The organism is Rhodocyclus purpureus, assembly GCF_016653115.1.
GTDB classification, from domain to species: domain Bacteria; phylum Pseudomonadota; class Gammaproteobacteria; order Burkholderiales; family Rhodocyclaceae; genus Rhodocyclus; species Rhodocyclus purpureus.
The window spans coordinates 1-55550 of the sequence record NZ_NHRX01000015.1 but is presented as its reverse complement, the minus strand read 5'-3'; the positions used below and the strand labels follow the sequence as shown (position 1 = coordinate 55550).

The 55550-nt window shown below is 67.4% G+C and carries 53 protein-coding genes, 1 other RNA gene and 1 riboswitch (1 of these 55 running past the window's edge); of the genes, 29 read left to right on the top strand and 25 right to left on the bottom strand.

Features of this window, described 5'->3' with window-relative positions; genetic code table 11:
- Both lgt and CCR84_RS02765 read left to right on the top strand, forming a co-directional pair.
- Positions 1-738, top strand: partial view of a prolipoprotein diacylglyceryl transferase gene (gene lgt / locus CCR84_RS02770; protein ID WP_201209415.1) — the 3' portion only. It extends 63 nt beyond the left edge of the window; the window shows 738 of its 801 coding nt (coding positions 64-801); the start codon falls outside the window, past its left edge; its stop codon occupies positions 736-738.
- On the top strand, positions 735-1217 hold the full coding sequence (locus tag CCR84_RS02765) for a VOC family protein (RefSeq protein ID WP_201209414.1): 483 nt from the start codon (positions 735-737) through the stop codon (positions 1215-1217). Before lgt ends, CCR84_RS02765 begins: the two co-directional genes overlap by 4 nt.
- A gap of 49 nt (positions 1218-1266) precedes the next feature.
- Here the strand turns inward: CCR84_RS02765 and CCR84_RS02760 are convergent, their stop codons facing one another.
- Positions 1267-2709 carry a diguanylate cyclase domain-containing protein gene (locus CCR84_RS02760; RefSeq protein WP_201209413.1) on the bottom strand — a complete coding sequence of 481 codons (1443 nt, stop codon included), beginning with the start codon at positions 2707-2709 and terminating at the stop codon, positions 1267-1269.
- A 94-nt stretch (positions 2710-2803) separates the two neighbouring features.
- On the opposite strand from CCR84_RS02760, the gene CCR84_RS02755 reads away from it, so the two are divergent.
- A complete protein-coding gene (locus CCR84_RS02755; RefSeq protein ID WP_201209412.1) occupies positions 2804-3085 on the top strand; it encodes a type II toxin-antitoxin system HicA family toxin in 282 nt (93 codons plus the stop codon).
- Between the two features lie 132 nt (positions 3086-3217).
- On the opposite strand, the gene CCR84_RS02750 is transcribed toward CCR84_RS02755, so the two are convergent.
- Entirely contained in the window at positions 3218-6361 is a 3144-nt protein-coding gene (locus tag CCR84_RS02750) for an ankyrin repeat domain-containing protein (RefSeq protein WP_201209411.1), read from the bottom strand.
- Positions 6362-6499: 138 nt separating this feature from the next.
- Here CCR84_RS02750 and CCR84_RS02745 point away from each other — a divergent pair, with 138 nt between their 5' ends.
- Both CCR84_RS02745 and CCR84_RS02740 read left to right on the top strand, forming a co-directional pair.
- Positions 6500-6832: a thioredoxin family protein gene (locus tag CCR84_RS02745; protein ID WP_201209410.1), complete on the top strand. Its 333-nt coding sequence runs from the start codon at positions 6500-6502 to the stop codon at positions 6830-6832.
- A 126-nt stretch (positions 6833-6958) separates the two neighbouring features.
- The gene (locus tag CCR84_RS02740) at positions 6959-7219 is read left to right on the top strand and encodes a DUF504 domain-containing protein (RefSeq protein WP_201209409.1); all 261 of its coding nucleotides are present in this window, start codon (positions 6959-6961) and stop codon (positions 7217-7219) included.
- 778 nt (positions 7220-7997) lie between these two features.
- Here CCR84_RS02740 and CCR84_RS02735 read toward each other — a convergent pair.
- From CCR84_RS02735 to scpA, 5 genes are all read right to left on the bottom strand, one after another.
- Positions 7998-8468 (bottom strand): acyl-CoA thioesterase, encoded by a 471-nt coding sequence (locus tag CCR84_RS02735; RefSeq protein WP_201209408.1) that lies wholly within the window; start codon positions 8466-8468, stop codon positions 7998-8000.
- A 332-nt stretch (positions 8469-8800) separates the two neighbouring features.
- Positions 8801-10789 carry an acetyl-CoA carboxylase biotin carboxylase subunit gene (gene accC, locus CCR84_RS02730; RefSeq protein WP_201209407.1) on the bottom strand — a complete coding sequence of 663 codons (1989 nt, stop codon included), beginning with the start codon at positions 10787-10789 and terminating at the stop codon, positions 8801-8803.
- 20 nt (positions 10790-10809) lie between these two features.
- The gene (locus CCR84_RS02725) at positions 10810-12342 is read right to left on the bottom strand and encodes an acyl-CoA carboxylase subunit beta (protein WP_201209406.1); all 1533 of its coding nucleotides are present in this window, start codon (positions 12340-12342) and stop codon (positions 10810-10812) included.
- Positions 12343-12370: 28 nt separating this feature from the next.
- Positions 12371-13369, bottom strand: a complete 999-nt coding sequence (gene meaB, locus CCR84_RS02720) for a methylmalonyl Co-A mutase-associated GTPase MeaB (protein ID WP_201209405.1) — start codon at positions 13367-13369, stop codon at positions 12371-12373.
- A 20-nt stretch (positions 13370-13389) separates the two neighbouring features.
- Positions 13390-15558, bottom strand: coding sequence for a methylmalonyl-CoA mutase (gene scpA, locus CCR84_RS02715; RefSeq protein WP_201209404.1), 2169 nt, complete (start codon positions 15556-15558; stop codon positions 13390-13392).
- A 168-nt stretch (positions 15559-15726) separates the two neighbouring features.
- On the opposite strand from scpA, the gene CCR84_RS02710 reads away from it, so the two are divergent.
- Positions 15727-16446, top strand: a complete 720-nt coding sequence (locus tag CCR84_RS02710) for a GntR family transcriptional regulator (RefSeq protein ID WP_201209403.1) — start codon at positions 15727-15729, stop codon at positions 16444-16446.
- Positions 16447-16625: 179 nt separating this feature from the next.
- Positions 16626-17405 (top strand): enoyl-CoA hydratase/isomerase family protein, encoded by a 780-nt coding sequence (locus tag CCR84_RS02705; protein ID WP_201209402.1) that lies wholly within the window; start codon positions 16626-16628, stop codon positions 17403-17405.
- Positions 17406-17462: 57 nt separating this feature from the next.
- On the opposite strand, the gene CCR84_RS02700 is transcribed toward CCR84_RS02705, so the two are convergent.
- From CCR84_RS02700 to CCR84_RS02685, 4 genes are all read right to left on the bottom strand, one after another.
- Entirely contained in the window at positions 17463-18269 is an 807-nt protein-coding gene (locus CCR84_RS02700) for a sulfite exporter TauE/SafE family protein (RefSeq protein ID WP_201209401.1), read from the bottom strand.
- Positions 18270-18552: 283 nt separating this feature from the next.
- Positions 18553-18734, bottom strand: a non-coding RNA gene (gene ssrS / locus CCR84_RS02695) — 6S RNA.
- 47 nt (positions 18735-18781) lie between these two features.
- Complete coding sequence (locus CCR84_RS02690; RefSeq protein ID WP_201209400.1) at positions 18782-19144, bottom strand: cell division protein ZapA; 363 nt, start codon at positions 19142-19144, stop codon at positions 18782-18784.
- Between the two features lie 10 nt (positions 19145-19154).
- Positions 19155-19382 carry a hypothetical protein gene (locus CCR84_RS02685; RefSeq protein WP_201209399.1) on the bottom strand — a complete coding sequence of 76 codons (228 nt, stop codon included), beginning with the start codon at positions 19380-19382 and terminating at the stop codon, positions 19155-19157.
- A gap of 211 nt (positions 19383-19593) precedes the next feature.
- Positions 19594-19804, top strand: a riboswitch (cobalamin riboswitch).
- Positions 19805-19930: 126 nt separating this feature from the next.
- Here CCR84_RS02685 and CCR84_RS02680 point away from each other — a divergent pair.
- From CCR84_RS02680 to CCR84_RS02595, 18 genes are all read left to right on the top strand, one after another.
- Positions 19931-21850 carry a TonB-dependent receptor domain-containing protein gene (locus CCR84_RS02680; protein ID WP_201209398.1) on the top strand — a complete coding sequence of 640 codons (1920 nt, stop codon included), beginning with the start codon at positions 19931-19933 and terminating at the stop codon, positions 21848-21850.
- A 95-nt stretch (positions 21851-21945) separates the two neighbouring features.
- The gene (locus tag CCR84_RS02675; RefSeq protein ID WP_201209397.1) at positions 21946-23811 is read left to right on the top strand and encodes a TonB-dependent receptor domain-containing protein; all 1866 of its coding nucleotides are present in this window, start codon (positions 21946-21948) and stop codon (positions 23809-23811) included.
- Positions 23812-23820: 9 nt separating this feature from the next.
- Positions 23821-24810 (top strand): FecCD family ABC transporter permease, encoded by a 990-nt coding sequence (locus tag CCR84_RS02670; protein ID WP_201209396.1) that lies wholly within the window; start codon positions 23821-23823, stop codon positions 24808-24810.
- Positions 24810-25604: an ABC transporter ATP-binding protein gene (locus tag CCR84_RS02665; protein WP_201209395.1), complete on the top strand. Its 795-nt coding sequence runs from the start codon at positions 24810-24812 to the stop codon at positions 25602-25604. Before CCR84_RS02670 ends, CCR84_RS02665 begins: the two co-directional genes overlap by 1 nt.
- Positions 25605-25621: 17 nt before the next feature.
- Complete coding sequence (locus tag CCR84_RS02660; RefSeq protein ID WP_201209394.1) at positions 25622-26959, top strand: cobyrinic acid a,c-diamide synthase CobB; 1338 nt, start codon at positions 25622-25624, stop codon at positions 26957-26959.
- Positions 26956-27651, top strand: coding sequence for a 5,6-dimethylbenzimidazole synthase (gene bluB, locus CCR84_RS02655; RefSeq protein WP_201209393.1), 696 nt, complete (start codon positions 26956-26958; stop codon positions 27649-27651). Before CCR84_RS02660 ends, bluB begins: the two co-directional genes overlap by 4 nt.
- Positions 27652-27757: 106 nt before the next feature.
- A complete protein-coding gene (gene ccmA, locus CCR84_RS02650) occupies positions 27758-28375 on the top strand; it encodes a cytochrome c biogenesis heme-transporting ATPase CcmA (protein WP_201209392.1) in 618 nt (205 codons plus the stop codon).
- Between the two features lies 1 nt (position 28376).
- Entirely contained in the window at positions 28377-29045 is a 669-nt protein-coding gene (gene ccmB / locus CCR84_RS02645; protein ID WP_201209391.1) for a heme exporter protein CcmB, read from the top strand.
- Positions 29046-29100: 55 nt separating this feature from the next.
- Positions 29101-29844: a heme ABC transporter permease gene (locus tag CCR84_RS02640; RefSeq protein ID WP_201209390.1), complete on the top strand. Its 744-nt coding sequence runs from the start codon at positions 29101-29103 to the stop codon at positions 29842-29844.
- Between the two features lie 49 nt (positions 29845-29893).
- Positions 29894-30106, top strand: a complete 213-nt coding sequence (gene ccmD, locus CCR84_RS02635; RefSeq protein WP_201209389.1) for a heme exporter protein CcmD — start codon at positions 29894-29896, stop codon at positions 30104-30106.
- Positions 30103-30567 carry a cytochrome c maturation protein CcmE gene (ccmE, locus tag CCR84_RS02630; RefSeq protein ID WP_201209388.1) on the top strand — a complete coding sequence of 155 codons (465 nt, stop codon included), beginning with the start codon at positions 30103-30105 and terminating at the stop codon, positions 30565-30567. The genes ccmD and ccmE overlap by 4 nt, the downstream gene beginning before the upstream one ends.
- 43 nt (positions 30568-30610) lie before the next feature.
- Positions 30611-32602 (top strand): heme lyase CcmF/NrfE family subunit, encoded by a 1992-nt coding sequence (locus tag CCR84_RS02625; protein ID WP_201209387.1) that lies wholly within the window; start codon positions 30611-30613, stop codon positions 32600-32602.
- 17 nt (positions 32603-32619) lie between these two features.
- Complete coding sequence (locus CCR84_RS02620) at positions 32620-33204, top strand: DsbE family thiol:disulfide interchange protein (RefSeq protein ID WP_201209386.1); 585 nt, start codon at positions 32620-32622, stop codon at positions 33202-33204.
- On the top strand, positions 33201-33728 hold the full coding sequence (locus tag CCR84_RS02615) for a cytochrome c-type biogenesis protein (RefSeq protein WP_242508502.1): 528 nt from the start codon (positions 33201-33203) through the stop codon (positions 33726-33728). Before CCR84_RS02620 ends, CCR84_RS02615 begins: the two co-directional genes overlap by 4 nt.
- Entirely contained in the window at positions 33725-34981 is a 1257-nt protein-coding gene (gene ccmI, locus CCR84_RS02610; protein ID WP_201209385.1) for a c-type cytochrome biogenesis protein CcmI, read from the top strand. Before CCR84_RS02615 ends, ccmI begins: the two co-directional genes overlap by 4 nt.
- An 18-nt stretch (positions 34982-34999) precedes the next feature.
- The gene (locus CCR84_RS02605; RefSeq protein ID WP_201209384.1) at positions 35000-35806 is read left to right on the top strand and encodes an alpha/beta fold hydrolase; all 807 of its coding nucleotides are present in this window, start codon (positions 35000-35002) and stop codon (positions 35804-35806) included.
- Positions 35807-36012: 206 nt separating this feature from the next.
- Positions 36013-36204 carry a hypothetical protein gene (locus CCR84_RS02600; RefSeq protein ID WP_201209383.1) on the top strand — a complete coding sequence of 64 codons (192 nt, stop codon included), beginning with the start codon at positions 36013-36015 and terminating at the stop codon, positions 36202-36204.
- Positions 36205-36288: 84 nt separating this feature from the next.
- Positions 36289-38055: a PHA/PHB synthase family protein gene (locus CCR84_RS02595; RefSeq protein ID WP_201209441.1), complete on the top strand. Its 1767-nt coding sequence runs from the start codon at positions 36289-36291 to the stop codon at positions 38053-38055.
- Positions 38056-38242: 187 nt separating this feature from the next.
- Here CCR84_RS02595 and CCR84_RS02590 read toward each other — a convergent pair whose 3' ends face one another.
- From CCR84_RS02590 to CCR84_RS02545, 10 genes are all read right to left on the bottom strand, one after another.
- Positions 38243-39946, bottom strand: coding sequence for an ABC transporter ATP-binding protein/permease (locus CCR84_RS02590; protein WP_201209382.1), 1704 nt, complete (start codon positions 39944-39946; stop codon positions 38243-38245).
- Positions 39947-40022: 76 nt separating this feature from the next.
- Positions 40023-40571 (bottom strand): hypothetical protein, encoded by a 549-nt coding sequence (locus CCR84_RS02585; protein ID WP_201209381.1) that lies wholly within the window; start codon positions 40569-40571, stop codon positions 40023-40025.
- Positions 40568-40918: a hypothetical protein gene (locus tag CCR84_RS02580; RefSeq protein WP_201209380.1), complete on the bottom strand. Its 351-nt coding sequence runs from the start codon at positions 40916-40918 to the stop codon at positions 40568-40570. The genes CCR84_RS02585 and CCR84_RS02580 overlap by 4 nt, the downstream gene beginning before the upstream one ends.
- A gap of 138 nt (positions 40919-41056) precedes the next feature.
- Positions 41057-41902: a TatD family hydrolase gene (locus CCR84_RS02575; protein ID WP_201209379.1), complete on the bottom strand. Its 846-nt coding sequence runs from the start codon at positions 41900-41902 to the stop codon at positions 41057-41059.
- 21 nt (positions 41903-41923) lie between these two features.
- The gene (locus tag CCR84_RS02570) at positions 41924-42721 is read right to left on the bottom strand and encodes an enoyl-CoA hydratase/isomerase family protein (protein ID WP_201209378.1); all 798 of its coding nucleotides are present in this window, start codon (positions 42719-42721) and stop codon (positions 41924-41926) included.
- 277 nt (positions 42722-42998) lie between these two features.
- Positions 42999-44246 (bottom strand): D-amino acid dehydrogenase, encoded by a 1248-nt coding sequence (locus CCR84_RS02565; RefSeq protein ID WP_201209377.1) that lies wholly within the window; start codon positions 44244-44246, stop codon positions 42999-43001.
- A 6-nt stretch (positions 44247-44252) separates the two neighbouring features.
- Positions 44253-46511 carry a RelA/SpoT family protein gene (locus CCR84_RS02560; protein WP_420825376.1) on the bottom strand — a complete coding sequence of 753 codons (2259 nt, stop codon included), beginning with the start codon at positions 46509-46511 and terminating at the stop codon, positions 44253-44255.
- A 31-nt stretch (positions 46512-46542) separates the two neighbouring features.
- On the bottom strand, positions 46543-46749 hold the full coding sequence (gene rpoZ, locus CCR84_RS02555; RefSeq protein WP_201209376.1) for a DNA-directed RNA polymerase subunit omega: 207 nt from the start codon (positions 46747-46749) through the stop codon (positions 46543-46545).
- Between the two features lie 20 nt (positions 46750-46769).
- Positions 46770-47378 carry a guanylate kinase gene (gene gmk, locus CCR84_RS02550; protein WP_201209375.1) on the bottom strand — a complete coding sequence of 203 codons (609 nt, stop codon included), beginning with the start codon at positions 47376-47378 and terminating at the stop codon, positions 46770-46772.
- 493 nt (positions 47379-47871) lie between these two features.
- Positions 47872-48744: a YicC/YloC family endoribonuclease gene (locus CCR84_RS02545; protein ID WP_201209374.1), complete on the bottom strand. Its 873-nt coding sequence runs from the start codon at positions 48742-48744 to the stop codon at positions 47872-47874.
- 193 nt (positions 48745-48937) lie between these two features.
- Between CCR84_RS02545 and rph the strand changes: the two genes are divergently transcribed.
- The 3 genes from rph to hemW all read left to right on the top strand — a co-directional run bounded on the left by rph (position 48938) and on the right by hemW (position 51484).
- Complete coding sequence (gene rph, locus CCR84_RS02540) at positions 48938-49663, top strand: ribonuclease PH (protein ID WP_201209373.1); 726 nt, start codon at positions 48938-48940, stop codon at positions 49661-49663.
- Positions 49660-50256: an RdgB/HAM1 family non-canonical purine NTP pyrophosphatase gene (gene rdgB, locus CCR84_RS02535; protein WP_201209372.1), complete on the top strand. Its 597-nt coding sequence runs from the start codon at positions 49660-49662 to the stop codon at positions 50254-50256. The genes rph and rdgB overlap by 4 nt, the downstream gene beginning before the upstream one ends.
- 61 nt (positions 50257-50317) lie before the next feature.
- Entirely contained in the window at positions 50318-51484 is a 1167-nt protein-coding gene (hemW, locus tag CCR84_RS02530; RefSeq protein WP_201209371.1) for a radical SAM family heme chaperone HemW, read from the top strand.
- Between the two features lie 292 nt (positions 51485-51776).
- On the opposite strand, the gene CCR84_RS02525 is transcribed toward hemW, so the two are convergent.
- Positions 51777-52910 carry an ankyrin repeat domain-containing protein gene (locus tag CCR84_RS02525; protein ID WP_201209370.1) on the bottom strand — a complete coding sequence of 378 codons (1134 nt, stop codon included), beginning with the start codon at positions 52908-52910 and terminating at the stop codon, positions 51777-51779.
- Positions 52911-52991: 81 nt separating this feature from the next.
- Here CCR84_RS02525 and CCR84_RS02520 point away from each other — a divergent pair, with 81 nt between their 5' ends.
- Positions 52992-53537 carry an energy transducer TonB gene (locus CCR84_RS02520; protein WP_201209369.1) on the top strand — a complete coding sequence of 182 codons (546 nt, stop codon included), beginning with the start codon at positions 52992-52994 and terminating at the stop codon, positions 53535-53537.
- Between the two features lie 46 nt (positions 53538-53583).
- Here CCR84_RS02520 and trmB read toward each other — a convergent pair whose 3' ends face one another.
- Genes trmB through thiS form a run of 3 tightly spaced genes read right to left on the bottom strand, consistent with a single transcriptional unit; the run spans position 53584 to position 55319 of the window.
- Positions 53584-54285, bottom strand: coding sequence for a tRNA (guanosine(46)-N7)-methyltransferase TrmB (gene trmB, locus CCR84_RS02515; RefSeq protein WP_201209368.1), 702 nt, complete (start codon positions 54283-54285; stop codon positions 53584-53586).
- Positions 54286-54287: 2 nt separating this feature from the next.
- Positions 54288-55082: a thiazole synthase gene (locus CCR84_RS02510; protein ID WP_201209367.1), complete on the bottom strand. Its 795-nt coding sequence runs from the start codon at positions 55080-55082 to the stop codon at positions 54288-54290.
- Between the two features lie 36 nt (positions 55083-55118).
- A complete protein-coding gene (gene thiS / locus CCR84_RS02505; protein WP_201209366.1) occupies positions 55119-55319 on the bottom strand; it encodes a sulfur carrier protein ThiS in 201 nt (66 codons plus the stop codon).
- Positions 55320-55550 lie beyond the last annotated feature (231 nt).

Sequence of the window (55550 nt, the reverse complement as noted above, 5' to 3'; positions counted from 1 at the left end):
TACGGCCTGATGTACCTCGTCGCCTTCGTCCAGTTCTGGTGGCTCGGGCGGGTGCGCATCAACGGCCAGCCATGGATCGCGCGCGCGGGCTGGACGGTCGAGCAACTCGACGACCTGATCTTCTACGGCGTGATCGGCGTCATCGTCGGCGGCCGTCTCGGGCAGATCGTCTTCTACGACCCCGGCTACTACCTCGCCAATCCGCTCGAGATGCTCGCCGTCTGGAAGGGCGGCATGTCCTTCCACGGAGGCTTCCTCGGCGTCCTCGTCGCGATGGCCCTGCACGCGCGCAAGAGCGGGCGCAGCTGGTGGGAGACCACCGACTTCATCGCGCCGCTGGTTCCGCTCGGGCTGGCCGCCGGCCGCGTCGGCAACTTCATCAACGGCGAGCTGTGGGGACGCGTCGCCGACCCCACGCTGCCGTGGGCAATGGTCTTCCCGCAGGTCGACAGCCTGCCGCGCCACCCGTCGCAGCTCTACCAGGCCGGACTCGAGGGCATCCTGCTCTTCGTCATCCTGTGGCTCTATGCACGCCGCGAACGGCCGCGCGGCGCCGTTTCGGCGGTTTTCCTGATCGGCTACGGCACCTTGCGCTTCGTCGCCGAGTACTTCCGCACGCCCGACGACGGCATCTTCGGCCAGTCCTACACGATCAGCATGGGGCAGTGGCTGTCGCTGCCGATGATCGTGCTCGGGCTTGCCCTTCTGTTCCATTTCACACGCAAGGAGTCTCGATGAATCGCCCGTTCAAGGTCTTAGGCATCCAGCAGATCGCCATCGGCGGACCCGACAAAACCCGGCTGCGGAAGCTGTGGGTCGACATGCTCGGCCTCGAAATCACCGGCAACTTCGTCAGCGAACGCGAGAACGTCGACGAGGACATCGCCGCCATCGGCAGCGGCCCGTTCAAGGTCGAGGTCGACCTGATGCAGCCGCTCGACCCGGAGAAGAAGCCGGCCGTGCACGCAACGCCGCTCAACCACGTCGGCCTGTGGATCGACGACCTGCCGGCCGCGGTCGAGTGGCTCACGGCCAATGGCGTGCGCTTCGCCCCCGGCGGCATCCGCCGCGGCGCCGCCGGCTTCGACATCACCTTCCTGCACCCGAAGGCCAACGACGAGTTCCCGATCGCCGGCGAGGGCGTGCTGATCGAGCTGGTGCAGGCGCCGTCGGAAGTGGTCGACGCATTCGCGCGGCTGGCCGGCACCCCGGCCTGACGCGGGACACCGGGGACGGCGCTAGCGCCACTCCCCAGCGGCAGCGCGCTCAGTCCGCCCGGTAACGGCGCGAGCGCGCGCCGCCGCTGCGCTTGGCCTGATACATCGCCCGGTCGGCCTGTTCGAGCAGCACCTCGGCGCTGCGGCTGTCGTCGGGAAAGAGGCTGAAGCCGATGCTGGCCGAGACCTGCACCGTCGTCCCGGCGACCGCGATCGGCAGGGCGACCACCGACAGGATGCGTTCGCACAAGCCGGCCACCGCTTCCGGCTGCTGCAGCCCTCCGGCCAGGATGACGAACTCGTCGCCGCCGAGGCGGGCGACGGTGTCGTTGCCGCGCAGCAGCTTGGTCAGGCGCTCGGCGACCTGGCGCAGCACCTCGTCGCCGGCCGCGTGCCCGAACGCGTCGTTCACCGGCTTGAAGCCGTCGAGGTCGAGATAGCAGACGGCCAGTGCGGTGCCGGTACGCTCGGCGTTGGCCAGCGCCAGCTTCAACCGGTCGGCGAACAACAGGCGGTTGGGCAGCCCGGTCAGGGCATCGTGGGTGGCGAGCTGGCGCAGGCTCTGCTCGCGCCTGATCAGTTCCCCGACGTTGGAGAACACCGCGACGAAGCTGACCAGTTCGTCGTCTGCGTTGCGCACCGCGGAGAGGCTGAGCAATTCCGCATACAGTTCGCCGCCCGGTGCACGGCTCAACAGCTCGCCGCTCCAGTGGCCGGCCTCTTTTGCCGCCGCCCACACCCGCGCTGCCAGCGCTGGGTCGGCGAGCCCCGATTTGAAATCGTACAGCGGGCGGCCGACCAGTTCCTCCTGCGCCCGCTGGCAGATCTGGCAGAAGGCCGGGTTGGCCTGGACGATGAGTCCGTCCGTGTCGAGGATGCAGATCGATTCGAAGGCGTTGTCGAACACGTTCGCCGTAAGGCTCAGCCTGGCCTCGATCTTCCGACGCGCGATCATTTCCTTCATCAGCCGCAGCGTGCTGCCGGAAAGCGTCGAGTACATGCCGAGCACGGTATCGAGCACCACCTTGCCCGAACCGCGGCTCCAGCGATCGGCCTGCAGCTTGGCCTCGCTCAGTGCGCAGCCGTCGCGCATGAGCAGGACCACCTTGGCCAGGCGCCGGTCGCTGTCAAGGATGTGCATGCAAAGCCAGTGCGTCAGGTAGGCGAGCATTTCCTCGAGCAGCGCGGCGAGCGGCGTGCTCTCCTTCTTCGCCCACAACGCCTGCAGCTCGCTGACGAACTCCCGGTGCGCGCCCTGCCACGGATCGCCGGCGAAGTACTCGCTCCACAGCGCCTCCTCGGACGTGAAATGGTAGTCGGCGTAGTGAAACAGCTCTTCGAAGATGGCATCGAGGGCCGGCAGCTCGGCCTGATGGGCAAAATGGTGGGCGAGCACGTTGATCAACTGCACCAAGCGCTGATGCTGCTCGTCGACCTCGGCGATGCCGGTGTCCAGCTTGCCGGTCCAGGGGAAGATCTGCACGTTGTCCATTCATGAATGGTAGATCGCCGCCATGAAAATGCCTGGAGAATTTTCAGCAGGGCGCGTGAGGCCGTACAATCCGGCCTAGGAGGAGTACGAAATCATGAGCCACAAACATGCCAGCCTGCTGCGCGCGATCTTCCAGGACAACGCGAGCGCCAACATCCACTGGCGCGACGTCGAGTCCTTGCTCAGGCACCTGGGCGCCGAGCTCGAACCTGCGCACGGCGCCCGTTTCAAGGTGACGCTGAACAAGGCCAGCGACTTCATCCACCACCCGCACCAGAGCAACGCCTGCAGCCGCGACATGATCAAGCACCTGCGCGAGTTCCTCGCGCACGCCGGGGTCAGCGTCTCGGCCTACGAAAGCAGGAACAAGGAGTGAAGCAGCGCGAGCCGGCGACGGCTCAATAACTTTGCCGGCACAACGTCACCTCAAGCGGATTGGTGGTGGTGCAGACCAGCGTTTCGAAGTGCAGAACTGCTTCGCCTCGTTCCATGCCGGCAGGAAGCCCGCCTACCCTTCCCGCTTTTTCTGCCGCTCCTCGATCTCGCGGCGGATGCGTTCGATCTCCAGCGCCTTCGCCTCCTTGGTTCCCCATTTCGGCATGACCTTAGGCTGCGCGGCGGCGGCCTGTTGCTCGCTGGCTCGTTGCTCGACTGCCTGCTGCGCGCTTTGCCGGCTTTCCAGCGCCTGCCGCTTCCTGCGCTCCTCCTCCCGGCGATCCCGCTCCAGACGTTCGCGTTCGGCTGCTACCCGCGCCAGGCGCTCCTGCTCGAGCCTTTCCTGCTCGGCGCGCTCTCGTTCGCGTCTGGCGCGCACCGGTTCCAGGCCGATCATTTCCGCGCGCGGTGGCATTCCCGCCATTGCGAGGTACTCGTCGATGCGCGGCCAGAAGCGATCCCAGGCGAACTGCGCGATGAACGGCAGGTTGAGCGCCTCAAAGATCGGCTGCCAGCTGTCGCCGCCGTCGGCCTTGCGCCGTACGGCGAGCGCCGGGTTGAACTGGTACCAGCCCTGGGCGACGCGTTTGAACAGCCCGCGGTTGTAGGCGTAATCGCGATCCACCTCGTTGCGCGAGAGGACGCTCGACAGGTGCGGGCGCTTGTTGCGCTCGGCGCGCAGCACGCTGATCGGCAGCGACTCCCAGGCATCGAGGACCGTCTGCGCATCGAACGCCGCCAGGCGCTTGTGCTGATGGTGCGTGAAGCGCGACCTGAACAGCGCCCACAGCGTCTGGAACAGGAAGTACTCGCTCAGGTGGCGGTCGATGCGCACCAGCCTTTCGCCGTTGTTCACGTCGATCGACGCCGGCGCGAGCAGCGGGTAGAGCGTCGCGAAAGCACCGCGCGCGAAGTTCGCGTCGCGGAAAGCCTCGCGCATCGCCCAGTGCAAGGCATTGGCGCCGAAGTGGTCGCACGCCTCGCGGTCGGCGCCGCGTTCGATCAGCGCTTCGACCAAGGGCACGTTGCCGGCGACCGCAGCGGCCATCAGCGGCGTCATGTTCATCGGCAGCCGGTGGTCGACCCCGTGCTGCTCGCACTGGCGCAGGATTTCCTTGAAGTTGCGCTGGAAGTAGCCGACGTAGGTCTTGCGCGCCTGGAACGGACGCTGCTCATTGAACCTGCGCGCGGCGTCGAACTTGCCGTGCACGGCGAGCAGGGAGGCCAAGGCCGGCAGGTCGTGACTGGTGGCGACGTCGTAAAGCTGCTGGTGGTGCTTGTTCCCCGGCGCCTGCTCGCGGAAGACCTTGATCAGCAGTTCCTCGGTGCGCGCTTCGTCGCACACCGGCCACGGCACCGGCGTCTGCTTGAGGATTCCCTTGCGGATCGCGTCGGCCTGTTCCTGCTTGCCTTGCAGTTCGAGTTTGCGCGCTTCCTTCTGCCAATCCTCGATGCTCGCCTGCTTCGCTTCGACCTTCACCTGCCCGCCGACCGAGAGGTCGAGCAGGTCGAACAGCGGATGCTGCGTATCCGACTCGATCAGGTACAGATTGCGGATCGCTCGCGTCAGCGCGACGTAGAGGGCGTTTACGAAGAACTTGTAGACTTCGAGCGACTTGTCGCTCTTGTCCCTGGCACGGCGATAGTCGAGGTCGGCGACGGCCAGATCGGACTTGGCGACGCCGTCGACGATCTCGGAAAACTCGGCGCGGTAATCGGAGACGAAGCGGTAGAGGACGATGTTCTCATATTCGAGCCCCTTCGCCTCGTGGATCGAAAACAGGAGCGGCGTCGAGAAATGCTTTCTGGCCTCGGCCTTGTCCTCGTCGCGCATGACGAGGACGGCGAACTGCGTCGACTTGCGGATCTTCTGGTCGAGATCCTTCTTCAGCGCATCCTTGTCGGGAACCAGGCTGACCGCACCGGCGTCGCCGCCGACCGCCTGCACCAGATAGTTGCTCTCACGGTCGATCGAACCGAAGCGGCGCTGCTTGATCTTGAGCAACTGGTTGGCGACTCGCGTCGCTTCCAGCCCGTTGCGGAAGCTGGCCGCGAGCACGCGCAACTCCTGCCGCTCGGCGAGTCCCGGATCGTTCCAGAACAGGCTCTTCACCTGCGCCCACGAGAAGAAATTCGGATGGACGATCTGGTTCGAGTCGCCGCAGAGCAGGAAGTGGCCGGGCTTCTTCAGTGTCTTCAGCACCAGCTTCAGCTGCACCGGCGTGATGTCCTGCACCTCGTCGATGACGACGAAGTCGTAGCGGGCGCCGGCGCGCGAACACCATTCCTGCGCGACCAGGTTGAGGTCGTAGAGCTTCGCATCAAGAAGCCAGGCGCGGTACTTCTCGAACAGGTCGTAGACGGCATCGCGCCGGTCTTCGGCGAAGATCGACTGACGGACGCCGAGCGCGCGATACGCCTCGCGCGTGAGGACGCCTGCGGCCGACGCGGCGATGACGCCACGAATTTCCTCGAAAGCCTGGTGCGCGTCGATGTCGCGGAAGGACTGGCGCATGCGCGCGAACCAGCCGGCGAAGTCGCGCCAGCTCGCCTCGCGTCCCGCCGGAACGTGGATCGATTCGACGAACTCGCGGTACGAGAGGAAGACCGCCTCCTGTCCCGTGTGCTCGAAACCGTTCGCGTAATAGAGGTCGCGCGCGCTCTGCGCGAGGTAGGCCGAATGCGTGACGTAGAGCACCTCGCCTTCGGCGTGCTTCAGCTTCTCCAAGGTCAGCGCGGTCTTGCCGCTGCCGGCGCTGCCGATGACGACCAGCGGCACCGGCGAACGGTAGATCGCCTCCTGCGCGTCGTCGAACGAGATCGGCTTGTCGAGCAGATGCACGTACGCGCGTTCGGGATGCAGGTAGCGCAAGGGCTGCGCCTCGCCGCAAGCCTGCGCGATCGCCTCGGTCGAGTCGCAGTCCGGAATGTTCGCCTCGTCGATCGCCGCGCCGCGCAGGAAGCGTGACTTGTCGTAGTCGTGGTTGAGGATGACTTCGAGCATCAGCGCGCACACTTCGTCGCCGTGACGCACCAGCGAGAAGAGCAGCCGGTTGGCGTCGTCGAGCTTGGCGCGGTAGAACTTGCCGTGAGCGAGGTTACTGAGCTTCTTCACCTGCGCCGCGCGGAAATCCTGCCTGGCGATGGCTGCGCTGACTTTCTTGTACGACTTGGCGACGCGCGAGGTGTCGAGGCCGACGTATTCGAGGATTCTCATGGTGCTTGTGGTCGTAGGACGCTAATCTGGACAATAGCTGCTTCGGCGAAGCGCGCGTCGGCTGAGCGGGTTCCGGATGATAAACCCGTCGCGCTTTCGCCGCCGCATCCTCAGCGATCCGCCACGAAAGGACTTCCCATGTCGCCCTCTTCCCACTATCAGAGCAGCGCGCCGACCCGTGCCGAAATCGACGCCCTGCCCGGCGCCACTCTGCTGCAGTTCGGCACCGACTGGTGCGGACATTGCCAGGCTGCACGGGAACTCGTGAATGAAGCCGTGGCAGCCCACCCGCGCGTACGCCATCTGCAGGTCGAGGACGGCAAGGGACGGCCCCTGGGACGATCGTTCGGCGTCAAGCTCTGGCCGACCCTGATCTTCCTGCGCGACGGGAAAGAGGTCGAGCGGCTGGTGCGCCCGGGCGACAGCGCTGCGGTGAAGCGCGCCTTATCGGGCATCGACACCGACGCGTGAGGCGAAGCGACTGCGACCGCGTCGCCACTTCTCGCTGCCCCCGGCGCCCCCTCGCAGCCGTTCCGAGTGCATTGCCAGAGCCCGGAACAGGCGCCGCCGCCGAGGTCAGCGTACGCGCAGACGACGATGATCCCGATACACGAACTGCTCAGCCGCATCCGCTGGGACGCCGACTTCGGCCGCGGCGAATTCGCGATCGGCTACTACGACCGCGTCGGCGACTCGATCATCCGCGTGCCGCTGCAGCAGGTCTTCTTCGACCGCGAGGATCGTTTCGCCTGCCAGATACTCGACGACGAAGGCGAAGCGCACATGGTTCCGTTCCACCGCATCCGGCAGGTGTTCAAGGACGGGACCCTGATCTGGCAGCGGCATGCCGAGCATTGACACCCCCTGATCCGACTGGCAGGTGCGGCGGCGCAGCGGACTTCAGGCGATGGATCGTCAGGCCGGTGCCGGACAGCTTGGCTCGACCAGGATCAGGAGCAGGTCCGAGCTTCGAGCGGCGAAAACCGCGGGGGCTGATGGCCGGAACCCAGCGCCAGGTGGCCGTCAGTCGTTCATTGATGCCTGAACCAGAAAATGAAGCGCAGGTATTGCCGGTAACACTCCGTGCACAGGTAAAGGCGACTGCCAGGCAACAAGCGCATCCAGAAACTGCGACCGATGCGCGTCATCGAATCCTTGCACAGGGGGCATGCCGGTCCTGGCGATGAACTCGCCAATGGGCGGCCCGGGACACGCTCACCCTCGGCAACACCAGCAAACTCTCCCCGCATTATCTTCGATGACATAACCGTCTACCAGTAGGCATTCCATGCAGCCATGAGCTGCGCTTGCTGCAGCCTGTCGGCAGATCGGCCGCCAGGAGCGAGTTCATGCAGGCAGCCATACCGACAAGGCGCGCGGACGCGATCCGATGGGCGCTGTCGCAAGGCGGCCTTGAAGCTTCAGGTCATTCCTGCAGAGGCTTGCCAAACCCTTCAGAACCCTTCACGCATGCGGCGCGGAGTATAGACGAATCGGTGGCAGAAGGCGACGATCGATGCACAGGCGATATGCCCGGCCACGGAGCGTGGATGACCGAAGCTTGAAAACCCCTTTCATCCGCGAACGCCATGAAATAAAACATGGGCGTGTCGAGGAGAGGCCGCGATCGCCGCCGCTAAGCCCCCTGCCCGCCCGCGACGATCGCCGGCAGATAGACGGCGACGAACTCCGTTGGCATCCTGCGCGGCCGGCCGCTGCTCATTTCGATGCAGACCAGATCCCAACGCCCACGCAAGACGGTCGCTCCGTCGCTCTTGCGCAGCAACTGGAAGCACCGTTGCAGCGTGATCTTGCCGTCGCTGGCGGCGAGCCAGGTGCCGAGGACGAGTTCTTCGCCGAGGAAGCTTGGCAGCAGGTAGTCGTATTCGCCGCGGCGGATCGCCATCGCGCGGTCGAGGCGCTCGTAGTCGGCGAGCGAGAGGCCGATCGCGCCGGAGTGCGCCCAGGCGACGCTCTCGCACCAGCGCACGTAGACCGCGTTGTTGGTGTGCTTCAGTCCGTCGATGTCTTCCGGACCGGGAACGACGGCCATCGTGAAGGGATCGGGGACGTCCCAGGCGAAGGCGGGGGCTTTTTCTTCTTGCATGAGCATTGCTCGTCGGTGGATTGTCCTGCGCGGAAGATCGGAGGAACGAACTGGATCGCCACGCCCTGCGGGCTCGCGATGACGGTTACGGTATCAGCCCCTCTGCATGCACGCCTGGAATAGGTCTATTCCGGTGAGGCAGATCAAGCATGGGATGACGGGGCTGGCCGTTCTCGATCGCCGCGTCCTGTTCGATCGCGCTGACGCGCCTGCGTCGGATTCCGGATCGTCATGCCTTGTGGGCTGACGCCGGAATCATTGCCCCCCTGATGGAAAAACCGCCGCCCGGGTTTTCCCGGTGCGGCGGCTGTTCAGTCAGCGTGCGACAGCGATCAATCGAACTCGATGATCACCTCGTCGACCGACAGGCTCTCGCCCACCTTGCCGACGATCTTCTTCACCTTGCAGTCCTGCTCGGCCTTGAGGATGTTTTCCATCTTCATCGCCTCGATGACCGCAAGCTTCTCGCCGGCCTTCACTTCCTGGCCTTCCTTGACCGCGATTTCACGCAAGAGGCCCGGCATCGGCGAGAGCAGGAAGCGCGACAGATCGGGCGGTGCCTTCGCCGGCATCAGCGCCAGCAGTTCGGCGGCGCGCGCGGTGACGACGGTGAGGTCGATCTGCGCGCCCCAGTGGAAGAAGCGGTACTTCATGCGGTGGCGTTCGAGCTGCAGCGTGAACGGCTCGCCGTTGCAGACGCCGTGCATGATCTGCTCACCCAGGCGCCAGCCGGAGACGATCTCGAACTTGCGGCCCTGGTACTCGATCAGGTAGCCGCCGTCGATCGGACGCGCGACGACTTGGTGCATGACGCCGTCGCGGATGACCACCCAGTCGTCACCGACCTGGCGCTCGTGACCCGGCAGCTGGCCGGAGACGTTGGCGGCGCGGTCCATGAAGCGACGGTGCACGAAGGCGGCGACCGAGATCAGGAAGGCCGGGTCGTCGTGCGGGACCATCGACGCGTCGAAGCCCTTCGGGTATTCCTCGGCGATGAAGCCGGTGTTGAACTTGCCCGACTGGAAGCGCGGGTGCTGCATCAGCGCGGCCTGGAACGGGATGTTGCTGTTGATGCCGCGGATGACGAACGCGTTCAGCGCGTCACGCATGCGCGCGATCGCGTGCGTGCGGTTGGCGCCATGCACGATCAGCTTGGCGATCATCGAATCGTAGAACATCGAGATCTCGCCGCCTTCGTAGACGCCGGTGTCGACGCGCAGCTGGCCGGCGACTTCGGCCGGCGGCTGGAACTTCACCAGGCGGCCGGTCGAGGGCAGGAAGCCGCGGAACGGGTCCTCGGCGTTGATCCGGCACTCCATCGCCCAGCCGTCGCGGCGGATCTCGTCCTGCGTGAACGGAAGCTTCTCGCCGGCGGCGACGCGGATCATCAGCTCGACCAGATCGAGTCCGGTGATCATTTCGGTGACCGGGTGCTCGACCTGCAGACGCGTGTTCATTTCGAGGAAGTAGAACGACATGTCGGCACCGACGACGAACTCGACGGTACCGGCCGACTGGTAGTTCACCGCCTTGGCCAGCGCGACGGCCTGTTCGCCCATCGCCTTGCGCGTCGCGTCGTCGATGAACGGCGACGGCGCTTCCTCGATCACCTTCTGGTGGCGGCGCTGGATCGAGCACTCGCGTTCCCACAGGTAGACCGTGTTGCCGTGCGCGTCGCCGAGCACCTGGATCTCGATGTGACGCGGCTCGACGACGAATTTCTCGATGAAGACGCGGTCGTCGCCGAAGCTGTTGCGCGCTTCATTGACGCAGGAGGAAAAGCCCTCGTGCGCTTCCTGGTCGTTGTAGGCAACGCGCAGGCCCTTGCCACCACCGCCGGCGGAGGCCTTGATCATCACCGGGTAGCCGATCTTCTTGGCGATCTCGACCGCCTCGTCGGGACCGGAGATGGCCTCGTTGTAGCCCGGGATCGTGTTGACGCCGGCTTCCATCGCCAGCTTCTTCGACTCGATCTTGTCGCCCATCTTGCCGACCGAGTAGTGCTTCGGGCCGATGAAGACGATGCCTTCCTCTTCGAGGCGACGCGAGAATTCCTCGTTCTCGGAGAGGAAGCCGTAGCCCGGATGCACGGCTTCGGCGCCGGTCTCCTTGCACGCGGCGATGATCTTGTCCATCACCAGGTACGATTCCTTCGACGCAGCCGGTCCGATACAGACGGCCTCGTCGGCGAGTTCGACGTGCAGCGCGTCCTTGTCGGCTTCAGAATAGACGGCGACGGTGGCAATGCCCATCTTGCGGGCAGTCTTGATCACGCGGCAGGCGATCTCGCCGCGGTTGGCAATCAGAATTTTCTTGAACATGGTTCCTGTCCTATCGCGGCTCACAGCGGGATGTTGCCGTGCTTGCGCCACGGATTTTCAAGCTTCTTGTCGCGCAGCATGGCGAGCGAGCGGCAGATGCGCTTGCGGGTCTCGTGCGGCATGATCACGTCGTCGATGAAGCCACGCGCGCCGGCGACGAAGGGGTTGGCAAACTTGGCCTTGTACTCGGCTTCGCGCGCCGCCAGCTTGGCCGGGTCGTTCTTTTCCTCGCGGAAGATGATCTCGACCGCTCCCTTCGGGCCCATCACCGCGATTTCGGCCGACGGCCAGGCGAGGTTCACGTCGCCGCGCAGGTGCTTCGAGCTCATCACGTCGTAGGCACCGCCGTAGGCCTTGCGCGTGATCACGGTCACCTTCGGCACCGTGCATTCGGCGTAGGCGTAGAGCAGCTTGGCGCCGTGCTTGATGATGCCGCCGTATTCCTGCGCGGTGCCGGGCATGAAGCCGGGAACGTCGACCAGGGTCACCACCGGGATGTTGAACGCGTCGCAGAAGCGGACGAAGCGCGCCGCCTTGATCGAGCTCTTGATGTCGAGACAGCCGGCCAAGACCAGCGGCTGGTTGGCGACGATGCCGACCGGGTGGCCGTCCATGCGCGCGAAGCCGATCACGATGTTCTTGGCGTAGTCGGGCTGGATCTCGAAGAAGTTACAGTCATCAACCATCTTGATGATCAGTTCCTTCATGTCGTACGGCTTGTTCGCGTTGTCCGGAACCAGCGTATCGAGCGAGAAGTCGAGGCGGTCGGCCGGGTCGTTGGTCTTCTCGACCGGCGGCTTCTCGCGGTTGTTCGACGGCAGGAAGTTCATCAGACGGCGCAGCATGTTGAGCGCCTCGACGTCGTTCTCGAAGGCGAGGTCGGCGACGCCCGACTTGCTGCTGTGCGTGACCGCGCCGCCGAGTTCCTCGGCGGTGACTTCCTCGTGGGTGACGGTCTTGACCACTTCCGGACCGGTCACGAACATGTAACTCGAGTCCTTCACCATGAAGATGAAGTCGGTCATCGCCGGGCTATAGACGGCACCGCCGGCACAGGGGCCCATGATCATCGAGATCTGCGGGACGACACCGGAAGCCATCACGTTGCGCTGGAAGACGTCGGCGTAGCCGCCGAGCGAGGCGACGCCTTCCTGGATGCGCGCGCCACCCGAGTCGTTGAGACCGATCACCGGCGCGCCGACCTTCATCGCGTGGTCCATGATCTTGCAGATCTTCTCGGCGTGCGCTTCGGAGAGCGCGCCGCCGAAGACGGTGAAGTCCTGCGAGAAGACGAAGACGAGGCGGCCGTTGATGGTGCCGTAGCCGGTGACGACGCCGTCGCCCGGAATGAGCTGGTCGCCCATGCCGAAGTCGTTGCAACGATGCTCCTTGAACATGTCCCATTCCTCGAAGGAATCGGGATCGAGCAGGAGCTCGATGCGTTCGCGGGCGGTCAGCTTGCCCTTCTTGTGCTGGGCGTCGATACGTCTCTGGCCCCCGCCGAGGCGTGCCGCGGCGCGCTTCTCGTCGAGCTGGCGGATGATGTCGTGCATGAATTGCTCCCTAAATTCGAATTCGGAATCAGCGAACCTGCAGATGGTCGAGCAGGGTTTGCGCGGCTGCGGAAGGTGTTGTGCGCCCCGCCGCGACGGCCGCGGAAATGGTTTCCAGGTCGGCGCGCACCGCGGGGTGCGCGAGAAAACGGTGGCGCAAGCCGGAATCGATCTGCGCCCACATCCAGTCTAGAGCCTGCCGGCGGCGGCGGTCGGCGAATTCGCCGCAGCCTTCCATGGTGGCGCGATAGCGCTCGATCTCTTTCCAGAAGGCGTCGATGCCCTGCTTCTGCAGCGCCGACAGGGTCAGCACCGTCGGTCGCCACTGGGCGTGCATCGGTCGCAGCATGTGCATCGCCATCTGCATCTGGCTGCGCGCGAGTGCGGCGGCGCGCGGGTCGATGTCGGCCTTGTTGATGACGACGAGGTCGGCGATCTCGACGATCCCCTTCTTGATCGCCTGCAGGTCGTCGCCGGCGTTCGGCAACTGCACGAGGACGAAGACGTCGACCATGCCGGCGACGGTGGTCTCGCTCTGGCCGACGCCGACGGTCTCGACGACGATCACGTCGAAGCCGGCCGCCTCGCAGACGAGCATCGCCTCGCGCGTCTTCTCGGCGACACCGCCGAGGCTACCGGCCGAGGGACTCGGGCGGATGAAGGCCTCCTCGCGCTGGCAGAGGCTCTCCATGCGCGTCTTGTCGCCGAGGATCGAGCCGCCGGAGATGGTCGACGACGGATCGACGGCGAGCACCGCGACGCGGTGCCCCTGATCGAGCAGGTGGTTGCCGAGCGCCTCGATGAAGGTCGATTTGCCGGCGCCCGGCGAACCGGAGATGCCGATGCGGATCGAGCGGCCCGAGTGCGGCAGCAGCTCGGCGATGACCGCGCGTGCGCGCTGCTGGTGGTCGACGCGGGTCGACTCGATCAGCGTGATCGTCTTCGCCAGCGCGCGGCGCTGGCGCGCGACGACGCCGTCGACCAGGGTCTGGTCGACGGGCGATAGTGGCTTGCGGGGCTCGCTCATTGCAGCGGGCCTTGGATCGATCAGTCGGTGCTCTTGCGGATTTCGTCGAGGACGCGGCGTGCCGAATCCTCGATCCGGGTTCCCGGACCGAACACGGCACGGACGCCGTTCTGGAACAGGAAGGCGTAGTCCTGCGCCGGGACGACACCGCCGACGAAGACGATGATGTCTTCGGCGCCCTGGTCCTTGAGCGCCTTGACCAGCGCCGGTGCCAGCGTCTTGTGGCCGGCGGCGAGCGTGGACATGCCGATCGCGTGCACGTCGTTCTCGATCGCCTGGCGAGCGGCTTCTTCAGGGGTCTGGAAGAGCGGACCGACGTCGATGTCGAAGCCGAGGTCGGCAAAGGCACTGGCGACGACCTTGGCGCCGCGGTCGTGGCCGTCCTGGCCGAGCTTGGCGATCATGATGCGCGGACGGCGGCCGGTGTCGGCGGCAAACTGCTCGATCTCGCCCTTGAGTGCGTCCCAGTTGGTCTCGCCCTCGAGCACCGCACCATAGACGCCGGAGACGGTCTGCGTCGTCGCGCGGAAGCGGCCCCAGACCTTTTCCAGCGCGTCGGAGACTTCGCCGACGGTGGCGCGCAGGCGCACCGCCTTGACCGCGAGGTCGAGCAGGTTGCCTTCCTCGCCGGCGGCGCAGTTGGTCAGCGCGGCGAGCGCGGCTTCGACTGCGGCGTTGTCGCGGGTGGCGCGGATCTGCGTCAGGCGAGCGACCTGCGCGTCACGCACCGCGTGGTTGTCGATGGCGAGGATGTCGATCGGGTCTTCCTTGGCCAGGCGGTACTTGTTCACGCCGACGATGACGTCCTTGCCCGAGTCGATGCGTGCCTGCTTGTCGGCGGCACATTCCTCGATCTTCAGCTTCGCCCAGCCCGATTCGACGGCCTTGGTCATGCCACCCATGGCCTCGACTTCCTCGATCAGCGCCCAGGCCTTGTCGGCGATTTCCTGGGTCAGCGACTCCATCATGTACGAGCCGCCCCACGGGTCGACGACGTTGGTGATGTGCGTCTCTTCCTGGATGATCAGCTGCGTGTTGCGCGCGATGCGTGCCGAAAACTCGGTCGGCAGCGCGATCGCCTCGTCGAGCGCGTTGGTGTGCAACGACTGCGTGCCGCCGAAGACCGCGGCCATCGCTTCGATCGTCGTGCGCACGACGTTGTTGTACGGATCCTGCTCGGTCAGCGACCAGCCCGAGGTCTGGCAGTGCGTGCGCAGCATCAGCGACTTGGCGCTCTTCGGCGAGAACTCGCTCATGATGCGGTGCCACAAGAGACGCGCGGCGCGCAGCTTGGCGACCTCGAGGTAGAAGTTGATGCCGATGCCGAAGAAGAACGACAGGCGGCCGGCAAAGGCGTCGACGTCGAGTCCGGAGGCGAGCGCGGTCTTCACGTACTCGCGACCGTCGGCGAGCGTGAACGCCAGTTCGAGCGCCTGCGTCGCGCCGGCTTCCTGGATGTGGTAGCCGGAGATCGAGATCGAGTTGAACTTCGGCATGTTCTGCGCCGTGTAGCCGATGATGTCGGAGATGATCCGCATCGAAGGCGCCGGCGGGTAGATGTAGGTGTTGCGGACCATGAACTCCTTGAGGATGTCGTTCTGGATGGTCCCCGAGAGCTTGTCCTGGCTGACACCCTGCTCTTCGGCAGCGACGATGTAGCCGGCGAGCACCGGCAGCACGGCGCCGTTCATGGTCATCGACACCGACACCTTGTCGAGCGGGATTCCGTCGAACAGGATCTTCATGTCCTCGACCGAGTCGATCGCCACGCCGGCCTTGCCGACGTCGCCGGTGACGCGCGGATGGTCGGAATCGTAGCCGCGGTGCGTGGCCAGGTCGAAGGCCACCGAAACCCCCTGGCCACCGGCGGCGAGCGCCTTGCGGTAGAACGCGTTCGATTCCTCGGCGGTCGAGAAGCCGGCGTACTGGCGGATGGTCCACGGCCGCACCGCGTACATCGTCGCCTGCGGTCCGCGCACGAAGGGCGCGAATCCGGGCAGCGTGTCGGCGTTCGGCAGTCCCTCGACGTCGGCCTTGGTGTACAGCGGCTTGACGGCGAGACCTTCGGGAGTGATCCAGGTCAGCGCGTCTACATCCCCGCCGGGTGCCGACTTGGCGGCAGCCTTTTTCCAGGCATCGATCTGCGCGGAGTCGAAATGGGCAGGGGCGGGTGTGTTCGATTGGGACATGACGAAACTTTCAGGAAAGTTCAGTGGTGGCGAGGACCTGCGCTGACGACTGGAAACCGTGCTGCATAAGGACGGGCGCCCGGCGCGAAAAAAGTTGCGCGCTTGACACTCCAAACCCTTGATAATACTGTATCCATAATTATCGACGCAAGGCCACTCCGGACGCACATGCCCGCCAGTAAACGCAAGGTCAGTAGCGAAGCCCCATCCGCCCCTTCGGCGCCGGGCAAAATTCCGCATACGGCGCTCTACCAGGAAGTCGCCGAACGCCTGCGCCAGCGGATTTTCGCGCACCAGCTCGCCCCAGGCGACTGGATCGACGAACAGGCGCTCGCCGCCGATTTCGGCATCAGCCGCACGCCGCTGCGCGAGGCGCTGAAGGTGCTCGCGTCCGAAGGACTGGTGACGCTGAAGCCGCGCCGCGGCTGCTATGTGACCGAGATCTCCGAGCGTGACCTCGACGACATCTTCCCGCTGATGGCGATGCTCGAAGGTCGCAGCGCCTGGGAGGCTGCGAGCAGGCTGCAGGACGAGGATCTGGCGCGGCTCGAGGAGATCCACGCCAGGCTCGAAGCCCATGCCGCGTCGGGACAGGTCGACGGCTTCTTCGAGCTCAACCAGGACTTCCATCGGCTGATCCAGGAGATTTCCGGCAATCGCTGGCTGCTGCAACTGGCGCAGGACCTGCGCAAGGTGCTCAAGCTGACGCGCATGCATTCGCTCACTGTCGACGGCCGCCTGGAGCAGTCGATGGCCGAGCATCAGGCGGTGATGGCCGCGCTGCGCGCGCGCGATGCCACCGCCGCCGAACACGCGATGCGCGACCACCTGCTCGCCGGCCGCAGGGCGATCGCGCGCATCTCGACGCAGCGCAACCCGCCAGGGTGACGCTAACGGGAAACTTTGCACCAATGCCGTGAAACGCGCACATTCGCGGCTGCCGCTCCCACAGCGGCAAGCTGTCGTGGGAGCGCCGGAAGGCCCGAATGCTGGACCTCCCAGGCTGCAGCCCTTCCCCCTGTTCACGGCACTTCATACTACTTTCTAGTCAACGGATAGCACCCACCATGAGCGGCAACATCGTCTGTCAGATCAACAACAACATCGCCACCGTCACCCTCGACAACCCGGGCAAGCTCAACGCCATCGACCTCGGCATGTGGGCCGCACTCGAGGAAACCTTGCGCAGCCTCTCCGCCGACCTGTCGCTGCGCTGCGTGATCCTGCGCGGTGCCGGTGACAAGGCCTTCGCCGCCGGCGGCGACATCGAGGAGTTCCTCACCAAGCGCAACACGCTCGACAACGCCGAGAGCTACCACGGCCAGGTCAGTGCCGCGCTTGAGGCGATCGCCAGCTGCACGCACCCGACCGTCGCCGCGATCAACGGCGTCTGCATGGGCGGCGGCCTCGAAATCGCCTGCGCCTGCGACCTGCGCCTCTCCGCCCAGTCGGCGCGCTTCGGCGCCCCGATCAACCGGCTCGGCTTCTCGATGTACCCGCTGGAAATGGAGGGCCTGCTGCGCCTGGCCGGCCCGGGGACGACGCTGGAACTGCTGCTCGAAGGCCGCATCCTCGACGCCGACGAAGCGCTCGCGCGCGGACTGCTGACACGCGTCGTCAGCGACGCCATGCTCGACACCGAGGTCGAAGCCTGCGCCCGCCGCATCACCGAAGGCGCGCCGCTGGTCGCCCGCGCGCACAAGCAATGGGTCCGCCGCCTGCAACGCGAGGAATCCCTCGGCGCCGAAGAACTGCGCAGTTCCTTCGCCTTCCTCGACAGCGCCGACTACAAGGAAGGCATCAGCGCCTTCCTCGGCAAGCGCAAGCCGAAATTCCGCGGCGAGTGATCAAATTCGGGGACGGTACACTTAATTCTACGAATTAAGTGTACCGTCCCCGAAATTTTATGCTGCTCCAGCGATCCCCCACAGCATCTTCGCCGCCAGCAGCACGAGCAGCACGGCGAAGATGCGCTTGAGCGTGGCCACCGGCAGGCTGTGCGTCAGCTTGGCGCCGAAGGGGGCTGCTGCCATGCTCGCTGCCGCCAGGCAGACGAGTGCCGGCAGATAGACGAAGCCGAGGCTCCACTCGGGTAATCCGGGCCGCCCCCAACCGTTGAAGACGTAGCCGATCGAGGCGCCGATGGCGATCGGCAAACCGATCGCCGCCGAGGTGCCGATCGCGTTCTGCACGCGCACGTTACACCAGGTGAGGAAGGGCACGGTCAGCGAACCACCGCCGATCGACACCAGCGACGAAACGCCGCCAATCACCGAACCGACGCCGAACAGTCCGGCACTGCCCGGCAGTTCGCGCGCGGCCTTCGGCTTCACGTTGAACAGCATCTGCACGGCGACGAAGCAGACGAAGAAGGCGAAGAAGACGGCCAGCGGCTGTGCCGGAACGCGCGCGACGATCAGCGTCCCGAGCAGCGTCCCGCACAGGATTCCCGGCGTGATCGTCACCACCACAGGCCAGAGCACGGCCCCGTGCCTATGGTGCGCGCGCAGGCTGGAAATCGAGGTGAACAGGATGGTCGCCATCGACGTTCCGAGCGCCAAGTGCAGCGTCTCGTCCGCCGGGAAGCCGGCCTGCGCCGCGAACATCATCGCCAGCGCCGGCGTCATCATCAGGCCGCCGCCGATCCCGAGCAGCCCGGCAAAGAAACCCGAGAACAGGCCCAGCGCGAGGTAGGCAAGCACCCAGGTCATGCCAGACCCCCGGGAAAACGGACGCAAAGCAGGAGGACGGGCGAGCGACTGTGCATGGTCGCAGCAGGAGCACCCGGTACGGGAGAGAGTGGGGTCATTGGCAGTTCGTCTTTCGCGCAGGCCAGGCACACATCGCGCGCACCGGGCGTTTTCCGGGAACAGGGGATGGCAGCGGTCGGCCGCTTCGACCTGCCCGGCGGCAGCGGGTTCCGGCGGCTTCGCGCCTTGCAGGGCCGCACAAACGAAAACAGCGCGGAAAACCGAGTTTCCGCGCTGCCGAATGGGGATCCCCGCGAATGCCGTCAGGCCGGCATCCTGAACCTGAGTTCAGAATGGCTACCTCCCTCCCGCTTCAGGCTCACCCGGTAAAGGGCGTGCACAACAGCGGTTTCAACGGTCGGCGGCCGATGCCAACATAGCATTGGTTCAAGGAATATATGACCTTGACGAACACCGCAGGGAAAAAAACCTTGCAACGCGCAGCCAGTACCACTCGGCTGCGCGACTACCCGCTAGAGCACTTTCTCCGGTGACTCGATCACCACGTCGAGAAGTGACTCCATGGATTCGATTCTACGCCGGACCTCTTCAAAATCCAAACCTGTTTGTTTCGCTGCGGCAGCCTCTTCGGCAGCTGCCTGCGCCAGCCGCTCCTGCTCCTGGCGGAACACCAGATGCTCGTGCGCGAGGTTGAGCGCAACCATCACCGCGATGCGCTCGGTGCTGCTGCTCCGGGTCCTCTGCGCAATCTCGCGCATCCTCGCATCGACCAGGGCGACCGAGGCGCGCAGGTTGTCATGCTCTTCCGGCGGACAGGCGACGCTGTAATCCTTACCGAACAGGGAAACGTCGACGAAACGGCTATCTTCAGACATGGTGCGCCCTTCAGAGCTGAATTGAAGGATCGGCGGCGCTGCTGCCCGGCGCGATCAGTTGCTCGGCGAGCGCCTCGATTCGCGCACGGGCAGTTTCCATGCGCTGCCACGCGAGCGCGCAGTCGGCCTCGGCAGCGGAGAGCTTCAGGCGCAGCTCGGCATTTTCCGCGCGCAGGGAGCGGCACAAGGACACCACCTGGGCGACCTTGCTTTCAAGCGCATCAAGTTCGTTGATCATTCGCGGACTATAGATTTCAGTAGCATCGGCGGTCAAGGGTCACAGCGAGGCCGCTACCGCCCGCGAGTTGCAGCGGCGGGGCCCATCCGCCTGCCCGAGTGTTGCACGACAGCAACACTGTTGCGGCGCCGACGGCACATATCGCCCTCCAGCCACCGGCAGGCGCTGCGAAAGCGTTTATTATAGGGGATCTTTTTGCCGCCAAAGCGCGGCAAGAAGGAACGTGCAAGGTGCTGCGTGCGATTTCTTCGCCGCAGTTAAACGGGAAGCAGGTGCGCGTCCATCGCGGACGCAATGCCTGCGCTGCCCCCGCAACGGTAAGCGAGTGCGGGTGCGTCGATATGCCACTGGGCGATCAGCCTGGGAAGGCGACGCATCAAGACTTGCGAGCCCGGATACCGGCCTGTGCGCGTAGCAGCGGAAGCGTCGCGGGGAGGCGACGCCGGCGAGCGGGCCTCATTGCGTCCATCCGACGGTTCTCCCCCGATGTTTCCATTTCGATTGTCCGGCGTGCGGGGACGCTTGCCGGAATCAGGGAGAACCCATCCATGTCGCAGCATCCCCCTTCCCGGCGCGTCCGCGCGGGAGCCATCGCCACCACCCTCCTTGCAGCACCCGTCGCCGCCGCCACGCTTTTCTCAAGCAAGGTACAGGCTGCCGACAGCGACGCAGTCGTCGTCACCGCCACGCGGCAAGCGACGCGCAGCAACGAGCTGCTTTCCGACGTCTCGGTGATCACGCGCGAGCAGATCGAACAGGCCGGCCAGACGACCATCGAGCAGTTGCTCGCGCAACAACCGGGAATCGAATACTCGGCAACAGGCGGCCCCGGTCAGGGCAGTGGTATCTATATACGCGGCGCCAACAGCAACCACACGCTGCTGCTGATCGACGGGCAACGCATAGGTTCGGCAACGCTGGGGAGCATCAACTTTTCCGGCCTGCCCTTGGCGCAGATCGAACGTATAGAGATCCTGCGCGGACCGGCGTCCTCGCTCTACGGCGCCGACGCCATCGGCGGCGTCATCCAGGTTTTCACCAAGCGCGGCGACGGCCCTGCGCATTTCAACGCCAGCACTGGCTATGGCAGCTACGGAACGAGCGACAGCAATGTCGGCGTTTCGGGCGGCAACGACGTCGTTTCCTACAGCCTGCAGGGCGGCTACTACGATACGCACGGCTTCAACTCCATAACAAACTCAACCAACACGAGCTACAACCCGGATCGCGATGGCTTCACCAGGCGTTCCGTCAGCGGGGGACTGGCGGTGAGACCGGCCCAAGGTCATGAGATCGGACTGAATTTCCTGTCGAGTAACGGCAAGAATGGCTACGATTCTTATTCGTTCACGCCAAAAGTGCCCGCATCGCGAGACTGGCGCGCGGAAACCGATGTCAGCAGTTTCTCCCTCTATTCGCGCAACCGCTTGGTCACCGATTGGACGAGCACCTTGCGCGTCGGAAGGAGCTTGGACGACACGACCAATCGCAGTGACGGGAGGGTTTTCAGTTTCTTCCGCACCGAGCAGGACCAGATATCGTGGCAAAACGATGTCAGACTGCCCGTTGGCAAGGCGCTCTTAGCCGCTGAATACCTCAAGCAACAGATCGCTGGCTCCTCGGGTTTTCTGACGAGTACCCCCTACACGCAGCAGGAGCGCAGCATCAAGTCGCTGCTCGCCGGCTGGAGCGGCAGCCTCGGCAACCATCGCCTGCAGGCCAACCTGCGGCGCGACGACAACTCGCAGTTCGGCGGCAAGACCACCGGCAACGCTGCCTGGGGCTACCAGCTCACCACCGACTGGCGAGGACACGTCTCGTACGGCACCGCCTTCAAGGCACCGACCTTCAACGACCTCTACTATCCACCCGATACCTCGGGCCGCGGCAACCCCGAGTTGAAGCCCGAAAGCGCACGCAACGCCGAGACTGGCCTGGTCTGGGAAAGGGCGGGGCAACGCCTTTCGGCTACTTATTTCAAGAACAAGGTCACGGACCTGATCGATTGGGCTCCGTCGGACCCCGCGGACCCTTGGGGAAAGCCGTGGCTACCGATGAACGTGCACAAGGCCACACTGAGCGGCACCTCGCTCGCCTATTCGGGAAGCATCGGCGGCTTCTCGGGCGGTGTCGTCATCGACCTGCAACGCGCACGTGACGACGAAACCGGCAAGCGCTTGATCAGGCGTGCCGATGAGCAGTTGAAGGCGCACCTAGCCTGGACGAGCGGCACGCTCAAGCTCGGCGGCGAATGGCAACTGGCCGGCGAGCGCTACGAAGACGCGGCGAACACGAAGAAGCTCGGAGGCTACGGACTCGTCAATCTCTTCGCCGAGCGCCGCCTCGACCGCGAGTGGACGCTGTTTGCGCGCGCCAACAACGTCTTCGACAAGAACTACGAGCTGGCACGTGACTACGCCACCGCTGGCGCCAGCCTCTTCGTCGGCGTCCGCTACCAGCAAAAGTAGCCATTCCCGCCCTCTCCGCCGTGCTACGCGGCGGCCCCCCATTTCAGAAATACATTGCCGGCGATCGCTTGTGCGGGCCGGCAAGCGGAGATCGCATGAACATCAACACAGGTGCAGCCGCGGGAGTCACCCTCGCCCTGCTCTCATCCACCCAGGCGCTCGCTGCCAGCGGCGCCGAAGACATCGTCGTCACCGCCACGCGGCAGGAGGCGCGCAGCAGCGAACTCCTCGCCGACGTCTCGGTGATCACGCGCGAGGAGATCGCCGCCGCGGCGCAATCCTCGCTGCCGGAACTGCTGACGCGGCAGCCGGGGATCGAATTCGACGCCAACGGCGGCGCCGGCAGCTCAATGAGCCTCTACATTCGCGGGACGAACAGCGAACACGCGCTGGTCCTGATCGACGGCATGCGCATCAATACTGCCTCGAAGGGACTGGCGAGCCTGTCGATGATCCCGCTCGCGCAGATCGAGCGCATCGAAATCCTGCGCGGCCCGGCCTCCTCGCTCTACGGCGCCGACGCGATCGGCGGCGTCGTCCACATCTTCACCCGGCGCGGCGGCGGCCCGATGGCGTTCAACGCCGAAGCCGGCTACGGCAGCTACGACACTAGCCGACTGTCGGCCGGCATCAGCGGCGAACATCAGGGCTGGCGCTACGGCCTGCAGGCGGCCACCAGCGACACTGCGGGCTTCTCCAACCGCAAGGGCTACAACCCGGACCGCGACGGCTTCCGCGAACAGAGTTTCAGCGGCAATCTCGCCTACCGCATCGACGCCGACAACGAGGTCGGACTGAACGCCTTCGGCAGCGACGGGCGCAACGACTACGACGGCGGCAGGAAGAGCAGTGACCCGAAGTATTCGCCGCAGAGACATTCGCTCGACAACAGTCTCGCCAGCCTCGGCCTCTACTCGCGCAACCGCATCCTGAACAACTGGCAGAGCACGCTGCGCCATGGCTGGACGATCGACGATGCGACCAGCCACACCGACGGCGTCGCGCAAAGCCACTACCGTACCGCGCAGACGCAGACGGCCTGGCAGAACGACCTCACGCTGCCGCTCGGCCGCGCGCTGCTCGCCGCAGAGCGCCTCGAACAGCGCCTGTCGACCTCGGAAAAAGCCTACGACGGCAGGGAGCGCCGCATCGATTCGCTGCTCGCCGGCTGGGGCGGCGCCGTCGGCGCGCAGCGCTGGCAGCTGAACGGGCGTCACGACGACATCTCCGACCTGAACTCGAAGAACACCGGCAGCGCGGCTTACGGCTACCAGTTCACCGACGCCTGGCGCCTGGCCGCCTCCGTGGGCACCGCGTTCAAGGCGCCGACGATGAACGACCTGTACTCCTACGTGAAGGGGATGGGCAAGGGAAACCCTGACCTCAAGCCCGAATACGCGCGCAACCGCGAGCTCTCGCTGCACTACGAGACGACGGCGCACAAGGCTTCGCTGACGTATTTCAGGAACGACATCGAAGACCTGATCGAGTGGGGCTACTTCAGCAGCGGCAGCGAGAAGACCCCGCGCAACGTCAGGGCGGAGATCGACGGCTGGACGCTCGCCTGGCGCGGCGTCTTCGGCGCGCTCTCGCTCCGCGGCAGCCTCGACCTGCAGGACCCGCGCAATGCGCAGACCGGCGAGATGCTGAACCGCCGCGCGCGCGAGCACGGCGTGGTCGGCGCCGACTACGTGCACGGCGCATGGACCTTCGGCGGCGAGATCGTCGGCAGTGGCGCGCGCTTCGACTCGGTCTACGACAAGGACGCCCCTGGCAAGCAGCGCAGCGTGCGCATGGACGCGTACACCTTGCTCAACCTGACCGCCAGCTACCGGATCGACCGTGAGACCTCGCTCTTCGTGCGCGTGAACAACGTGTTCAACGAGGACTACGAGCTGGCCAGCGGCTACGCGACGCCGGGAACCAACGCCATGGTCGGCATCCGCTACGCGCAGAAGTAAAATCGCCCGATGCCCACCCGCCGCCGCGCCGTCCTCATCCTCGCCGTCCTTGCCGCGCTGGCGGGCTTGAGCATTGCGCTGGCGCTGTCGGTGGGCAGCATCGCGGTGCCGCTCGCCGACGTGCTGGCGACGCTGTTCGGTGGGGGCGGCGGCGTCGCCGGCGACGTCGTGCTCAACCTGCGCCTGCCGCGCGCGCTCGGCGGCTTCGCCTGCGGCGCGCTGCTCGCCCTGGCCGGCGCGCTCTTGCAGGTGCTCCTGCGCAACCCGCTCGCCGACCCCTACGTGCTCGGCATCTCCGGCGGCGCCGGCGTCGGTGCGATGCTGGCGATCCTGTTCGGGCTGACGGCCGCCGGGGTGAATGGGCTGGCCTTCGTCGGCGCGCTCGCCTCGATGCTGCTCGTCTTCGGCCTCGCGCACGGCGAAGGCGGCTGGACGCAGACGCGCCTCCTGCTCACCGGGGTCATCGTCGCCGCTGGCTGCGGCGCGGTGGTCGCGCTGATCCTCTCGATCGCCCCCGAACAGAAGCTGCACGGGATGCTGTTCTGGCTGATGGGCGACCTGGCGCAGGGCGGCGACCCGCTGCTGCCGATGATTGCGCTCGTTGCCGTCCTCGGCGTCGCCCTGCCCTTCGCGCGTGAATTGAACCTGCTCGCGCGCGGCGCCGACACCGCGCAGACGCTAGGCGTCGCCGTCGGCCGCCTGCGCAGCGGCGTCTACCTGACTGCTTCGCTGGCGACCGCGATCGTCGTCACCTACGCGGGCTCGATCGGCTTCATCGGGCTGATCGTCCCGCACCTTGTGCGGCTCGCGCTCGGCAACGATCAGCGCCTCTTGCTGCCGGCGTCGGCACTCGCCGGCGGCAGCCTGCTGGTGGTCGCCGACACGCTGGCGCGCACCGTCGTCGCGCCGCAGCAACTGCCGGTCGGCGTGCTCACCGCGCTGATCGGGGTCCCGGTCTTCCTCTACCTCCTGGCGCGCGCGCCGCTGGCGAGACGCTGATGAACGCGACTTCGTCCTCACCGCTGCTCGAAACGCAGGCCCTGACCGTCAGCATCGCCGGCCGGGCGATCTGCACCGGCCTCGACCTTGGCGTCGGCGCCGGCGAAAGCCTGGTCATCCTCGGCAGGAACGGCGCCGGCAAGTCGACGCTGCTGACGACACTGGCCGGACTCAGGCCGCCCGCGAGCGGCGAAATCCTGCTCGGCGGCGAGAGCTACGCCGCGCTCGGTCCCCGCCAGGCCGCACTGCGCCGCGGCTGGCTTGCGCAGCACCGCGACGACGCCTTCGGCGCGACCGCGCTCGAAACCGCGCTCACCGGGCGCCATCCGCACCTCGGCCGCTGGCACTGGGAATCGGCGAGCGACGCCGACATCGCCCGCCGCGCGCTCGCCGCAGTCGGCCTGAAGGGTTTCGAGCAACGCGACGTGCTGACGCTCTCGGGCGGCGAGCGGCAGCGACTCGCCGTCGCCACGCTGCTGGCGCAGTCGCCGCAGCTCTACCTGCTCGACGAGCCGATCGCGCACCTCGACCTCAACCACCAGATCGCGCTGCTCGAACTGTTCGCCGCCGCCGCACGCGCAGGCGATGGCACCGGGCCCGGCGTGATCATGTCGCTGCACGACCCCGGCCTCGCGCTGCGCTTCGCCGACCGCGCGCTGCTGCTCTACGGCGACGGCCGCGCCGAACTCGGTCCGGTCGCCGAGATGCTCACCGCCGAACGCCTGTCGGCGCTCTACCAACACCCGCTGCTCGCCGTCGAGGTCGACGGCCGCACCTCGTTCATCCCGCGCTGACCGACGCCACCCGCACCATGCCGACCGCTGCTCCTGCCCCCTGCGCCTGCCCGGCGCTGTTCATCACCGCGCCGGCCTCGGGCCAGGGCAAGACGACGATCGTCGCCGCGCTCGCGCGCCTGCACACGCGGCTCGGCCGGCGCGTGCGCGTGTTCAAGAGCGGCCCCGACTTCCTCGACCCGCAGATCCACGCGGTCGCCTCGGGACACGACTGTTACAACATCGACCTGTGGATGTGCGGCGAGGCCGACGGTGCCTGGCGGCTGGCCGAAGCCGCGCGCGCAGCCGACCTGATCCTGGTCGAGGGCGTGATGGGGCTCTACGACGGCGAGCCCTCGGGCGCCGAGATCGCCGCGCGCTTCGGCCTGCCCATCCTCGCCGTGATCAACGGTGCGTCGATGTCATCGACCTTCGGCGCGATCGCCTACGGCCTCAAGTACTACCGGGAAGGAACGCAGCTCGTCGGCGCGCTCGCCAACCGGGTCGCCGGCGAACGCCACGCCGAACTGCTGCGCGCGGGACTGCCTGCCGACATCGCCTGGTACGGCTCACTCGCGCGCGACGCCGACGGCGCGCTGCCCGAGCGCCACCTGGGCCTGCTGCCGGCCGCCGAGATCGCCGAACTCGACGCGCGCCTCGACCGGCTCGCCGACCTGCTGGCGCCGACAGAGGCCGCCTCGCTGCCGCCCGCGCTCGACTTCTCGCGCATCGCCGACGCAAAGCCGCCCAGGATCGAGCCCTTGCTCGCCGGCAGGACCATCGCCGTCGCCCGCGACGCGGCCTTCTGCTTCCTCTACCCGGCCAACCTCGACTGCCTGCGCGCACTCGGCGCCGAGCTCGTCTTCTTCTCGGCGCTGGCCGGTGACGACTTGCCCGAGTGCGACGCGGTCTGGCTGCCGGGTGGTTATCCCGAACTGCACGGCGAGCGGCTCTCGGCGCAGACGGCGCTGTGGCAGGCGCTCGCCGCCCACGTCGATTCCGGCAAGCCGCTGCTCGCCGAATGCGGCGGCATGATGTGCCTGTTCGACGGCATCACCGACAAGGCAGGGCAGCGGCACGCGCTGGCCGGCCTCCTCGCCGGCGAGATCATCATGCAGCAGCGACTGGCAGCGCTCGGCATGTGCTCGGTGACGCTTGGCGAAGGAGAATTGCGCGGGCACAGCTTCCACTACTCGCGCGCCGAAACCTCGCTCGCCCCGTGCGCGCGTGCGCTGCGCGCCGACGGCCGGCCGGGCGAGGCGATCTACCGCCGCCAGCGCCTCACCGCGAGCTACATGCACTTCTACTTCCCGTCCAACCCGACCGCAGCGGCGCAGCTGTTCCTGCCGCCGGCCGCGCCCGAGACCTGCCGATGACCGAAGCCAGCACAGTTCCCCCCTGCACGCATCGCTACAGCGACGCCGAGATCGCCGCGCTCTGGCGCGCCCTGCGCGAACGCCGCGACATGCGCCATTTCGTCCCCGACGCCCTGCCCGAAGGGACGATCGAGCGTCTGGTCGAGGCCGCACAGCTCGCCCCTTCGGTCGGCTTCATGCAGCCGTGGCGCTTCATCCGCATCCGCGATCGTGAACTGCGAGCGCGCATCCACGCGCTGGTCGAGGCCGAACGCCTGCGCACCGCGGCGGCCCTGCCCTCGCGCCAGGAGGAGTTCCTGGAGGTCAAGATCGAGGGCATCCTCGACTGCGCCGAAGTGCTGGTCACCTGCCTGATGCCCGGTCGCGAGGCGCACATCGTCGGCCGCCGCACGCTGCCCGAGATGGACGTCGCCTCGCTCGGCTGCGCGATCCAGAACATGTGGCTGGCGGCGCGCGCCGAAGGCATCGGGCTGGGCTGGGTGTCGTTCTACGACCCCGACGCGCTCGCCGCGCTGCTCGGACTGCCGGCAGGCGCACGGGCGCTCGCCGTGCTCTGCATCGGCCGCGTGCGCGAGTTCTACCCGCGGCCGATGTTCGAGGACGCCGGCTGGGGCCAGCGTCTGCCGCTGTCCGCGCTGCTCTTCGACGACGCCTGGCCGGACGAAGCTGCGCCGACGCCGACCGCGTACTGACGGCGGCAAGGCGGCACGGGCGCAACGCCAATTTTGCGTCTGGTGAATCCCCGGCTAAACTTCCGCCTTTCCGACAAACCCCGTCATTCCCCCCGGACCCTGCCGCATGCTCGAAGCGTCGAACCTGGAATGCGTGCGCGGCGAGCGCCGCCTGTTTGCCGGCGTCGGTTTCCGGCTCGACGCCGGCGAACTGCTGTCGCTGCAGGGCGCCAACGGCGCCGGCAAGACCAGCCTCCTGCGCATGCTGTGCGGGCTGACGCCACCGGCCGCCGGCGAAATCCGCTGGCGCGGGCAGCCGATCGAGAAGCTCGGCGGCGAGTTCCGCGCCGAACTGTGCTACCTCGGCCACCACAACGCGATCAAGGAAGAACTGACGCCGCTGGAGAACCTGCTCACCTCGGCGCGGCTCTCCGGCGAGACGCTCGACGAGGACACTGCGCTCGACTCGCTGGAAACGGTCGGCCTTGCCGGTCGCGAGGACCTCGCCTGCCGCTACCTGTCGCAGGGGCAGAAGCGGCGCGTCGCGCTGGCGCGCCTGGTGCATGAGCAGCGCGCGCTGTGGATCCTCGACGAACCCTACGTCGCGCTCGACGTCGCCGCGGTGGACATGGTCGCCGGCTTCATCGGTGCCCACCTGCAACGCGGCGGACTCGCGGTGCTGACGACGCACCAGCCGGTCGCCGTCGCCGCCGGCAAGGTCCGCGAACTGCGGCTGGGCCACTGAGATGATCGCGCTCCTGAAAACGGTGGTCGCCCGCGACCTGCGCCTGGCCATGCGCCGGCAGGCGGACATCGTCTCGGCGCTGTTCTTCTTCATCATCGTCGTCAGCCTGTTCCCGCTCGGCGTCGGCCCCGAGGCCGAACTGCTGCGCCGGCTTGCTTCCGGCGTGCTCTGGGTGGCGGCGCTGCTGGCGACGATGCTCTCCCTGCCGCGCCTCTTCGCCGACGACTTCCGCGACGGAACACTCGAACAGATGGCGCTCTGCCCACAGCCGCTGGCGGTCGCGGTGTTCGGCAAGACGCTCGCGCACTGGCTTTCCTCGGGGCTACCGCTGACGCTGCTGGCACCGCTGATCGGCCTGCAGTTCGACCTGCCGGCAGACGCGGTGCTGACGCTGGTGATCGGCCTGGCGATCGGCACGCCGGCACTGTCGGCGATCGGCGCCATCGGCGCGGCGCTGACCCTCGGGCTGCGCGGCGGCGGCGTCCTGCTGTCACTTCTGGTGCTGCCGTTGTACATTCCGGTATTGATCTTCGGCGCCGGTGCGGTCGAGGCGACGATTTCGGGTCTCGGCGCCGAAGCGAACCTCTCGATCCTGGCGGCGCTGTCGCTCGGCGGGCTGTTCTTCGCGCCGTGGGCGACCGCCGCCGCGCTGCGCATCGCGCTCGAATGAGGCAAGGGACGAGCGCTTACCGGCGGCAGGCGCCGGACATTCAGGTAAGGATTCGATGAGCAACGGTCTTCTCAACTGGTTCAAGTACGCTTCGCCGCAGAGCTTCTATCCGCTCGCGGGCAAGATGATCCCCTGGTTCTGGGCGCTCGCCGCCATCTTCGGCGTCGTCGGCCTCTACATCGGCTTCTTCGTCGCGCCGACCGACGCGCAGCAGGGCGAGGGCTACCGCATCATCTTCCTGCACGTCCCCGCGGCGTGGATGTCGATGTTCATCTACCTGGTGATGGCCTTCTGGGCGGCGATCGGGCTGATCTACAAGACGCGCCTGTCGGGGATGATGGCGACCGCGCTGGCGCCGACCGGCGCGATGTTCACCTTCCTCGCGCTGTGGACCGGCGCCTTCTGGGGTAAGCCGATGTGGGGCGCGTGGTGGGTGTGGGACGCGCGGCTGACTTCGGAGCTGATCCTGTTCTTCCTCTACGTCGGCTTCATCGCGCTGCAGGCGGCGATCGACGATCCGCGCCGCGCCGACAAGGCGGGGGCGATCCTGGCGCTGGTCGGCGTCGTGAACATCCCGATCATCTACTTCTCGGTGAAGTGGTGGAACACGCTGCACCAGGGCGCTTCGGTCAGCCTGACCAAGGCGCCGTCGATGGCGCAGACGATGCTGTGGGGAATGCTGGTCTGCGCGCTGGCGTTCTGGATGTACGCGATCGCGGTCGCGCTGATGCGCGTGCGCGGCATCATCCTCGAACGCGAACGCAACACCGAATGGGTCAGGCAGGAACTGGCCCGCTGATTGTCGCGCTCAAGCGGGCGCCAACGCCGACCCGCAGGCAAGGAATGAAATGATGGTCTGGAACAGCTTTTCCGATTTTCTGGCGATGGGCGGCTACGGACTTTACGTCTGGGGCTCGGTCGGAGCGACGGCGCTGCTGATGCTCGCCGAGCCGATCATCGTCGCCCGCCGCAACAGCGCGCTGAAGACGCAACTGCAGCGCCAGTTCAACGCCGAGCGCGCCGACCGCGGCGAGCGCAAGGCCCGCAGGAGCCAAGCATGAAACCCCGTCAGCAAAGAATCGCCCTGATCGTCGGCGGCCTCGCCGTCCTCGGCATCGCCGCCGTGCTCGTACTTAACGCGCTGCGGAGCAATCTGGAATTCTCCATTACTCCAACGCAGGTAGCGAGCGGCGAAGCGCCGAAGGATCGCGTCTTCCGCGTCGGCGGCATGGTCAAGGAAGGCTCGCTCGCGCGCGAAGCCGACGGCGTCACCGTGCGCTTCGTCGTCACCGACACCGCGCGCGAGATGACCGTGAACTACAAGGGAATCCTTCCCGACCTGTTCAAGGAAGGCAAGGGCGTCGTCGCGCAGGGCAAGCTCGGTGCCGACGGCGTCTTCGTCGCCAGCGAGGTGCTCGCCAAGCACGACGAGAACTACATGCCGCCGGAAGCCGCGCACGCGCTCGACGAAGCCAGCCGGCGCGCGGTGAACGAACAGGCTGCGCAGAGCCTGAAGCAGTAGCCGTCGGCCGCGCATCAAGTACAACCTCCCCAGATCGCAGACAATGATTCCTGAACTCGGCCACTTCGCGCTGATCTCGTCGCTGTGCATCGCGCTCCTGCTCGGCGTGCTCGCGCTCGCCGGCGCGCAGCGCAACCGGCAGGCGTGGATCGCGCTGGCGCAGCCGGCAACCTACGCCTTCACGCTGACCCTGCTGTTCGCCTACGGCTGCCTCACCTGGGCCTTCGTCTACAACGACTTCTCGGTGCGCTACGTCGCCGAGCACTCGAACTCGCTCTTGCCGCTCGCCTACCGCATCGCCGGCGTCTGGGGCGGGCACGAGGGCTCGCTGCTCCTGTGGGCGCTGATGCTCGCCCTGTGGATGCTCGCCGTCGCGCTGCTCTCGCGCGGGCTCGAGGACCGCATGCGTGCGCGCGTGCTCGGCACGCTCGGGCTGGTCGCCGCCGGTTTCCTGCTCTTCCTGCTGGTCACCTCGAACCCGTTCGAGCGACTGCTGCCGGGTGCCGAGGAAGGGCGCGACCTCAACCCGCTGCTGCAGGACCCGGGGCTCGTCATCCACCCGCCGATGCTCTACATGGGCTACGTCGGCTTCTCGGTCGCCTACGCCTTCGCCGTCGCTGCGCTGCTCTCGGGCCAGCTCGACGCGGCCTGGGCGCGCTGGTCGCGGCCGTGGACCACGGCCGCCTGGGTCTTCCTGACCATCGGCATCGCGCTTGGCTCGTGGTGGGCCTACTACGAACTCGGCTGGGGCGGCTGGTGGTTCTGGGATCCGGTCGAGAACGCCTCGTTCATGCCCTGGCTGGTCGGCACCGCGCTGATCCACTCGCTGGCGGTCACCGAGAAGCGCGGCAGCTTCAAGAACTGGACCGTGCTGCTGGCGATCTCGGCCTTCTCGCTCTCGCTGCTCGGCACCTTCCTGGTCCGCTCGGGCGTGCTCACCTCGGTGCATGCCTTCGCCTCCGACCCCGGACGCGGCATCTTCATCCTCGCCTTCCTCGTCGCCGTGATCGGCACTTCGCTCGCGCTGTTCGCCTGGCGCGCGCCGAAGGTCGGACTCGGCGGTCGCTTCGGACTCGTCTCGCGCGAGTCGATGCTGCTCACCAACAACGTGCTGCTCGTCGTCGCCTGTTCGTCGGTGCTGCTCGGCACGCTCTACCCGCTCGCCGTCGACGCGCTCGGGCTCGGCAAGCTGTCGGTCGGCCCGCCCTACTTCAACACCGTATTCGCGCCGATCATGGCGCCGCTGCTCTTCCTGATGGGCGTCGGCCCGTTCGCGCGCTGGAAGAACGCCTCGCTCGGCGAGCTCGTGCGCACCCTGCGCGTCGCCCTCCTCGTCGCCATCGTCGTCGGCTGCGCGATTCCCTTCCTCTACGGCACCTGGTCGCCGCTGGTCGCCTTCGGCCTGGCGCTGGCCGCGTGGATCGCGCTCGGCGCGCTGCAGGGCATCGTCGAGCGCGCGCAGGCGACGCGTGCCGGCGGCTCGCTCGTTGCCGCGCTCGCACGCCAGCCGAAGAGCTTCTACGGCATGCAGCTCGCGCATCTGGGCGTCGCCGTCTTCGTCGTCGGCGTGACCATGGTCAAGGGCTACGAACAGGAAAAGGACGTGCGCATGGAAGTCGGCGACACGGTGACCGTTGCCGGCTACACCTTCACCTTCAAGGGTGTCGAGCAGCGGCGTGGCCCCAACTACCTGGCGCTCGCCGGCGAGGTCGAGCTGTCGCGCGACGGCCGCATGCTGCGCACGCTCTACCCGGAAAAGCGCAACTACGCGTCGTCGTCGATGCCGATGACCGAAGCGGCGATCGACAGTGGCTTCCTGCGCGACGTCTATGTCTCGCTCGGCGAACCGATCGACCGCCAGAACGTCGCCGGTGCCTGGGCGGTGCGCGTCTATTACAAGCCCTTCGTCGACTGGATCTGGGGCGGCTGCGGACTGATGGCGCTCGGCGGCCTGCTGGCCATGCTCGACCGCCGCTACCGCGTGCGCGCGCGTGCCAAAGCTCCCGCTGCCAACGCGCTGGCCGCAGGTGCCTGAATCAGGAGAACTCAGCAATGAATCGCTTCGCCTGGCCGCTCGTCGGCTTCGTCGTCCTCGTCGTCCTGCTCGGCGTCGGCCTGACGCTCAACCCGCGTGACGTTCCCTCGCCTCTGGTCGGCAAGCCGGCGCCGGCATTCACGCTGAAGCAGCTCGGCGACGCCGGGAAGACCTTCTCGCCTGAAGAGATGCGCGGCAAGGTCTGGCTGCTCAACGTCTGGGCGTCGTGGTGCGTCACCTGCCGCCAGGAACACCCGGTGCTCGTCGACTTCGCGCGGACGCAGAGCGTGCCGCTGGTCGGCCTCAACTACAAGGAACTGCGCGGCGACGCCGCCGTCGACATGAGCCGCGTCGACGCCGCCACCGAGGAAAGTGAAGCGCGCGAGCGCGCCACGCGCTGGCTTGCCCAGCGCGGCGACCCCTACGCGCTCACCGCGCTCGACCTCGACGGCCGCGTCGGCATCGACTACGGCGTCTATGGCGTCCCCGAAACCTACGTGATCGACAAGGCCGGCATCATCCGCATGAAGCACACGGGGCCGATCACCCCCGACGTGCTCTCCGGCAAGATCCTGCCGCTGGTCGCGGAGCTGTCGAAATGAAGCCGCGCCTCGCCTCGCTCCTGCGCGCGTTCGTGTTCGCGCTGCCGCTGCTCATGCTGGCGCCGCTGCCGTCCACGCTGCAGCCCATCCCTGCGGCGCTCGCCGGCGAGGCGGCGCCGCTCGCCGAGGACGAAGCGGTCGAGAAGCGCCTGATCGCGATCTCCGAGGAACTGCGCTGCCTCGTCTGCCAGAACGAATCGCTGGCCGGTTCGCAGGCCGAACTGGCCAACGACCTGCGCCGCGAAGTGCGCACGCTGATCAAGGCCGGCAAGAGCGATGCCGAGATCAAGGAATTCCTGGTCAGCCGCTACGGTGACTTCGTCCTCTACCGGCCGCCGGTGAAGAGCACGACGCTGCTGCTCTGGGCCGGTCCCGGCCTGCTGCTGCTGATCGGCCTGTTCGCGCTGTTCCGCTACCTGCGCCGGCGCAACGCGGCGATCGCGACGACGCCGCTCTCGGCCGACGAAGCGCGCCGTGCCGAAGCCCTGCTCAACTCCGGAACCGCCGAGCGCAAGCAGCCATGACCCAATTCCTCATCTTCGCCGCGCTGCTGATCGGCGCCGCCGTCCTGATCATGGCGCTGCCGCTGCTGCGCCGCGCCGCGCGCCCGGCCGACCTCGCGGCGCAGGCCGCCGAGCGGCGTGCCGCCAACCTCGCGATCCTGCGTGACCAGCTCGCCGAACTCGACAACGAGCGCAAGGAAGGCACCCTCTCGGACGCCGATTTCGCACAGGCGAAGGACGAGCTGCAGCGCCGCCTGCTCGAGGAAACCGAGGCCGGCGAAGCCGCGCCTGCCGCTACCGCCAGCGGCCGCAACTCGGCACTGTTCCTGCTGCTTGCGCTGCCGATCGCCGCCGCCGCCGGCTACGCGATCCTCGGCGAGCCGCGCGCGCTCGACCCGACGATGACGCAATCGGCATCGCGCGCCGGCGAGCAGCAGCTGCAGGGGCTGATCGACCAGCTCGCCGAACGCCTCAAGCAGAATCCCGACGACGTCGAGGGCTGGGTGACGCTGGCGCGCACCTACAAGACACTCGGCCGCTTCACCGAAGCCGCCGCCGCCTACGCGCGCGGCGGCCGCCTGCTCGACGAGAACACGCAGCTGCTGACCGACTACGCCGAGACACTGGCGCAGATCGCCGGCGGCAGCCTGCAGGGCCGGCCGCAGGAACTGATCGCCAAGGCACTGTCGATCGACCCGGACGACCCGCAGGCCTTGCTGCTCGCCGGTGCCGCTGCCAGCGAGCAGGGCAAGTTTGCCGCCGCCGCCGACTACTGGGAGCGCCTCGGCAAGCAGATGGACCCTGACTCCGAGGAAGGACGCACCGTCGCCGGAGCGGTCGCGCGCGCGCGTGCGGCCGCCGCCGGGCATGAGCCGACGCAGGAGGCCGCGCAAAATACCGCGCAAAATACCGCGCAGCCCGCAGCAGCGAACCGCTCCGTCAGCGGCGAGGTCAGCATGGCGCCGGCGCTCGCCGCCCGCGTCAAGCCCGACGACGTGGTCTTCGTCTTTGCCCGCGCCGAGGACGGCGAACGCCGCCCGCTCGCCGCGCTGAAGGGCAGCGCTGCCGAGTTGCCGCTCAAGTTCAGCCTCGACGACGCCGCGGCGCTGCCCGGTGGGCGCAAGCTGTCGGAAGTGGACAAGGTGACGATCGAGGCGCGCGTCGCCAAGTCCGGCGCTGCGCAGAAGACGAGCGGCGACCTCTACGGGCGGCTGACCAGTGTGAAGACGGGAAGCAAACAGCTCGTGCTGGTCATCGACCAGGTGGAGCCTTAACGCCCTGGCGCCAGGCCGATGCCCGAGGTCCCGCTCGCCTGGCGGCTGTCCTGCAAGCTCGCCGTCGCCGCCTTGGCCTTACTCCCGGCGCTCCTTGGCACATCCCTCCCTGCCACGGCGGCCTCTTCGACGCTCAGGCTGACGCTGAACGAGCGCACGGTCAGCGTCGACATCCACGTCCCCGCCGCGACTGCGCGGGACGCGGTGGTGCTGGTCCATGGTTTCACGCGCACGCGGGCGACGATGGCCGGACACGCAGCGGTACTGGCGCAGGCCGGACTGCTCGCGGTCGCACCGGACCTGCCCTACGGCCTCAGCGCGCACGACAATGCAGAGGCGCTCGCCGAACTGGTCGCGATGCTCCGCCAAGGCAGCCTGGACACCGAGTTTCCGCAGGCGCCGGTCGCCCGCGTCGTCCTCGTCGGCTACTCGGCCGGCGCCATCGCCGCGCTGCTTGCGGCGACGAGTCCCGGCGTGGTCGGCTACGTCGCGCTCGACCCGATCGATTATCCGGGTGGCGAAGGCCTCGCCGCGGCGCGCAGGCTGAAGGTGCCGGCGGTCCTGGTGCACGGCCCGCCGTCGCTGTGCAACCTCTTCCGCCTCGCCGCGCCCTGGGCGGACGCCCTGACGGCGCTGGTCGCCGACCGTTCGCTCGAAGACGCCGGCCATTGCGACTTCGAGTCACCCACCAACCGCGGCTGCACCTGGTTCTGCGGCGAAGCCGATCCGCTACACCAGGGGAAGGTGAGCGCAGCCCTGCGCGAAGCCGTCGAGCGGCTGTTGCCGCGGGAAGCGACTGTGGCCGGCGAAGCCGCCGGCAACTGAGCGGCCCGGAGCGAGCGACGACCCGTAAACAGCCGGCAACCTGCGTGTGTTCTGATCGCCAACGAGGCCAGGGCCGCCGCTGCGCTCGCTGCAGCCGGACGGCGTTTCCCATGTAGCGCAACTGCTATAGTTAGACATGAGAACGACATCCCCTGGGTCGACCACGTCGGGTCGCCTCGACCCGACCAATGCACGGGAGGAAATCGGTGAAGCTCAAGGAAATACGCGTCATTGCCGAGTCGGTCGGCGTTCGCTCGAAGGCACGCAGGAAAGCCGACCTGATCAAGGCGATCCAGATTGCCGAAGGTAATTTCGATTGTTTCGCCAGCGCCGGCGAGCAGCAGTGCGACCAGCCCGAGTGCTGTTGGCGCGAGGACTGTTTCGAGTCCGCGCGCTGAGCGCCTTGCGCGCCCGCGCCAGCCAGGCCGGCTCATCCCCAGTCAGTTCGGTGACTTTCCAGAAAGGAGCCTGCCATGACCCCAATGAAGACGGCGCCGCGTGATCTGGCCAGCAGCGCCTCGGCCACCGCGACGCGCACTCCGGCGATCCAGAAGAACCCGCTGGACATCAAGGTGCTGGCCGCCATCGCGCGCAGCACCTCGTCGGTTTCGCCGATGTCACTGCTGCTGCCGATGCTCGACTGGGTAGGCCATCTCGCGGTCTCGCCGGGCAAGCGGATCGAACTGGCAAGCCTCGCCTACGAGCAGTGGCTGCAACTCATGCGCTATCTCGCCAGCAGCGCGCGGCAGGAAAGCGACGCAGAGCCGCCGCCAGCACAGGACAGGCGCTTCGCCGAACCCGTCTGGCAGACCTGGCCGTTCAACCTCATGCACCAGAGTTTCCTGCTTGCCGACGCCTGGTGGCAGGCGGCGACGATCGGCGTTCCCGGCGTCTCGCGCCACCACGAGCACGTCGTCTCCTTCTTCGCCCGACAGCTGCTCGACGTGCTGTCGCCTGGCAACTATCCCCTGGGCAATCCGCTGGTGCTGCGCAAGACGATCGAAAGCGGCGGCATGAACCTCTACCGCGGCCTGATGAACGCGCTCGACGACTTCCAGCGCCTGGCCGCCAACCAGCCACCGGCAGGGGCCGAGGCCTTCGTCGTCGGCGGCAACGTCGCCGTCACCCCGGGCCAGGTCGTGCTGCGCAATCCCCTGATCGAACTGATCCAGTACTCGCCGACGACCGCGGAAGTGCATCCGGAACCGGTGCTGATCGTCCCGGCCTGGATCATGAAGTACTACATCCTCGACCTCTCTCCAGGCAACTCCCTGATCCGCTATCTGGTCGAGCGCGGACACACGGTGTTCTGCATCTCGTGGAAGAATCCGGGGGTCGAGGAGCACTGCCTCGGCATGGACGAGTACCTCGAACTCGGCTTCGAAGCGGCGCTGGCGGCGGTGAATGCGATCGTTCCGGAGCGCAAGGTACACGCCGCGGGCTACTGCCTCGGCGGGACGCTGCTGGCTATCGCCACGGCGGCGATGGCGCGCGACGGCGACCAGCGCCTCGCCTCGATGACGCTGTTCACGGCGCAGACCGACTTCACCGAACCCGGCGAGCTCGCGCTGTTCATCGACGAGAGCGAAGTGAGCATGCTCGAAGCGCAGATGCGCGAGACCGGCTACCTCTCCGCCGGACAGATGGCCGGCGCCTTCCAGATGCTGCGCTCGAGCGACCTGTTGTGGTCGCGCATGGTCCAGGAGTACCTGATGGGCGAACGCAGCCCGATGAACGACCTGATGGCCTGGAACGCCGACACCACGCGCATGCCGGCGCGCATGCACGCGCAGTACCTGCGCCGCCTTTTCCTCAACGACGATCTCTCGGAGGGCCGCTACCCGGTGCGCGGCAAGCCGGTGGTGCTGACCGACATCGACACGCCGATCTTCGCGGTGGCGACGCTGACCGACCACGTCGCGCCGTGGCGTTCGGTCTACAAGATCCACTACCTGACGCCGACCGAGGTCACCTTCGTCCTCACCAACGGCGGCCACAACGCCGGGATCGTCAACGAACCCGGCCGGCCGCGCCGCCACTACCGGATCCGCGAACGTCCGGCCGACGCCAACTACCTGCCGCCCGACGACTGGCTGGAGAAGGCGCAGCGCCATGAAGGTTCGTGGTGGCCGGCCTGGTCGGAGTGGCTGCAGGCACGCTCGGGCAAACCCGCAGCCCCACCGCAACTCGGCGCCGCCGACTATCCGCCGCTCGGCGACGCGCCGGGGACCTACGTGCATGAGAAGTAAGGCAGGCTTCCCGGCTTGAACCCGCAAGTTCGCCACGAAATCCACGAAAAAACACGAAATCATGCACAGGATTCGACGCGAGCAGGCGTGAACTGATGGCTTGAGCACGCGACGAAAAGCCCGTGTTTCGTCGCTTTCGTGTCTTTCGTGGCTGAAAAGAGTTTTCAGGCAGTAGCGGAAGCGGTGCTCAATGGGCGAAGCGGAAATCTGCCGCTGCGTGCGAGCGCCAGCCGCTGTCGCCGGTGAGTTCGAGCACCTGCGTGTGGAACGGCAGGATGCTCGAACGGTGACCAACGCTGACCAGCGTCGTCCGGCTGTCGACCAGCTGGCGATAGAGCGCCGACTCGTTGGCGACGTCGAGCGCGCTGGTCGCCTCGTCGAGGATGGCAATGCGCGGCCGGGTCAGCAGCAGGCGGGCGAAAGCGAGTCGCTGCTGCTCGCCGACCGAGAGCAGCTTGTGCCAGGCGAGCACGGCTTCGAGTCCGCCGCTGCGCTCGGCCAGGTCCGGCAGCTTGACCCGCACGAGCACGTCGAGCAGTTCGGCGTCGGTGAACACGCGCTCGCGCCAGGGGTAGAGCAGTTGCGCGCGCAGGCTGCCGAGCACCATGTACGGCTGCTGCGGCAGGAACAGGATGTCTTCGGGCGGCGGGCGAAAGACCGTGCCGCTGCCCGCATACCAGAGGCCGGCGATGGCGCGCAGCAGCGAACTCTTGCCGCAACCGCTCTCGCCGACGATGAGCAGCCCCTCGCCCGTCTTCACCGTGATCGACAGATCCCTGACCAGGACCCGCCCGCCGTCGGGCGTATGCAGGCTGAGGCCCCTGAGCGCGAGCTGCTGCGCCGGCACCGAGCGTATGGTGCTGCCTGCGGCGCGCTGGCTGCCGGACTGTCCCGAGATGAAGTTCGCGAAACTGTCGAGACGCTCGATGCCGGCCGCGAAGCGGCTCAGCCCCTCGAAATTCTCGACGATCAGCGAGATCGCGCCGAGCACCGCGGCGAAGGCCCCCGCCGCCTGGACGGCACGGCCGACTTCGAGCTCGCCCGAGATGACGCGCGCGGCGATGATCGCGCTGGGAATGACCAGGGTAAACAGGCTGTAGGCGTGCTGGAACAGGTTCAGCGCAAGCTGGCCACGGATCAGTGTGAGGAAATTCCTGAACGCCTCGCCGAAGCGGCGCTTCACCTCGTCCAGTTCCTGCGCCTCGCCGCGATAGAAGGCGATCGATTCGGCGTTCTCGCGCACCCGGACGAGTCCGAAGCGGAAGTCGGCCTCGCGGCGCAACTGGTTGAAGTTGAGCTTCATCAGGCGCTGGCCGAAGACGAAGATGACGATGCTCGTCCCCAGTCCCGCATAGACGACGAGGAAATAGACGAGTTCGTGCGAGATCGACCAGAGCACGCTGGAAAAGGCGACCAGTTGCAGCAGTGAACCGACGATGATCAGCAGGAAGAAGAGCGAGCGCTGGGTGAAGGTGGCGATGTCCTCGGCGATGCGCTGGTCGGGGTTGTCGATCCCCTCGCGGCTGTTCAGCTCGTAGAAATGCCGCTGGCTGAAGTAGCGGTCGAGGAAACGGTGCGTCAGCCAGCGCCGCCAGTGGATGCCGAGCCGGTCGCGAACGTAGTAGTAGGCGCCGTAGATCGGCACGACGACGACGAGGAGGACGAGGCAGAACCTGATCGCCGTCCAGAAGCGATCCTCGTCACGCGCGGCCAGCGCCGAAGTGAATTCGCCGGTCTGCTCGTTGAGGAGGACGGCAAAGCCGGTCTGGCCAAGCAGGAGCAGGACCAGCAGCGCCAGCAGCCCCCAGGCTTTCCATCGCTCCTCGTTGCGCCAGAAAGGCCAGGCAAGACGCCAGAAACGCTTCCAGAGGTGGTGACCGGCGCTGTCCATGCTTGCCTCGCGGACCGACCGGCTCGATCAGGGGATGCCTTGCCTCATGACGGGTCGCCAGTGCTCGCAGCGACGCTCAGCGCCCGCTGTCCGCCGCAGGATCCGCTGCCGGGTGGGATCCCTTGGGTGACGGCGCAGCCCGCCCTGTCCTCGTCTGCCCGAAGACGTAGCCCGCCAGCGCGCCGAGAATGCCGATCGGCGCGGTCAGCACCTCGACCGTCGTCGGCGTCATGGTCAGCGCCAGGACGCCGAGGATGATCAGGGCGAGACTTACGATATGCACGATGTCGGCGGAACTCGGCGGCGTCGTCAGCCGGAAGAGGACGACGATGCCGATCAGCGACAGCAGCAGCGCGGCGACGCTGACGATCACGAAAACCTTGAGCTTGAAATCGCGCTCCTGGACCCTGTCTTCGGCATACTTGCGGTCGAGGTCGTTCGCCGCCGGCAGGGGGCTGGCAACGTCGGCCGAGAGGTGCGCCGCGCCTTCGCTCGCCTGCTGCGCGAACGAATATTTCTCGGCGAGTGCCTCGACGGCGCCCTGCGCCGTTGCGGCAGTCCCCTCGACGGCCTGCGCCGCGGACAGGAAGAAGATCGCCAGCAGGAACACGAGCATCCTTTTCATCGCCGGACCTTCCCCTCGCCTTCCAGGCTGCCGAGGATCCCGATGAGTCGCTGGTAATGGGCTTCCTCTTCCACCGACCTTGCCACATTGAGGCGCTTCACGAAGACGGCCTGCAGTTCGCTCCTTTGTGCGGGCGTCATGTGCAAGGCGTCTTCCCGGAACGCCGCGTAGAAATCCTCCTGCGCGAAAGGCGCCTGAACCTGCCGTTGTTGCTGGTAGGTCGGCGCGGCCTGGCGCAGGCTCGGCGGGTTATAGGGATTCAATTCTCCGGCGAGCGCCGCGCCGGCGCCCGCGGCGGCCAGGGCGCAGAAGATGCAGAGCGTACGTGCACGGGCGGGACTGTTCATGGCCTTTCCCTCGCTTGACCACGGCCGGCTCGCGCAGCGGGAGCGGCCGGCACTCAAGGCTCACTTTACGCCGTCGCCATGGCAAGCTCAATACCCGACGAGCATTTTCACGGGCGTGCCACCTGCGCCCGGGAGGCCTCAGGGCAGGAAGAGGCGTGGCAGCACGGCGAGCGCGTTGGCCGAGGTCGCGGCCGCCACGGTCGCCGGCGACACGCCACGCAGTTCGGCGAGCGTCGCGGCGATGCGCGGCAGGCAGGCAGGCTCGTTGCGAGCGCGCCCGAGGAACTCGGGCGGCATGTCGGGCGCATCGGTTTCGAGGACGATCGCGGTGAGCGGCAGCGTCGCCGCGAGTTCGCGCAGGCGCAGCGCGCGCGGCCAGGTCATCGCCCCGCCGAAGCCGAGGCAGAAACCCAGCGCGCTGAACGCATCGGCCTGCTGCCGGCTACCGTTGAAGGCGTGCGCGATGCCACCGCACAGCCCGGCCTTGCCCGCGCCGACGCGACGCAGGGCCGCAAGTACGGCGTCCTGCGCGCGGCGCACGTGCAGCAGCACCGGCAAGCCGAAGTCGCGTGCGATCTTCAGTTGCTCGGTGAAGAAATGCTTCTGCCGCTCGACATCGACGCCGGGGACGAAGAAATCGAGCCCGATCTCGCCGACGGCGACCGGTGGCCGTGGTCCGTCCAGTTCGCGCGCGAGGCGCTCGCGCAGGGCGAGCAGGTCGGCCGCGCCGGCCCGGTCGACGTAGAGCGGATGGATGCCGTAGGCGACGCGGACCTCGGGGAAAGCCTCGGCGCAGGCGCGCACGTCGGCAAAGTTGCCTGCCTCGACCGCCGGAACGACCAGGGTGCCGACGCCGGCAGCGCGCGCACGCGCGGCGACCTCGACGCGATCGGCAGCGAACTCGGCGGCGTCGAGGTGGCAGTGCGTGTCGATGAAGGCAGCCGCCGGCGCCTCGCCGAGGGCAGCCGGCTGCGCAGCGCTCATGCCGCCCCGCTCACGGGCTCGTCACGAGCGTCCCGAAAACGCCGCCGGGCGCTTCTCGAAGAACGCGGCCAGCCCCTCGACGAAATCGGGTTCGGCACCGCAGGCAGCGAAGGACTGCTGTTCGGCGGCAAGTTGCGCCGACAGGGGCGTCGTCAGCGACTGGTTGAGCAGCGCCTTGGTGCGCGCCAGTGCGGCGGTCGGACCGTCGGCCAGGCGCCTGGCCAGTGCGGCGGCCTCGTCGGCGAGTTGCGCGCGCGGGACGACGCGGTTGACGATGCCGAGTTCGGCGGCGCGCGCCGCGTTGAAACGGTCGCCGAGCAGCGCGATCTCCATCGCCCGGCGCAGGCCGACGACGCGCGGCAGCGACCAGGTCGCGCCGCCGTCGGGCGACTGGCCGATCTTGCAGTAGGCGGTGGTGAAATAGGCGTCATCGGCGGCGAGCACGAGATCGGCGGACAGCATCAGCGACAGTCCGTAGCCGGCGGCGGCGCCCTGCACCGCGGCCACGACCGGCTTGGCCATCGTCCGCAACAGTTCGGCCGAGGCGTTGGCGCTGGCGACCACCTGCGAGAAGCACGCCTGGCGCTCTGCCGGCGACAGGACGAACTGCTCGCGGAACCACTTCAAGTCGCCGCCGGCCATGAAGTGGTCGCCCGCGGCACGGACGAGGACGGCGCGCACCCCGGGATCGTAGGCCGCGCGGTCACACGCGGCGCGCAGCCCCTCGATCATCGACTGATCGAGCGCGTTGAGCGCCTGCGGGCGGTTGAGCGTGATCGTGGCAACTGCATCGCGAACTTCGTACAGGACTGCGGTCATGGAACCTCCGGAAGCATGGTTGAAGATGCGCACGCGCAAGTCGGCGTCGCCGTCATTTAATCATGCGCAGCGCTTCGGTGGCCAAAACCTCTGCGCAACGCTTAGTGCCGGAAAGATCCAGAATTACGAACTGGATCGCCACGGGCCTGCGGCCCTCGCGATAACCGCAGGCGGGTGCGTCGTGCCAATTCGCGTCATTGCGAGGCGCGTAGCGCCGTGGCAATCCAGTGCGTACGTCTGAAGCACCACGTTAAGCGCTCACGGCAACGGGCTAGACCTAGCCGACGACGAGTTCGCGGAGGTTCGCGAGCGCCGGGCGACGGCCGCTGACGATGTCGGCGAGGACCGCGGCGGAACCGCAGGACATGGTCCAGCCCAGGGTGCCGTGGCCGGCGTTGAGGTAGAGGTTCGGCAAAGCGGTGCGGCCGACCAGCGGCACATTCGACGGCGTCACCGGACGCAGTCCGGTCCAGAACTCGGGTTCGCCGGCCGGATCGAGGTCAGGGAAGAGTTCGCGCGTGCGCGTCATCAGCGCCTGGCAGCGCACCGCGTTGAGCGAGCGGTCGTAGCCGTTGAACTCGGCAGTGCCGGCGACGCGCAGGCGCTGGCCGAGGCGCGAGAAGACGAGCTTGTGCCCGTCGTCGGTGAGGCTCACGGTCGGCGCGACACTCTTCTCCGACAGCGGAATCGTCGCCGAGTAGCCCTTGCCCGGATAGATCGGCACGCGCAGGCCGAGCGGGCGCAGGAGCAGCGGCGTCTCGGTCGCCAAGGCGACGACGTAGGCGTCGGCGGTGAACAACTGGCCGTCGGCGACGACGCCGGCGACGCGGCCGGCAGCACTCGCCAGCCGCTCGATCGACACCCCGTAGTGGAAGCGCACGCCGCGCTCGGCACAGAGTGCGGCGAGGCGCTGCGTGAAGCGGTGCGCGTCCCCTGACTCGTCGGCGGCGGTGAAGTCGCCGCCGACCAGTTGCGGCCGGATCGCGGCGAGCGTCGGCTCGATGGCGACGCACTGGTCGGCGTCGATGGTGTTGCGCTCGCAGCCGAATTCGCGCATCACCGCCGCTGCCTTCACGGCGCCGGCAAACTCGCGCGGATCGGTGTAGATGTGCAGGATGCCGCGTTCGAGGTGGTCGTATTCGATCCCCGTCGCCGCGCGCAAAGCCTGCAGGCAGTGCCGGCTGTAGAGGGCCAGCTCGACGATGTCGCGGATGTTGGCGCGCGTGCGCGCCGGGCTGCATTCGCGCAGGAAGCGCAGGCTCCAGGCAAACAGCGCGGGATCCCAGCGCAGGCGGAAGAGCAGCGGCGCGTCCTCGCGGCCGAGCCACGACAGCGCACGCAGGGGTGCATGGGGGTTGGCCCAGGGCTCGGCATGCGAGACGGAGATTTGGCCACCGTTGGCAAAGCTGGTCTCGCAGCCCGCCGCCGGCTGGCGGTCGATGACGCAGACCTCGTGGCCTGCCGCAGCGAGATACCAGGCGCTGGTCACTCCGACGACGCCGGCGCCGAGCACGAGCACTTTCACCGTGAATCAGCCCCGTTCGCGAACGATGCGCACGACTTCCGGAATCCGGCGCAGGCCGCGCATCAGACGCGCCAGGTGCGCGCGGTCGGCGACGCCGACGGTGAAGTGCAGCGCCGTGTACAGCCCGGGAGCCTTCTCGTCCATGCTCACTCCCTCGATGTTCGAAGCACCCTCGGCAATCGCAGTGGCGATACGGCCGAGCACGCCGGGCTGGTTCTTCACGCCGACGCGGATGCGCACGTCGAACAGCCGCCCTTGCTCGGGTTCCCACTCGACGTCGATCCATTTCTTCGGTTCGCTGCTGCGCGACTTGCGGATCGCCGGACAGTCGTGCGAGTGGATCAGCAGGCCCTGTCCCTTGCGGATCGAGCCGACCACCGGGTCGCCGGGAATCGGCTGGCAGCAAGGCGCGATCTGTACCGCCATCCCCTGCGCGCCGCGGATCACCAGCGCAGCACGCGGGACATCATCCTCGTGATGCGTCCCCCCCTCCTGCGCCAGCAGGCGCCGGGCGACGACTGCCGCCAGCCGCCGGCCGAGGCCGATGTCCGTATGGATCTCCTTCATCGACTTGTTGCCGGCGTCGCGCACCAGACCGTCCCAACTCGCGACCGGCACGTCGGCCGGGTCGACGCCGAGTGCGCGCAGTTCCTGGTCGAGCATGGTCTCGCCGAGCGCGGCGGACTCCTCGTGCTGCATGGTCTTCAGGAAGTGACGGATCTTGCTGCGTGCGCGCCCGGTCTTGACGTAGGAAAGCCACGCCGGGTTGGGGTTGGCATGCGCCGCGGTGACGATCTCGACCTGGTCGCCGTTGGCCAGTTCGGTGCGCAGCGGCATCAGCTCGTAGTTGATGCGCGCCGCGACGCAGCGGTTGCCGACGTCGGTGTGCACCATGTACGCGAAGTCGACCGCAGTCGCGCCACGCGGCAGCGACATGATCTTGCCCTTGGGCGTGAACACATAGACCTCGTCGGGAAAGAGGTCCACCTTGACGTTCTCGAAGAACTCGGCACTGTCGCCGCTGCTGTTCTGCAGGTCGAGCAGCGACTGGAACCACTTGTGCGTCTGCCGCTGCAGATCGACGCCGGCCTGGTCGCCATCCTTGTACAGCCAGTGCGAGGCGACGCCTTCCTGGGCAACACGGTGCATCGATTCGGTGCGGATCTGCACCTCGATCGGCGTTCCGTAGGGTCCGATCAGGGTCGTGTGCAACGACTGATAGCCGTTGCCCTTCGGGATCGCGATGTAATCCTTGAACTTGCCCGGCACCGGCTTGTACAGGGCGTGCAGGATGCCGAGCGCCAGGTAGCAGTTCGGCACGCTGTCGACGACGACGCGGAAACCGTAGATGTCGAGCACCTGCGAGAACGACAGGTGCTTCTCGACCATCTTGCGATAGATCGAGTACACGCTCTTCTCGCGACCGAAGACCTGGGCCTCGATCTGCGCCTTGCGCATGCACTCGCCGATGTCTTCGAGGATGCGTTTCAGGAGTTCGCGCCGGTTGCCGCGCGCGGCGCGCAGCGCCTTCCTGAGCACGGCAGCGCGCCGCGGGTGGATCAGTTCGAAGGAGATGTCCTGCAGTTCGCGGAAGAGCTTGTTGAGGCCCAGTCGATTGGCGATCGGCGCGTAGATTTCGAGCGTCTCGCGCGCAATGCGGCGGCGCTTCTCGGCGCGGATCGCCGCCATCGTCTGCAGGTTGTGCAGGCGGTCGGCGAGCTTGATGAGCACGACGCGCAGGTCGCGCGCCATCGCCATCAGCATCTTGCGGAAGTTCTCGGCCTGCGCTTCCTCGTAGGACTGGAACTCCATCTTGTCGAGCTTGGAGACCCCGTCGACGAGTTCGGCGACCCCGCGGCCGAAGCGCGCGACGATCTCGGCCTTGGTGAAGGCCGTGTCCTCCATCACGTCGTGCAGGAGAGCGGCGATGATCACCTGCGCGTCCATCTGCCACTCGGCGAGCGCGCCGGCGACCGCGAGCGGATGGGTGACGTAGGGTTCGCCCGAGCGGCGCACCTGCCCGAGGTGCGCAACGATGCTGAAGCGGTAAGCCTCGCGGATCAGCGCGATCTCGTCGGGCTTGAGGTAGCTCAGGCTGTCGATGAAGACGAGGAAAGCCTCGTCCCTTTCCGCAACCTCGAGCGCGGCGAGCGCCGCCGCCGAGAGCGGCTCGCCGTCAGGCAGCGTGGTCGGCATGACGGCACCAAGCCCGGCAGGATTGACCGGCAAAACGGGTGCAGGCGGGTCGGAACCTTCCTGGCGCATCGTCATCAGCGCTGCCGTCTGCCTGCGGATGTCAGGCCTGACCGCGGTTCAGGATTTCGACGCCGACCAGACCGTTGGCCACCTCGCGCAGCGCGATCACGGTCGGCTTGTCCTTGTCCGCCTCGACCATCGGCGACGCGCCGTTGGCGATCTGGCGAGCGCGATAGGTCGCGGCCAGCGTCATCTGGAAACGGTTGGGGATGCGGTGCAGACAATCGTCAACGGTTACTCGTGCCATGAAAGGATACCTTGGAGAATTCAGAACAGGCTGGCGAACAGCCCGGAGTGGCGCTCGCGCTGGGATTGCCAGTCGAGCCGCGAAGCGCGTACCACCGACAGCAGGTCATCGAGCGCGTCGGCAAGTTCGCGATTAATAATAACATAGTCGAATTCGGCAACATGGCGCATCTCCTCCTGCGCCGCCGCCAGCCGCAGCGCGATCGTCTCCTCGCTGTCGGTGCCGCGCCCGGAGAGCCTGCGCGCGAGTTCTTCGAGCGAAGGCGGCAGGATGAAGACGCCGATCGCCTGCGGGAACAGCGCACGCACCTGCGCCGCGCCCTGCCAGTCGATCTCGAGCAGGACATCGCGACCGGCCGCCATCTCGGCCTCGATCCACGGCTTCGACGTGCCGTAGCAGTTGCCATGCACCTCGGCCCATTCGAGGAACTCGCCGGCCGCGACCATCTCGCGGAAACGCGGCAGGCCGACGAAGTTGTAATGCACGCCATCGATCTCGCCGGCGCGCGGGGCGCGCGTCGTGAACGAGACCGACAGGCGAATGCCGGGGTCTCGCTCAAGCAAGAGGCGCACCAGCGTGGTCTTGCCGGCACCGGAAGGCGCGGCGACGATGTAGAGATGACCGGACATCAAGTTCTCCAGCGCCACGGACGGCGCAAAGGGGGCGCGAACCGGCGCGCACAAGGCGTACCGGCACGGGGAGCCGCATTTTAACCCGGCTGGCGCGGCCCTCCGGAAGCGCTGCATGAGCCTGCGCAGGTCGGATGAGAGGTATGGGAGTGCATGGAGAGGGGCGGAGACCGTAACCGTCATCGCGAGCCCGCAGGGCGTGGCGATCCAGTGCAAGGGCTGATATCGGGTCGCCCGAGTTGGCGAGGCCACGAAACTGGAAGAACGAACTGGATTGCCACGGCGCTACGCGCCTCGCAATGACGGCAGCGAATGTCTGCGCTTCATGCTCAAGGGGGCACGACTCGCCATGATCGTTAGCGAAGCGTAACCCGACAAGCGCTCGCAAGTCGGGTTGTGCAGCAATCCTGCGCTGCCGCAGCGCGGCCGGTTTCGGGCCTTACGGCCCTCCCACGGCAGCTTCGAGGCTGTGCGCCCTGAGCAGCCAGCGCGCCTATTCGAGGTTCTGGATCTGCTCGCGCATCTGTTCGATCAGCAGTTTCAGGTCCATCGCCGTCTGCGACACCGCGCTGACCACCGACTTCGAGCCGAGCGTGTTCGCCTCGCGGTTGAGTTCCTGCATCAGGAAGTCGAGGCGCTTGCCGCTGGCGCCGCCGGCCTTGAGCACGCGCTCGACCTCGTCGAGGTGCGTGTTGAGACGCGCGAGTTCCTCGTCGACGTCGATGCGTGCGGCGAAGAGGACGAGTTCGTGGCGAACGCGCTCGTCGTCGACGGCGGCAGCGCCGAGCGCGTCCTGCAGGCGCTGGCGCAGCTTGTCCTGGAAGGCCGCCTGTGCCGCCGGGATGTGCGGGGCGACGGCGCGCACCAGTTCGCGGATCCTGGCGACGCGTTCGAGGATCACCGCGGCAAGCTTGGCGCCTTCGCGCTGGCGCGAGGCGGTGAAGTCGTCGAGTGCCTCGCGCAGGAGCGCCAGGGCCTCGGGAACGAGCGATTCGACGTCGAGCGTGTCGTCGCCGAACATTCCCGGCCAGCGCAGCACTTCGCCGACCGACAGCGGCGTCGCCTGCGGCAGTTCGGCGCGTACCTGCTCGTCGAAGTCCGCCAGGCGCGCGAGCAGGTCGCGGTTGAGCGTCTGCGGCACGTTGCGCGTCGCCGCCGGGACGAAGTTGAGCCGGCATTCGACCTTGCCGCGCGAGATCCTGGACGAGATCAGCTCGCGCAGTGTCGGCTCGGCGACGCGCAGTTCCTCGCAGACGCGGAAGTGGAAATCGAGGTAGCGCGAATTGACGCTCTTCAGTTCGAGGTGCAGGGCGCCGCGCTCGACGTCGCGAGTGCGCGCCGCGTAACCGGTCATGCTGACGATCATGGGAATCCCGAATGGACGAAAAGGGTGGAAGGCAAAGCCGGCCAGCGGCGGCGACTTTACAGGGTTCGGGCAAAAACCGAGAATGCCCCGGACCGCCGATGATAGCCGCTCGCCCGGCGCCGCAACAAGCCGGCCGCCCGGCGTCACCCTTGTCGATCCGGCCCCTCCCCCCAACGCAACCAGGAAACAGAACATGCGCCCCAGCCAGCGCCAGCCGTCGCAATTGCGAGAGATCCGCATCACCCGCCGTTTCACCCGCCACGCCGAAGGTTCGGTGCTGATCGAGGCCGGCGACACGCAGGTGCTGTGCACGGCGAGCATCGAGGACAAGGTGCCACCCTTCCTGCGCGGCAAGGGCGAAGGCTGGGTCACCGCCGAGTACGGGATGCTGCCACGCGCGACGCACACACGCGGCGCGCGCGAGGCGGCCAAGGGCAAGCAGAGCGGGCGCACGCAGGAAATCCAGCGCCTGATCGGCCGCTCGCTGCGCGCGGTGATCGACCTGAAGGCGCTCGGCGAACGCCAGATCACGCTCGACTGCGACGTGCTGCAGGCCGACGGCGGCACCCGCTGCGCGTCGATCACCGGCGCCTGGGTCGCGCTCGCCGACGCCTGCGCGCATCTCGTCGCCAGCGGCCAGCTGCCGACGAGCCCGCTCAAGGACCACGTCGCCGCGGTCTCGGTCGGCCTCTACCAGGGCGTTCCCGTGCTCGACCTCGACTACGCGGAAGATTCGAACTGCGACACCGACATGAACGTGGTGATGACCGGCAGCGGCGGCATCGTCGAGATACAGGGCACCGCGGAGGGCGAGCCTTTCTCGCGCGCGCAGGCCGATAGCCTGCTCGACCTCGCCGCGCTCGGCATCGGCCAGCTGATCCGCGCACAGCAGGCGGCGCTGGCGGAGGGCGCGCGATGAAGCTGGTGCTCGCCTCGAACAACGCCAAGAAGCTCGGCGAACTGCGCGCGATCCTCGCGCCGCTCGGCTGGGAACTGATCGCGCAGGGCGAACTCGGCGTCGAGGAAGCCGAGGAGCCACACTGTACCTTCGTCGAGAACGCGCTGGCCAAGGCGCGCCACGCCGCGCGCGTCACCGGCCTGCCGGCGCTCGCCGACGACTCGGGGCTGTGCGTCGACGCGCTCGGCGGCGCGCCCGGCGTCATCTCGGCGCGCTACGCCGGCGAACCGAAGTCGGACGCGCGCAACAACGAGAAGCTGCTCGCCGAGCTCGCCGCGCTTGGCCCCGACGCGAGCCGGAAGGCGCACTTCGTCTGCGTCATCGTCTTCGTCCGCCACGCCGACGACCCGCAGCCGCTGATCGCCGAGGGCGAATGGCACGGCGAGATCCTCGCTTCACCTTCCGGCGAAGGTGGCTTCGGCTACGACCCGCTGCTCTGGATCAAGGAGTGCGGGGACAGCGTCGCCAATCTGCCGGCCGCAGAGAAGCACCGTCGCTCGCACCGGGGACAGGCGCTGGCGAGGCTGGTCGAACGCCTGCGCGGACGCGGATGACGCGAATTCGCGGCTCACGCCGCTCCCACGAAAGGCGGATGGCGCGCGAGGAGCGCAGGAAATGACGCTGCCGCCGCTCTCGCTCTACGTGCATTTCCCGTGGTGCGTGAAGAAGTGCCCGTACTGCGACTTCAACTCGCACGCGGTCACAGGCGCGATTCCCGAGGACGACTACGTCGCCGCGCTCATCGCCGATCTCGAAAGCGCGCTGCCGTTCGTCGGCGGACGGCCGCTGCAGTCGGTCTTCATCGGCGGCGGCACGCCGAGCCTGCTCTCGGGGAGCGCGCTCGCGCGACTGCTCGACGCCTTGCGCGCGCGCATCGACTTCGCCACCGATGCCGAAGTCGTGCTCGAAGCCAACCCGGGAACGGTCAGGGGCGATGACGCGAGCCGCTTCGGCGCCTACCGCGCCGCCGGCGTCAACCGCCTCTCGCTTGGCATCCAGAGCTTCGCGCCGAAACAGCTCGCGGCGCTCGGGCGCATCCACAGCGGCGACGACGCCCGGCGCGCGATCGAAGCGGCTGCGCGCCACTTCGACAACTTCAACCTCGACCTGATGTACGCGCTGCCCGGGCAGGACGTCGCCGGCGCACTCGGCGACATCGACACGGCGCTGGCCTTCGCGCCGCCGCACCTGTCGTGTTACCAGCTGACGCTGGAGCCGCATACCGCCTTCGCCGCGGCGCCGCCCAGGCTGCCCGACGAGGACGTCGCGGCGACGATGCAGGAGGAAATCGAGGCGCGGCTCGCCGCCGCCGGCTATGTGCATTACGAGACCTCGGCCTTCGCGCAGCCCGGCCGGCAATGCCGGCACAACCTCAACTACTGGCAGTTCGGCGACTACCTCGGCATAGGCGCCGGCGCGCACGGCAAGCTGAGCTTGCCGAACGCCGGGGGCGGGCTCACGATCATGCGCCAGGTGCGCTGGCGGCAGCCGGCGCGCTACCTCGCCGAAGTCGCCGCCGGCCGGCCGCTGGCCGAGGAATTCAGCGTTCCCGAGGGCGAACTGCCGTTCGAGTTCATGCTCAACGCGCTGCGCCTCAACCAGGGTTTCCCGGAAAGCCTGTTTGCCGAACGCTGCGGGCTGCCGCTGGCTGCGATCGAACCCGCACTGGCCAGGGCCTGCGCCGCCGGACTGCTGCTGCGTGAAGGCGGCCGCATCGCGCCGACCCCGCGCGGCCAGCGCTTCCTCAACCGCCTGCTCGAAGAATTCATGGCAACGGCCTGAGTCCGGCGCCGGCAGACCACCTTCCGCGCTTGGCACAAGGCCGTCATTCACCCGGCCCTTGGTCCTTCGGTTCGCCCTGAGCTTGTCGAAGGGCGAACCGAAGGCTGTGAAGCAAAGAGCCGGATTGATCCTTAAAAAAGCAGTTGGCCACGAAATGCACGAAAAAACACGAAATCATTCGTAGCCGTCGCGGCTGAGCACGCAGCACCCATCGGGTTGCCCGCTAAACGACTATGAGCTTATGCGTTATTTCGTGAATTTCGTGGCTGAAAAGAGGTTTTAAGGTTGATGGCTACTTCCCCAAGCGCCCGATCGCCTCGTCGAGACGACGCTGCAGCTCTTCGGTCGGGCGCCCCTGCTCGCTCGCCGCGCGCAGTTCGCGCGTCAGCGCGGCAATCTCGGCCGGCGAACTCGCCGCCGGGCTGCCGTCACGACGCGCAGCGCGCTCGGCGGCCAGGCCCTTGGCCCGGCTTGATTCCCGATCGATCGCCGGCCCCCTGTCGGCAGCGAGCAATTCGGCGCGCTCGCCGGACTTGCCGCGCTGCGCGGTGATGAGCAGCTTGCCGGGGCTGCGCGGACGGCGCGACAGCTGCACCGACTCCTTCTCGCTCGCGCGCAGTTCGTCGACCGCGGCGAAGAACTGCTTGCGCAGTTGCTCGACTTCGGCGGCGGGGCGCTTCTCGGCCTGCGCGCGGCGCAACTGCGCCAGCAGTTCGTCGACCGCACCGGGGGCGGCGACCGAGCGCACCGCCTCACCGAAGCTTCCCGGCGGCGCCTTGACGGCGGCAGCGAATTCCTCGGCGCTGGCGAGCAGCTTGGCCAGACGCAGGCGTTCGTGACGCATGGCCATGGTCAGCGGGCCATCACCCCAGTCGTTCTGGGCACGCGGATCGGCACCGGCGGCGAGCAGCTTCTGCGCGATCTGCTCTTGCCCTTCGCGCGCTGCCAGCAGCAGCGCGGTGGAGCGGTTGGGCGAGCGCGCGTCGACGTCGGCCTTCTGCTCGATCAGGTAGGCGGCCACCTCGTCCTTGCCGTTGAAGGTCGCGTAATGGAGCGCGGTCCATTGCAGGTCGGGACGCTTGAGCGCGGCGCCATGCGCGAGCAGCCACTTCACCGCATCGAGATGACCATTCCAGGCAGCGAGCAGGAGCGGCTGCTCGCCGACGCGGTTGACGGCGAGCGGGTCGGCGCCACGTTCGACCAAGAGCTTCATCATCGGGATGTCGCCGTTCCAGGCGGCGATCATCAGCCCCGAGCCGAAACGGTCGGCCTCGTAGTTGGGGTCGAGCCCCTCGTCGAGCCAGCGCTTGACCGCCTGCGTGTCGCCGCGCTCGACCGCGATGCCGAACTGGACCGGGTCGGGCAACGCCGCCTGGGCAAAATGTCCGAGCAGGCAAAGCGCCATGCCGATCCCGAACGCACGCATCTTCCGCATCATCTCTCCCCTGTCGTCTGTCGAGCACCCGAACACTGCCTGGCGCCCGATTTGGTGCACAATAGCGCGCTCATGCACGCCCGCCTCGCCTACACCCTCGCCCTGTCAGTCAGCCTGCACGCTGCGATCCTGCTGGCCGGCTCGACGGTCGAGCGCGAGGCGCCGCCTGCGCCCGCGCCGCTGGAAATCCGCCTGCGCCTGCCGCCTGCGCCGGCCGAGGCGCTGCTCAAGAACACGCTCGCCGCGGACGAGCGCCGGGCCCGGGACAGGCCGACGCCGGTCGAGCGCAGCGAGCCGCTGCCGAAGACGCAGTCGGCGCTGCAGAAAAGCACGCAGCCGGCCCCCGCCTCCCCCGCACGCGAACTGCGCGCCGCGCAGAAGAAGCTCGCGCAGCACCAGTATTATCCGCCGGAAGCGATCGCCGCTGGGATCGAGGGCGAGGTCCATCTCCTGATCAGCCTCGCCGCCGACGGCAGCGTCGACAATGTCGAGATCGCCGCCGGCAGCGGCCACCCCGTCCTCGACAAGGCAGCGGTCCGCGCCGCCTGGGCGATGGGATCGCTGCCGGGCGCCAGCCGCCGCGAACTGATCCTGCCGGTGGTGTTCAGTCTCAGATAGAGGTACGGCAGGCGTCGTCTGCGCAGACCATTAGCGCCCCCCCCGCTCAACCGGCGCGGCGGCGGAAGACGACGTCCCAGATGCCGTGGCCGAGGCGCAGTCCGCGTTGCTCGAACTTGGTCAGCGGCCGGTAGTCGGGACGCGGCGCGAAGCCGTCGGCGGTGTTTTCGAGCAGCGGCTCGCCCGAGAGGACCTGGAGCATCTGCTCGGCGTAGTTCTCCCAGTCGGTCGCACAGTGCAGGTAGCCGCCCGGCGCCAGCCTTGATGCGAGCAGCGCGACCAGCGGCGGCTGCACCAGGCGGCGCTTGTGGTGGCGCGCCTTCGGCCACGGATCGGGGAAGAAGATGTGCGCACCGGCGAGCGTGCCGGGGACGATCATGTCGCGCAGGACCTCGACCGCGTCGTGCTGGATGATGCGCACGTTGTCGAGGCCACGTTCGGCGACCAGCTTGCACAGGCTGCCGACGCCCGGCGTATGCACTTCGACGCCGATGAAGTCGCAGTCGGGACGGTTCTCGGCGATGGTGGCAGTGGTCTCGCCCATGCCGAAGCCGATCTCGAAGATCTTCGGCGCGCTGCGCCCGAACAGCGCGTCGAGGTCGAGCGGCGCGGCGGCGTAGGGGACGCCGATCTGCGCCATCATGCTCTCGTGGTAACGCTGCTGGGCGTTGGAAACGCGCCCCTGGCGCAGCACGAAGCTGCGGATCGGGCGATGCGGCAAGGGCAGTTGCGGCGGTTCGCTGTCCATGCTCAAGACCCGATCAGTCCGCTGGTCGGCGACGAGGGATCGGCCGAATAGAACTTGCGCGCCATGCGCCCGGCGAGGAAGGCCTCGCGCCCGGCGGCGACCGCCTTGTTCATCGCCGACGCCATCAGCACCGGGTCCTGCGCGTGCGCGATCGCGGTGTTCATCAGGACGCCGTCGCAGCCGAGTTCCATCGCGATGGTCGCATCCGACGCGGTGCCGACGCCGGCGTCGACGACCACAGGCACCTGCGACTGGTCGATGATCAGGCGCAGGTTCCACGGGTTGAGGATGCCCATCCCCGAGCCGATCAGGGAAGCGAGCGGCATGATCGCGGCGCAGCCGATGTCTTCGAGCATCTTCGCCTGGATCGGGTCGTCGGAACAATAGACCATCACGTCGAAGCCTTCCTTGACCAGCGTCGCCGCGGCCTTCAGCGTCTCCGGCATGTTCGGGAACAGCGTCTTCGGGTCACCGAGCACTTCCAGCTTGCACAGCGGATGGCCGTCGAGCAGCTCGCGCGCCAGACGCAGCGTGCGCACCGCGTCGTCGGCCGTGTAGCAGCCGGCGGTGTTGGGCAGGATGGTGAATTGCGAGGGCGGCAGGAAGTCGAGCAGGTTCGGCTCGCCGGCGTTCTGGCCGATGTTGGTGCGGCGGATGGCGACGGTGACGATCTCGGCGCCGGAGGCGTCGATCGCCGCGCGCGTCTCGTTGAAATCCTTGTACTTGCCGGTACCGACGAGCAGGCGCGAGCGGTATTCGCGACCGGCGACTACGAGCGGTGATGCGGTTCGGTTCATGTTTGCGGGAAAAAAGGGCTGGAAAGTGGGCGCCGATCAACCGCCGCCGACGGCGACAACGATCTCGAGGCGGTCGCCGTCGGCGAGTTGCGTCTCGGCGTGACGGCCACGGGGGACGATGTCGCCGTTGCACTCGACGGCGATGCGCTTGCCGGCAAAGCCGAGTTCTTCGATCAGCGCGGCGACGGTCAGCGCTGCGGGGAAGTGGCGGGATTCGCCATTGATGACGAGGTTCATGGGCGGGGATTCTATCATTCGCTGCGGCAGTGGCAGCGGGCGGCCGACCAGGGTGGCGGCGAGAGCGAGCGACAGGAGTACGTCTGCATCGAGTAGGGGACGGGGTTACCCCCGTCGCCCTCTCACACCACCGGACGTGCGGTTCCGCATCCGGCGGTTCATTGAATACACTGGAGTCGTCGCATCGTATCGAGCAGCGACACCAGCCCTAAGCGATCAAAGAAGGACTTC

What these genes read in the sequence shown, in the direction of transcription:
- CCR84_RS02765 (WP_201209414.1), top strand. Translation starts at nt 735, where the DNA reads ATGAATCGCCCGTTCAAGGTCTTAGGCATCCAGCAGATCGCCATCGGC.
- CCR84_RS02760 (WP_201209413.1), bottom strand. Translation starts at nt 2,709, where the DNA reads ATGGACAACGTGCAGATCTTCCCCTGGACCGGCAAGCTGGACACCGGC.
- CCR84_RS02755 (WP_201209412.1), top strand. Translation starts at nt 2,804, where the DNA reads ATGAGCCACAAACATGCCAGCCTGCTGCGCGCGATCTTCCAGGACAAC.
- CCR84_RS02750 (WP_201209411.1), bottom strand. Translation starts at nt 6,361, where the DNA reads ATGAGAATCCTCGAATACGTCGGCCTCGACACCTCGCGCGTCGCCAAG.
- CCR84_RS02745 (WP_201209410.1), top strand. Translation starts at nt 6,500, where the DNA reads ATGTCGCCCTCTTCCCACTATCAGAGCAGCGCGCCGACCCGTGCCGAA.
- CCR84_RS02740 (WP_201209409.1), top strand. Translation starts at nt 6,959, where the DNA reads ATGATCCCGATACACGAACTGCTCAGCCGCATCCGCTGGGACGCCGAC.
- CCR84_RS02735 (WP_201209408.1), bottom strand. Translation starts at nt 8,468, where the DNA reads ATGCAAGAAGAAAAAGCCCCCGCCTTCGCCTGGGACGTCCCCGATCCC.
- accC (WP_201209407.1), bottom strand. Translation starts at nt 10,789, where the DNA reads ATGTTCAAGAAAATTCTGATTGCCAACCGCGGCGAGATCGCCTGCCGC.
- CCR84_RS02725 (WP_201209406.1), bottom strand. Translation starts at nt 12,342, where the DNA reads ATGCACGACATCATCCGCCAGCTCGACGAGAAGCGCGCCGCGGCACGC.
- meaB (WP_201209405.1), bottom strand. Translation starts at nt 13,369, where the DNA reads ATGAGCGAGCCCCGCAAGCCACTATCGCCCGTCGACCAGACCCTGGTC.
- scpA (WP_201209404.1), bottom strand. Translation starts at nt 15,558, where the DNA reads ATGTCCCAATCGAACACACCCGCCCCTGCCCATTTCGACTCCGCGCAG.
- CCR84_RS02710 (WP_201209403.1), top strand. Translation starts at nt 15,727, where the DNA reads ATGCCCGCCAGTAAACGCAAGGTCAGTAGCGAAGCCCCATCCGCCCCT.
- CCR84_RS02705 (WP_201209402.1), top strand. Translation starts at nt 16,626, where the DNA reads ATGAGCGGCAACATCGTCTGTCAGATCAACAACAACATCGCCACCGTC.
- CCR84_RS02700 (WP_201209401.1), bottom strand. Translation starts at nt 18,269, where the DNA reads ATGACCTGGGTGCTTGCCTACCTCGCGCTGGGCCTGTTCTCGGGTTTC.
- CCR84_RS02690 (WP_201209400.1), bottom strand. Translation starts at nt 19,144, where the DNA reads ATGTCTGAAGATAGCCGTTTCGTCGACGTTTCCCTGTTCGGTAAGGAT.
- CCR84_RS02685 (WP_201209399.1), bottom strand. Translation starts at nt 19,382, where the DNA reads ATGATCAACGAACTTGATGCGCTTGAAAGCAAGGTCGCCCAGGTGGTG.
- CCR84_RS02680 (WP_201209398.1), top strand. Translation starts at nt 19,931, where the DNA reads ATGTCGCAGCATCCCCCTTCCCGGCGCGTCCGCGCGGGAGCCATCGCC.
- CCR84_RS02675 (WP_201209397.1), top strand. Translation starts at nt 21,946, where the DNA reads ATGAACATCAACACAGGTGCAGCCGCGGGAGTCACCCTCGCCCTGCTC.
- CCR84_RS02670 (WP_201209396.1), top strand. Translation starts at nt 23,821, where the DNA reads ATGCCCACCCGCCGCCGCGCCGTCCTCATCCTCGCCGTCCTTGCCGCG.
- CCR84_RS02665 (WP_201209395.1), top strand. Translation starts at nt 24,810, where the DNA reads ATGAACGCGACTTCGTCCTCACCGCTGCTCGAAACGCAGGCCCTGACC.
- CCR84_RS02660 (WP_201209394.1), top strand. Translation starts at nt 25,622, where the DNA reads ATGCCGACCGCTGCTCCTGCCCCCTGCGCCTGCCCGGCGCTGTTCATC.
- bluB (WP_201209393.1), top strand. Translation starts at nt 26,956, where the DNA reads ATGACCGAAGCCAGCACAGTTCCCCCCTGCACGCATCGCTACAGCGAC.
- ccmA (WP_201209392.1), top strand. Translation starts at nt 27,758, where the DNA reads ATGCTCGAAGCGTCGAACCTGGAATGCGTGCGCGGCGAGCGCCGCCTG.
- ccmB (WP_201209391.1), top strand. Translation starts at nt 28,377, where the DNA reads ATGATCGCGCTCCTGAAAACGGTGGTCGCCCGCGACCTGCGCCTGGCC.
- CCR84_RS02640 (WP_201209390.1), top strand. Translation starts at nt 29,101, where the DNA reads ATGAGCAACGGTCTTCTCAACTGGTTCAAGTACGCTTCGCCGCAGAGC.
- ccmD (WP_201209389.1), top strand. Translation starts at nt 29,894, where the DNA reads ATGATGGTCTGGAACAGCTTTTCCGATTTTCTGGCGATGGGCGGCTAC.
- ccmE (WP_201209388.1), top strand. Translation starts at nt 30,103, where the DNA reads ATGAAACCCCGTCAGCAAAGAATCGCCCTGATCGTCGGCGGCCTCGCC.
- CCR84_RS02625 (WP_201209387.1), top strand. Translation starts at nt 30,611, where the DNA reads ATGATTCCTGAACTCGGCCACTTCGCGCTGATCTCGTCGCTGTGCATC.
- CCR84_RS02620 (WP_201209386.1), top strand. Translation starts at nt 32,620, where the DNA reads ATGAATCGCTTCGCCTGGCCGCTCGTCGGCTTCGTCGTCCTCGTCGTC.
- CCR84_RS02615 (WP_242508502.1), top strand. Translation starts at nt 33,201, where the DNA reads ATGAAGCCGCGCCTCGCCTCGCTCCTGCGCGCGTTCGTGTTCGCGCTG.
- ccmI (WP_201209385.1), top strand. Translation starts at nt 33,725, where the DNA reads ATGACCCAATTCCTCATCTTCGCCGCGCTGCTGATCGGCGCCGCCGTC.
- CCR84_RS02605 (WP_201209384.1), top strand. Translation starts at nt 35,000, where the DNA reads ATGCCCGAGGTCCCGCTCGCCTGGCGGCTGTCCTGCAAGCTCGCCGTC.
- CCR84_RS02595 (WP_201209441.1), top strand. Translation starts at nt 36,289, where the DNA reads ATGAAGACGGCGCCGCGTGATCTGGCCAGCAGCGCCTCGGCCACCGCG.
- CCR84_RS02590 (WP_201209382.1), bottom strand. Translation starts at nt 39,946, where the DNA reads ATGGACAGCGCCGGTCACCACCTCTGGAAGCGTTTCTGGCGTCTTGCC.
- CCR84_RS02585 (WP_201209381.1), bottom strand. Translation starts at nt 40,571, where the DNA reads ATGAAAAGGATGCTCGTGTTCCTGCTGGCGATCTTCTTCCTGTCCGCG.
- CCR84_RS02580 (WP_201209380.1), bottom strand. Translation starts at nt 40,918, where the DNA reads ATGAACAGTCCCGCCCGTGCACGTACGCTCTGCATCTTCTGCGCCCTG.
- CCR84_RS02575 (WP_201209379.1), bottom strand. Translation starts at nt 41,902, where the DNA reads ATGAGCGCTGCGCAGCCGGCTGCCCTCGGCGAGGCGCCGGCGGCTGCC.
- CCR84_RS02570 (WP_201209378.1), bottom strand. Translation starts at nt 42,721, where the DNA reads ATGACCGCAGTCCTGTACGAAGTTCGCGATGCAGTTGCCACGATCACG.
- CCR84_RS02560 (WP_420825376.1), bottom strand. Translation starts at nt 46,511, where the DNA reads ATGCGCCAGGAAGGTTCCGACCCGCCTGCACCCGTTTTGCCGGTCAAT.
- rpoZ (WP_201209376.1), bottom strand. Translation starts at nt 46,749, where the DNA reads ATGGCACGAGTAACCGTTGACGATTGTCTGCACCGCATCCCCAACCGT.
- gmk (WP_201209375.1), bottom strand. Translation starts at nt 47,378, where the DNA reads ATGTCCGGTCATCTCTACATCGTCGCCGCGCCTTCCGGTGCCGGCAAG.
- CCR84_RS02545 (WP_201209374.1), bottom strand. Translation starts at nt 48,744, where the DNA reads ATGATCGTCAGCATGACCGGTTACGCGGCGCGCACTCGCGACGTCGAG.
- rph (WP_201209373.1), top strand. Translation starts at nt 48,938, where the DNA reads ATGCGCCCCAGCCAGCGCCAGCCGTCGCAATTGCGAGAGATCCGCATC.
- rdgB (WP_201209372.1), top strand. Translation starts at nt 49,660, where the DNA reads ATGAAGCTGGTGCTCGCCTCGAACAACGCCAAGAAGCTCGGCGAACTG.
- hemW (WP_201209371.1), top strand. Translation starts at nt 50,318, where the DNA reads ATGACGCTGCCGCCGCTCTCGCTCTACGTGCATTTCCCGTGGTGCGTG.
- CCR84_RS02525 (WP_201209370.1), bottom strand. Translation starts at nt 52,910, where the DNA reads ATGCGTGCGTTCGGGATCGGCATGGCGCTTTGCCTGCTCGGACATTTT.
- CCR84_RS02520 (WP_201209369.1), top strand. Translation starts at nt 52,992, where the DNA reads ATGCACGCCCGCCTCGCCTACACCCTCGCCCTGTCAGTCAGCCTGCAC.
- trmB (WP_201209368.1), bottom strand. Translation starts at nt 54,285, where the DNA reads ATGGACAGCGAACCGCCGCAACTGCCCTTGCCGCATCGCCCGATCCGC.
- CCR84_RS02510 (WP_201209367.1), bottom strand. Translation starts at nt 55,082, where the DNA reads ATGAACCGAACCGCATCACCGCTCGTAGTCGCCGGTCGCGAATACCGC.
- thiS (WP_201209366.1), bottom strand. Translation starts at nt 55,319, where the DNA reads ATGAACCTCGTCATCAATGGCGAATCCCGCCACTTCCCCGCAGCGCTG.